57 protein-coding genes (2 of these 57 cut by a window edge) are annotated in these 56645 nt (G+C 68.5%); 26 read left to right on the top strand and 31 right to left on the bottom strand.

All coding sequences use genetic code 11. The features are described from left to right. From G6N51_RS26770 to G6N51_RS26735, 8 genes are all read left to right on the top strand, one after another. Positions 1–1285 carry the 3' portion of an NAD(P)/FAD-dependent oxidoreductase gene (locus tag G6N51_RS26770; RefSeq protein WP_083174209.1) on the top strand. The gene continues 251 nt to the left of window position 1, outside the view, so the window shows 1285 of its 1536 coding nt (coding positions 252–1536); its start codon lies beyond the left edge, outside the window; its stop codon occupies positions 1283–1285. Further along, positions 1282–2292: a DUF5914 domain-containing protein gene (locus G6N51_RS26765; RefSeq protein WP_083174212.1), complete on the top strand. Its 1011-nt coding sequence runs from the start codon at positions 1282–1284 to the stop codon at positions 2290–2292. Before G6N51_RS26770 ends, G6N51_RS26765 begins: the two co-directional genes overlap by 4 nt. A gap of 10 nt (positions 2293–2302) precedes the next feature. Then, positions 2303–2728: a DUF2784 domain-containing protein gene (locus G6N51_RS26760; protein WP_083174279.1), complete on the top strand. Its 426-nt coding sequence runs from the start codon at positions 2303–2305 to the stop codon at positions 2726–2728. 272 nt (positions 2729–3000) lie between these two features. After that, entirely contained in the window at positions 3001–3294 is a 294-nt protein-coding gene (locus tag G6N51_RS26755) for a LapA family protein (protein WP_083174214.1), read from the top strand. A 188-nt stretch (positions 3295–3482) separates the two neighbouring features. Beyond that, on the top strand, positions 3483–3911 hold the full coding sequence (locus tag G6N51_RS26750; RefSeq protein WP_083174217.1) for a hypothetical protein: 429 nt from the start codon (positions 3483–3485) through the stop codon (positions 3909–3911). Further along, a complete protein-coding gene (locus G6N51_RS26745) occupies positions 3911–5392 on the top strand; it encodes a DUF2867 domain-containing protein (protein WP_083174220.1) in 1482 nt (493 codons plus the stop codon). The genes G6N51_RS26750 and G6N51_RS26745 overlap by 1 nt, the downstream gene beginning before the upstream one ends. A 13-nt stretch (positions 5393–5405) precedes the next feature. Then, positions 5406–5621, top strand: a complete 216-nt coding sequence (locus G6N51_RS26740; protein ID WP_083174223.1) for a hypervirulence associated TUDOR domain-containing protein — start codon at positions 5406–5408, stop codon at positions 5619–5621. A gap of 192 nt (positions 5622–5813) precedes the next feature. Then, positions 5814–6398 (top strand): MarR family winged helix-turn-helix transcriptional regulator, encoded by a 585-nt coding sequence (locus G6N51_RS26735; RefSeq protein WP_083174226.1) that lies wholly within the window; start codon positions 5814–5816, stop codon positions 6396–6398. Here the strand turns inward: G6N51_RS26735 and G6N51_RS26730 are convergent. Beyond that, complete coding sequence (locus G6N51_RS26730; protein ID WP_083174229.1) at positions 6395–7645, bottom strand: glycosyltransferase; 1251 nt, start codon at positions 7643–7645, stop codon at positions 6395–6397. The two genes, G6N51_RS26735 and G6N51_RS26730, sit on opposite strands and share 4 nt — an antisense overlap. Positions 7646–7656: 11 nt before the next feature. Then, positions 7657–8682, bottom strand: a complete 1026-nt coding sequence (gene fni, locus G6N51_RS26725) for a type 2 isopentenyl-diphosphate Delta-isomerase (RefSeq protein ID WP_142275170.1) — start codon at positions 8680–8682, stop codon at positions 7657–7659. A gap of 165 nt (positions 8683–8847) precedes the next feature. Here fni and G6N51_RS26720 point away from each other — a divergent pair, with 165 nt between their 5' ends. The 4 genes from G6N51_RS26720 (at position 8848) to G6N51_RS26705 (ending at position 13438) form a co-directional block, all read left to right on the top strand. Beyond that, on the top strand, positions 8848–10947 hold the full coding sequence (locus G6N51_RS26720; RefSeq protein ID WP_083174232.1) for an MMPL family transporter: 2100 nt from the start codon (positions 8848–8850) through the stop codon (positions 10945–10947). Next, positions 10944–11423, top strand: coding sequence for a TspO/MBR family protein (locus G6N51_RS26715; protein ID WP_083174235.1), 480 nt, complete (start codon positions 10944–10946; stop codon positions 11421–11423). The genes G6N51_RS26720 and G6N51_RS26715 overlap by 4 nt, the downstream gene beginning before the upstream one ends. Positions 11424–11438: 15 nt before the next feature. Then, positions 11439–12767, top strand: a complete 1329-nt coding sequence (locus G6N51_RS26710; protein WP_083174238.1) for a cryptochrome/photolyase family protein — start codon at positions 11439–11441, stop codon at positions 12765–12767. A 125-nt stretch (positions 12768–12892) separates the two neighbouring features. Further along, entirely contained in the window at positions 12893–13438 is a 546-nt protein-coding gene (locus tag G6N51_RS26705; RefSeq protein WP_083174241.1) for an anti-apoptotic protein, read from the top strand. A gap of 170 nt (positions 13439–13608) precedes the next feature. On the opposite strand, the gene G6N51_RS26695 is transcribed toward G6N51_RS26705, so the two are convergent. Then, positions 13609–14346, bottom strand: a complete 738-nt coding sequence (locus G6N51_RS26695; protein ID WP_083174244.1) for an acyltransferase — start codon at positions 14344–14346, stop codon at positions 13609–13611. Positions 14347–14531: 185 nt separating this feature from the next. On the opposite strand from G6N51_RS26695, the gene G6N51_RS26690 reads away from it, so the two are divergent. Further along, positions 14532–15806, top strand: coding sequence for an outer membrane protein assembly factor BamB family protein (locus G6N51_RS26690; RefSeq protein ID WP_163750962.1), 1275 nt, complete (start codon positions 14532–14534; stop codon positions 15804–15806). An 18-nt stretch (positions 15807–15824) separates the two neighbouring features. Then, positions 15825–15977, top strand: coding sequence for a hypothetical protein (locus tag G6N51_RS26685; protein WP_158086253.1), 153 nt, complete (start codon positions 15825–15827; stop codon positions 15975–15977). Between the two features lie 75 nt (positions 15978–16052). On the opposite strand, the gene G6N51_RS26680 is transcribed toward G6N51_RS26685, so the two are convergent. The 8 genes from G6N51_RS26680 to ctaD all read right to left on the bottom strand — a co-directional run bounded on the left by G6N51_RS26680 (position 16053) and on the right by ctaD (position 24482). Next, entirely contained in the window at positions 16053–16736 is a 684-nt protein-coding gene (locus tag G6N51_RS26680) for an esterase (RefSeq protein WP_083174250.1), read from the bottom strand. 68 nt (positions 16737–16804) lie between these two features. Then, positions 16805–17938 (bottom strand): THUMP-like domain-containing protein, encoded by a 1134-nt coding sequence (locus G6N51_RS26675; RefSeq protein ID WP_158086254.1) that lies wholly within the window; start codon positions 17936–17938, stop codon positions 16805–16807. Positions 17939–18012: 74 nt separating this feature from the next. Beyond that, positions 18013–18987: a class I SAM-dependent methyltransferase gene (locus G6N51_RS26670; RefSeq protein ID WP_083174253.1), complete on the bottom strand. Its 975-nt coding sequence runs from the start codon at positions 18985–18987 to the stop codon at positions 18013–18015. Positions 18988–18997: 10 nt separating this feature from the next. Then, positions 18998–19762 (bottom strand): enoyl-CoA hydratase, encoded by a 765-nt coding sequence (locus G6N51_RS26665; protein WP_142275167.1) that lies wholly within the window; start codon positions 19760–19762, stop codon positions 18998–19000. Beyond that, on the bottom strand, positions 19759–20577 hold the full coding sequence (locus G6N51_RS26660; protein WP_083174259.1) for an NUDIX hydrolase: 819 nt from the start codon (positions 20575–20577) through the stop codon (positions 19759–19761). Before G6N51_RS26660 ends, G6N51_RS26665 begins: the two co-directional genes overlap by 4 nt. Next, positions 20574–21416, bottom strand: a complete 843-nt coding sequence (locus tag G6N51_RS26655) for an ABC transporter ATP-binding protein (RefSeq protein ID WP_083174262.1) — start codon at positions 21414–21416, stop codon at positions 20574–20576. Before G6N51_RS26655 ends, G6N51_RS26660 begins: the two co-directional genes overlap by 4 nt. A gap of 57 nt (positions 21417–21473) precedes the next feature. Next, positions 21474–22712 carry a phosphoserine phosphatase SerB gene (gene serB, locus G6N51_RS26650; protein ID WP_083174265.1) on the bottom strand — a complete coding sequence of 413 codons (1239 nt, stop codon included), beginning with the start codon at positions 22710–22712 and terminating at the stop codon, positions 21474–21476. A gap of 24 nt (positions 22713–22736) precedes the next feature. Next, positions 22737–24482 carry an aa3-type cytochrome oxidase subunit I gene (ctaD, locus tag G6N51_RS26645; RefSeq protein WP_163750844.1) on the bottom strand — a complete coding sequence of 582 codons (1746 nt, stop codon included), beginning with the start codon at positions 24480–24482 and terminating at the stop codon, positions 22737–22739. A 176-nt stretch (positions 24483–24658) separates the two neighbouring features. Here ctaD and G6N51_RS26640 point away from each other — a divergent pair, with 176 nt between their 5' ends. Both G6N51_RS26640 and G6N51_RS26635 read left to right on the top strand, forming a co-directional pair. Continuing rightward, positions 24659–25765, top strand: a complete 1107-nt coding sequence (locus G6N51_RS26640) for an iron-siderophore ABC transporter substrate-binding protein (RefSeq protein ID WP_163750843.1) — start codon at positions 24659–24661, stop codon at positions 25763–25765. Between the two features lie 115 nt (positions 25766–25880). Beyond that, a complete protein-coding gene (locus tag G6N51_RS26635) occupies positions 25881–26921 on the top strand; it encodes an NAD(P)-dependent alcohol dehydrogenase (protein WP_083175186.1) in 1041 nt (346 codons plus the stop codon). Here G6N51_RS26635 and G6N51_RS26630 read toward each other — a convergent pair. Beyond that, positions 26916–27350 carry a DUF3349 domain-containing protein gene (locus G6N51_RS26630; protein ID WP_232078490.1) on the bottom strand — a complete coding sequence of 145 codons (435 nt, stop codon included), beginning with the start codon at positions 27348–27350 and terminating at the stop codon, positions 26916–26918. The genes G6N51_RS26635 and G6N51_RS26630 overlap by 6 nt on opposite strands. A 131-nt stretch (positions 27351–27481) precedes the next feature. On the opposite strand from G6N51_RS26630, the gene G6N51_RS26625 reads away from it, so the two are divergent. Further along, entirely contained in the window at positions 27482–28075 is a 594-nt protein-coding gene (locus tag G6N51_RS26625) for a restriction endonuclease (protein ID WP_276055275.1), read from the top strand. A 70-nt stretch (positions 28076–28145) separates the two neighbouring features. Here the strand turns inward: G6N51_RS26625 and nrdF are convergent, their stop codons facing one another. Next, positions 28146–29120 (bottom strand): class 1b ribonucleoside-diphosphate reductase subunit beta, encoded by a 975-nt coding sequence (gene nrdF, locus G6N51_RS26620; protein ID WP_170826133.1) that lies wholly within the window; start codon positions 29118–29120, stop codon positions 28146–28148. Positions 29121–29312: 192 nt separating this feature from the next. Between nrdF and G6N51_RS26615 the strand changes: the two genes are divergently transcribed. Next, entirely contained in the window at positions 29313–29759 is a 447-nt protein-coding gene (locus G6N51_RS26615; protein ID WP_083175182.1) for an SRPBCC family protein, read from the top strand. Continuing rightward, a complete protein-coding gene (locus G6N51_RS26610; RefSeq protein ID WP_083175180.1) occupies positions 29743–30297 on the top strand; it encodes a TetR/AcrR family transcriptional regulator in 555 nt (184 codons plus the stop codon). Before G6N51_RS26615 ends, G6N51_RS26610 begins: the two co-directional genes overlap by 17 nt. A gap of 6 nt (positions 30298–30303) precedes the next feature. Here the strand turns inward: G6N51_RS26610 and G6N51_RS26605 are convergent, their stop codons facing one another. Further along, a complete protein-coding gene (locus tag G6N51_RS26605) occupies positions 30304–30879 on the bottom strand; it encodes a TetR/AcrR family transcriptional regulator (RefSeq protein ID WP_083175177.1) in 576 nt (191 codons plus the stop codon). Between the two features lie 94 nt (positions 30880–30973). Between G6N51_RS26605 and G6N51_RS26600 the strand changes: the two genes are divergently transcribed. Continuing rightward, on the top strand, positions 30974–31882 hold the full coding sequence (locus G6N51_RS26600) for an SDR family NAD(P)-dependent oxidoreductase (RefSeq protein WP_083175174.1): 909 nt from the start codon (positions 30974–30976) through the stop codon (positions 31880–31882). On the opposite strand, the gene G6N51_RS26595 is transcribed toward G6N51_RS26600, so the two are convergent. The 6 genes from G6N51_RS26595 to G6N51_RS26570 all read right to left on the bottom strand — a co-directional run bounded on the left by G6N51_RS26595 (position 31844) and on the right by G6N51_RS26570 (position 38320). Then, entirely contained in the window at positions 31844–33376 is a 1533-nt protein-coding gene (locus tag G6N51_RS26595; RefSeq protein WP_083175221.1) for a flavin-containing monooxygenase, read from the bottom strand. The genes G6N51_RS26600 and G6N51_RS26595 overlap by 39 nt on opposite strands. Positions 33377–33493: 117 nt before the next feature. Next, entirely contained in the window at positions 33494–34228 is a 735-nt protein-coding gene (locus G6N51_RS26590) for a TetR/AcrR family transcriptional regulator (RefSeq protein WP_142275212.1), read from the bottom strand. Positions 34229–34327: 99 nt separating this feature from the next. After that, positions 34328–36493, bottom strand: a complete 2166-nt coding sequence (nrdE, locus tag G6N51_RS26585; RefSeq protein WP_083175172.1) for a class 1b ribonucleoside-diphosphate reductase subunit alpha — start codon at positions 36491–36493, stop codon at positions 34328–34330. Continuing rightward, positions 36463–36954, bottom strand: a complete 492-nt coding sequence (gene nrdI / locus G6N51_RS26580; RefSeq protein ID WP_083175169.1) for a class Ib ribonucleoside-diphosphate reductase assembly flavoprotein NrdI — start codon at positions 36952–36954, stop codon at positions 36463–36465. The genes nrdE and nrdI overlap by 31 nt, the downstream gene beginning before the upstream one ends. Before the next feature lie 62 nt (positions 36955–37016). Beyond that, the gene (nrdH, locus tag G6N51_RS26575; RefSeq protein WP_083175166.1) at positions 37017–37256 is read right to left on the bottom strand and encodes a glutaredoxin-like protein NrdH; all 240 of its coding nucleotides are present in this window, start codon (positions 37254–37256) and stop codon (positions 37017–37019) included. A 506-nt stretch (positions 37257–37762) separates the two neighbouring features. Then, a complete protein-coding gene (locus G6N51_RS26570) occupies positions 37763–38320 on the bottom strand; it encodes an NAD(P)H-dependent oxidoreductase (protein ID WP_174814344.1) in 558 nt (185 codons plus the stop codon). Between the two features lie 89 nt (positions 38321–38409). On the opposite strand from G6N51_RS26570, the gene G6N51_RS26565 reads away from it, so the two are divergent. Beyond that, positions 38410–39018, top strand: a complete 609-nt coding sequence (locus tag G6N51_RS26565) for a TetR/AcrR family transcriptional regulator (RefSeq protein ID WP_083175163.1) — start codon at positions 38410–38412, stop codon at positions 39016–39018. 7 nt (positions 39019–39025) lie between these two features. Further along, positions 39026–40069, top strand: coding sequence for a DNA polymerase IV (locus G6N51_RS26560; protein ID WP_083175160.1), 1044 nt, complete (start codon positions 39026–39028; stop codon positions 40067–40069). Here the strand turns inward: G6N51_RS26560 and G6N51_RS26555 are convergent. Together G6N51_RS26555 and G6N51_RS26550 are read right to left on the bottom strand one after the other, a co-directional pair. Further along, on the bottom strand, positions 40004–40930 hold the full coding sequence (locus G6N51_RS26555; protein WP_083175157.1) for an SDR family oxidoreductase: 927 nt from the start codon (positions 40928–40930) through the stop codon (positions 40004–40006). The two genes, G6N51_RS26560 and G6N51_RS26555, sit on opposite strands and share 66 nt — an antisense overlap. Positions 40931–40961: 31 nt before the next feature. After that, positions 40962–41597: a TetR/AcrR family transcriptional regulator gene (locus G6N51_RS26550; RefSeq protein WP_083175154.1), complete on the bottom strand. Its 636-nt coding sequence runs from the start codon at positions 41595–41597 to the stop codon at positions 40962–40964. Between the two features lie 114 nt (positions 41598–41711). On the opposite strand from G6N51_RS26550, the gene G6N51_RS26545 reads away from it, so the two are divergent. After that, the gene (locus G6N51_RS26545) at positions 41712–43190 is read left to right on the top strand and encodes a cytochrome P450 (RefSeq protein ID WP_083175152.1); all 1479 of its coding nucleotides are present in this window, start codon (positions 41712–41714) and stop codon (positions 43188–43190) included. A gap of 9 nt (positions 43191–43199) precedes the next feature. Here G6N51_RS26545 and G6N51_RS26540 read toward each other — a convergent pair whose 3' ends face one another. The 4 genes from G6N51_RS26540 to G6N51_RS26525 form a co-directional block, all read right to left on the bottom strand. After that, positions 43200–43727, bottom strand: a complete 528-nt coding sequence (locus G6N51_RS26540; protein ID WP_083175150.1) for a 2-isopropylmalate synthase — start codon at positions 43725–43727, stop codon at positions 43200–43202. A 548-nt stretch (positions 43728–44275) separates the two neighbouring features. Continuing rightward, positions 44276–45268: an anti-sigma factor RsbA family regulatory protein gene (locus tag G6N51_RS26535; protein WP_083175212.1), complete on the bottom strand. Its 993-nt coding sequence runs from the start codon at positions 45266–45268 to the stop codon at positions 44276–44278. 108 nt (positions 45269–45376) lie between these two features. Continuing rightward, positions 45377–46807: a FadR/GntR family transcriptional regulator gene (locus tag G6N51_RS26530; protein ID WP_142275211.1), complete on the bottom strand. Its 1431-nt coding sequence runs from the start codon at positions 46805–46807 to the stop codon at positions 45377–45379. 33 nt (positions 46808–46840) lie between these two features. Then, on the bottom strand, positions 46841–48034 hold the full coding sequence (locus G6N51_RS26525; RefSeq protein ID WP_083175208.1) for a thiolase family protein: 1194 nt from the start codon (positions 48032–48034) through the stop codon (positions 46841–46843). A gap of 48 nt (positions 48035–48082) precedes the next feature. Here G6N51_RS26525 and G6N51_RS26520 point away from each other — a divergent pair, with 48 nt between their 5' ends. Further along, on the top strand, positions 48083–48418 hold the full coding sequence (locus G6N51_RS26520) for a Zn-ribbon domain-containing OB-fold protein (RefSeq protein WP_083175144.1): 336 nt from the start codon (positions 48083–48085) through the stop codon (positions 48416–48418). 9 nt (positions 48419–48427) lie between these two features. Here G6N51_RS26520 and G6N51_RS26515 read toward each other — a convergent pair whose 3' ends face one another. Together G6N51_RS26515 and G6N51_RS26510 are read right to left on the bottom strand one after the other, a co-directional pair. Further along, the gene (locus tag G6N51_RS26515) at positions 48428–50590 is read right to left on the bottom strand and encodes an acyl-CoA dehydrogenase (RefSeq protein WP_083175141.1); all 2163 of its coding nucleotides are present in this window, start codon (positions 50588–50590) and stop codon (positions 48428–48430) included. 107 nt (positions 50591–50697) lie between these two features. After that, the gene (locus G6N51_RS26510; protein ID WP_083175139.1) at positions 50698–51456 is read right to left on the bottom strand and encodes an SDR family NAD(P)-dependent oxidoreductase; all 759 of its coding nucleotides are present in this window, start codon (positions 51454–51456) and stop codon (positions 50698–50700) included. A gap of 122 nt (positions 51457–51578) precedes the next feature. Between G6N51_RS26510 and G6N51_RS26505 the strand changes: the two genes are divergently transcribed. Together G6N51_RS26505 and G6N51_RS26500 are read left to right on the top strand one after the other, a co-directional pair. After that, positions 51579–53108, top strand: coding sequence for an ATP-dependent DNA ligase (locus G6N51_RS26505; RefSeq protein ID WP_083175136.1), 1530 nt, complete (start codon positions 51579–51581; stop codon positions 53106–53108). A 40-nt stretch (positions 53109–53148) separates the two neighbouring features. Continuing rightward, the gene (locus G6N51_RS26500) at positions 53149–55401 is read left to right on the top strand and encodes a carbon starvation CstA family protein (RefSeq protein WP_083175133.1); all 2253 of its coding nucleotides are present in this window, start codon (positions 53149–53151) and stop codon (positions 55399–55401) included. Position 55402: 1 nt separating this feature from the next. Here G6N51_RS26500 and G6N51_RS26495 read toward each other — a convergent pair whose 3' ends face one another. The 3 genes in view from G6N51_RS26495 to G6N51_RS26485 are tightly spaced (at most 29 nt apart) and all read right to left on the bottom strand, a layout consistent with a single transcriptional unit that may run on beyond the window. Further along, complete coding sequence (locus G6N51_RS26495; RefSeq protein WP_083175203.1) at positions 55403–55885, bottom strand: hypothetical protein; 483 nt, start codon at positions 55883–55885, stop codon at positions 55403–55405. A 29-nt stretch (positions 55886–55914) separates the two neighbouring features. Continuing rightward, positions 55915–56481, bottom strand: coding sequence for a mammalian cell entry protein (locus G6N51_RS26490; protein ID WP_083175131.1), 567 nt, complete (start codon positions 56479–56481; stop codon positions 55915–55917). Next, a protein-coding gene (locus G6N51_RS26485; protein WP_083175128.1) for an MCE family protein crosses the window boundary here: on the bottom strand, positions 56451–56645 show its end. Its footprint extends 1245 nt past the window's final position; only the last 195 of its 1440 coding nucleotides appear in the window; its start codon lies beyond the right edge, outside the window; it ends in the stop codon at positions 56451–56453. Before G6N51_RS26485 ends, G6N51_RS26490 begins: the two co-directional genes overlap by 31 nt.

Here is a 56645-nt window from a genome sequence, read left to right as displayed (position 1 = left end):
CTTCCACGCGTTCTTCCGGCAGTACTACAACCTGCGGGCCCTGCTCGGACGCATCGATCCACAACTGCGGATGCTCACCGCCGTCGACGACTATCCGCTCATCGACGGGGCGGGCCGGCGCGACACCTTCCGGGGGCTGCCCCGCACCCCGCCGTGGAACGCGGTGGCCTTCGCCGCGCGCAGCCCGACGTTCCGCCTTCGCGACTTCCTCGAGATCGACGCTCGCGCGGCCGCCCCGCTGGCCGCGGTGTCGGTGCCCGGCATCTACGAGCGCCTCGACCACTTCGACGCCGCGACGTTCCTCAAGGACATCCGGTTCCCGGAGGCCGCAAGGCATCTCGCGTTCGAGGTGTTCTCGCGGAGTTTCTTCGCCGACCCCGCCAAGCTCTCCGCGGCCGAGCTGGCCGCCATGTTCCACATCTACTTCCTCGGGTCGTCCGAAGGCCTTATCTTCGACGTCCCCACATCGAACTACGACAGCGCCCTCTGGCAGCCGCTGCGCTCCCACCTCGAGGCGCGGAACGTGCACTTTCGGCTCGGCACCGGTGCCACGCGCGTCGACACGGGCGAGGCGAAGCCGTTCCGGGTCCAGACCGATTCGGGCGAACAGCTGGACGCCGACGCCGTGGTGCTGGCCACCGATGTGGCCGGTCTGCAGCGCGTCGTCGGGGCATCGACCGGCCTGGGCACGGAAGACTGGCGCGCACAGATCGCGCGGATGCGCACGGCGCCGCCGTTCGCCGTTCATCGGTTGTGGCTCGACCGGCGCGTCGACGCCGGGCGGGCGGCGTTCTTGGGCACGGCGGGCCACGAGCCGCTGGACAACATCAGCGTGCTGGAGCGCTACGAACGCGAGGCAGCCCAATGGTCCCAAGCGCACCACGGGTCGGTCGTCGAGTTGCACTCCTACGCCCTCGATGCCGCACCGTCGCGCGCGGCAGCGCTGCGTCAACTGCACAAGGTGTATCCGGAAACCGCGGCGGCGCAGATCGTCTACGAGCGACTGCTGCACCGCAGCGATTGCCCGCTGTTTTCCCCCGGGTCCTATGCGGACCGTCCCACGGTCGCCACGCCGCAGCCGGGGCTGCTGTTGGCCGGCGACGCCGTCCGCATCGACCTGCCCGTCGCACTCATGGAGCGCGCCGCCACCACGGGTTGGTGCGCCGCCAACCATTTGCTGGGAGGATGGGGACTGGCCGGGCACCCGTTGGTCACCGTACCCACCCGAGGCCGGTCACCCCTGTTGCGATGGCTCGCCAGCCGCGAAGGACGTGCCCCACGATGAAGATTCCCCAACAGCTGCAACACCGGTGGCCGGCCACCCGGCCCAAAGACTGGCCCCTGGAGGTGATCCCACGCGCGTCGTGGGCCGCCCAGCGACCGACCTACCGGGAGGCACAACCCGCCATCATCGACGCCGCGCTGGAGCGGGCCCGGCAGAAACCCACCGGAAACTGGTACGCCTTCGCCGGCAGCGCTGACGTGCGTCCCGGGCGACCGTTCGGCACGCGGGTGGCCGGGGTCGAGGTCGTCGCCTGGCGCGACGAACACCACCGACTCTGCGTGGGGCCTCGCAGTTGCCCACACCTGGGGGCCGATCTGGCCACCGGGGCCGTGCACGGCGGCACGCTGATCTGCCGATGGCACGGCCTGGCGCTGGACGGCCATACCCGCGAATTCGGGTGGAGCCCCTTGCCCGGCCACGACGATGGCACCCTGGTGTGGGTGCGGCTCGACCAGGTGGGTGGGGAACAGCCGTTGGACGAGCCGGTGATTCCGGCCCGGCCGGCCGGCGATACCGTGGGCGCCGTGGCCCGCATGGCGGGCGTGTGCGAGCCCGCCGACATCATCGCCAACCGGCTCGATCCCTGGCACGGCGCGTGGTTCCACCCCTACTCGTTCACCCGGCTCGAAGTGCTCACCACGCCAACCGAACACGCCGATCGCTTCTTGGTAGCGGTGACCTTCCGGATGGGCCGCCTGGGTGTCCCCGTCGTCGCGGAATTCAGCTGCCCCGAGGCACGGACCGTCGTCATGCGCATCGTGGACGGCGAGGGCACCGGTAGTACCGTCGAGACCCACGCCACCCCAATCGGTTTGGGCCCCGACGGGCTTCCGCGCACCGCGGTGCTGGAAGCCACCATCGCGCATTCGGACCGCCCCGGGTTCAGGCGAGCGTCCCGGGCGGCGCCACTGATCACCCCGCTGATGCGGTTCGCGGCCAACCGGCTATGGCGCGACGATCTCGCCTACGCCGAGCGCCGTTACCACGTGCGTGCCGGCCTCGCGTGACGGTCCGGCCGTGCGGAAAGGATATGTCGCCGCCGTCGTCCTCACGGTTGGCGTGCACCTCGCCTACCTGGCGTACGTACCGGTCGGCGGCTTCCTCGCGCTGCGCTGGCCACGTACCATCGCGCTGCACCGGGCCGCCGTCGCCTGGGGTGCGGCGGTCGTCACGCTCGAGCTGCCCTGCCCATTGACGGAACTGGAATCGTGGGCCCGCCGCCGCGCGGCGATGAATCCGTTACCCACCACGGGATTCGTCGACCGTTATGTCGCGGGGCTTCTCGTTCCGTCGGGCCGCGTAGGCGTCGCACAGTTCTTCGCGTTCGTGTCGGCCGCCATCTCCTGGGGCCTATTGGCTCGGCGTCAGCCGCTCACACCCGGCCGCCGCCCTGGCGCGCCGGCTACCGACGAATCCGTGCCGGGCGGCGTTGCTTCGGCGTGACGGCGACCAGAGTTGCGTTGCCACAAGGCCCAAGCGGCCACGGAAAGCACAACGGCCGACAGGATCAAGGTCGGCCAGAGGGCCAATTGCGCGAGCCACAGGTCCCGCTGCAGCCGCAGCGCTCTGCGCCGGCCGCGCCAGACACGCTGCGGCACCTCTTTCACAGTCATCGCGGGGCAAGTACCCCGGACCCGCTGATTTAAACCGCAGGGCACGAAAACATTTCGGGCTACGCAGGGTTTGGCTCGCCCCGCGAGGGGCTAGTCACCAGCATGAGCATTGAGTCGCACGTTCCCCCCGAGCAGTCGTCGCGATCATTCACCCGGCTGGCGGCCGCGTGGTGGGCGCTGGTCGTCGGCCTGGTGATCCTCATCGTCCTGCTCATCTTCGTCGCGCAGAACACCGAATCGGTCACCACGCACTTCTTGGGCTTCCACTGGAACCTGTCCGTGGGAGTGGGCTACCTGTTGGCCGCCGTGGCCGGCGCGACCACGACCGTGCTGGTCGGCGCAGCACGGATGATCCAGCTGCGTCGTTCCGCCAAGAAGGATCTCAGACCCCTTTGACCCTTCCCGGCACCGCTGGTGCGCAAACCCGTTGATTCGCAAGCGTTCACGGGTGAGGGGCATTGCCCATGCCTGGCATCCATGCAGTAACTTAAATATTAAGTTAATTAATTTATTCCCCGGTGGGCATCCGGGGATTCGGCCTGTGGTCCACCGGGAATGCCGCAGCGACCAGCCGGGGAGGAAACATGAGTCAAGACGGCACAAATGACGCCGTCGCGGAGGCGGTGGGCAAAGTCACCGAGGCCTTGGAGACCGTCGAGCGGGCCCGGGGACACCTGTACTCGTTTCACCAGCTGACCGGGCACGCCGACCTGCAACTCGATGCCGCCGTCGCCCAGCTGCGCGAACTGGGAAACGCCGACCTGGCCCAACACATCAGCGACGAACTGGTCGGGCGCAACGTGTTACCGGGACGGTGGACGTTCCAGGTCGTCGACGAATACGACGACGGGTACTACCGATGCTTCCAGGAAGTCGAGCGCCTGGTGCGGACCCGCCTCACCGGCGGCCGCCGTCACCTCTACGAGGCGCGGCTGAAGGAACGCCGGCGCACGCCCGCGCATCCGGCCCATACCGTCACCCCCGACGACCAGTCGGCGAAGGAAGTGAATTGATGCATTGTGTCGTGTTCGGCGCCACGGGATACCTGGGCACGCGGCTCATCCCCCAACTGCTCGACAACGGTCACACCGTACGTGTGCTGGCGCGCGATCCCGCAAAGCTCGACGACGTCGCCTGGCGCGGCCGGGTGGAGGTCGTGCGGGGTGACGTCATCGACGCGGGCGCGGTGCGACGGGCCCTGGACGGTCAGCAGGTCCTGTACTACCTGGTGCATTCGCTGATGCGATCGGACTTCGTCGACTTCGACGAACGCGCCGCCCGCAACGTCGCCGAGCGCGCGGCGCAAGCGGGCCTGACCCGCATCGTCTACGTCGGGGGCATCACGCCCGACGGACAGCGGCTCTCCGATCATCTGGCCTCGCGCGCGCAGGTGGGGCGACTGCTCCGGGCCTCGGGCGTCCCCGCCGTCGAGTTGCGCGCGGCCGCCATCATCGGGGCGGGTTCGGCAAGCTTCGAGATGCTGCGCTACCTCACCGAGCGGCTGCCGCTGATCGTCGCCCCGCGCTGGTTGCGCACCTGCGTCCAACCCATCGCGGTGCGCGACGTGCTCTACTACCTTCTCCACGCGGCGGAGCTGCCCGCCGAGGTCAACCGCCCATTCGACATCGGTGGGCCCGACCGCTTCACCTACACCGAGATGATCCGCAAATACGCCGTGATCGCGGGCCTGCCGAGGCGGCCGGCGGTGCCGGTGCCGTTGTTGACCCCGCGGCTCTCGGCGCCGTGGGTCGACCTGCTCACACCGATTCCCCGCCAACTCGCCGTCTCGCTGATGGAGTCGCTGGAGAACGACGTGGTGTGCGCCGGCCACGACATCGCCCGCTACATACCCGATCCCGACGGCGGGCTGACGCATTACGAGGAGGCCGTCGCACTCGCCTTGGCGCACGTGCGCGAAAAAGATCTGCGCACCCGGTGGTCGCGCGCCGACACGAACGGCGAGCCTTCCCAGCCCCTGCCCACCGACCCGCGGTGGGCGGGTGGATCGCTGTACGCCGACGTCAGGCAACGCCCTAGCCGCGCCGACCCCGAAACGCTTTGGCGGGCCATCCAATCCGCCGTCGCCGAGCGCAACTGGTCGGTCTTGCCGTTGGAATGGCCCCTGCGGGGCTGGATCAACGGCGCACTGGCAGCCATCCGGCCGCGGCGCCGGCCGCTCGACGGTCAGGAGTTGCACGAAGGCGAGGCACTTGACTGGTGGCGGGTGGAGCGCATCGACACCCCCCGCCTGCTCCGGTTGCGTGCCGATATCCCGCTTCCCGGGCGCCTATGGCTGGAGCTGTCAACAGCCCCCGACGGCGACGGCGGCTCCCGCTACCGCCAGCGAGCGCTCTTTCAGCCGTATGGGATTGCGGGCCAAGTCTTTTGGAACGCGGCCGCCCCCTATCGCGATGTGGTGTTCGGCGGCATCGCGCGCGATGTCACGGCCAAGGCGCGCGGCGTGACGCAGGCGACGGCCCGGTCGCACTGTTGACAGGACGACCGGCATGAGTGACAAGAAGTTTCACAAGGGCGACAAGGTTGAGTGGCAGAGCCACGGCCGCACCGTCCGCGGAACGGTCGAACGCGAGGTCACCTCCGACACCGAGGCCGCCGGCCGCACCGTGCGGGCGTCCAAGGACGAACCCCAGTACCACGTCCGCAGCGACAAGACGGACGCGGACGCGGTACACAAGCCGGGCGCGCTTCGTCCCGCCGACTGACGATTCGGACACGGACGAGCGAGCTAGAGAAGCGGCTTGCGATCGACGCGTCGCAAGAGCACGAGACAGACGCGGGGCGGCGCTTCGGCGAGGCAATCGCAGACAAATGCGCGACACTTGCCGGGGTTCGTGGCCGACGCACGGCGGTCGCCGATACGCTGGTCGGCGAATCATGCAGAAGGACTCAGGTAAGTGACCAAGCGCGGCGCCGCTGAGCGGCGACTGGACCGAGCCGAACTCGAGAAGCTGATGTCGGCCGACATGCGCGCGCTCACAGCGCAATCGGACCGCATCGGCCGGCACTTCGCGCGTCAAAACGAGGTCGGCGGCACGGACCTGCACGCCTTGCTGCACATCATGGTTGCCGAAACGGCCGGGACGCCGTTGACACCCGCTCAGTTGCGGCAACGCCTGGACGTGTCACCGGCCGCGATCACCTACCTGGTGGACCGGATGATCGACTCCGGCCACCTGCGCCGCGAGCCCGATCCCGGCGACCGGCGCAAGACGCTGCTCCGCTACGAAGAATCGGGCATGGCTTTGGCCCGTTCGTTCTTCACCCCCCTCGGTGCTGAATTGCGTGCGGCCCTTGCCGGCGTGTCCGACCGGGATCTGGCCGCCGCACACCGGGTTTTCCTGGCGATGATGGAGGCGATGTCGACCTTTGAATCGCGACTCGACGGAGCGGCCGCCAAGCCGCCGGCGACCAACGCGAAGCGCGCGCCTGCGAAGGGCAGGGCTCGCGCGGTGAGCAAGGCGGGCGATCAACCGGCCTAGCGCACCGGCCGCCTGGCCGCGGAGCCGAGCACCCGCTGCTCGATCAGGTCCGCCCCGCGCTGCACGCCTCCGGTCGCGGCGAAGCCGGCAGCCACCCGACGCGCGCCGTCCGCCATCGTCATCGCCGCGCGCACCTTCGCCCTCAGCCGTGCCGGGGTGAGGTTCTTGGCAGCCAGGCGGGTGCCGCAGCGAGCGACCTCCACCCGCCGGGCGACTTCGGCCTGGTCGCGCGCGAACGGCACGACGCAGACGGGTACACCTCGGTCGAGGGCCTTCAGCGTCGTTCCCATTCCGCCGTGCGTGATGGCGCAGCTGGCCCGCTCCAGCACGGCCGCGTGGGGGACGAAGCGGCATATGGTCGCGTTGGATGGTCGCGGCAGGCCCGGCGGTATGCCCGCCGGAAACGTCGCCACCACGTGCACGGGCTCGTCGGCCAGCGCCCGCAGCGCGGTCCGCCCCAGAGCCGCGTCGGGCTGCTTGATCGAGGACGTGCTCACCAGCACCACCGGCCGCTCGATCTCATCGATCCAGTCGGGCGCGGCCGCCTGTGCGGGTTCGAACGCGCACGCGCCGATGTGGTGAACCAAGCCCGCCCAGCCCGGGTGCGGGTACTCGAAGGGCTCCCCGCCGACGGCCAGCAGCAGCGGCGCGCGCCGCATGAAGTCGTCGACCGAACCGACCGGCGACACCCCCAGCTCCGCGCGAATGGCGTTGAGCCGCGGCAGCATTGGCCGGTCGAAGAGATGACGGACGATCGGTCGCACCTGGGCATCCCGGATGTCGCCGAGGATGCCCGGCAGCGGGCGTAACCCCGGGCCGAAGGGCGGCACCCCGCGGGACCGCAGGTACGGCGTGAACGGCGAGAACACCAGCCACGGAGTATGCCCCGCCTCCGCCGTCGACATCGCGCCCCAGCAGTTCGCGTCCACGATGACCGCGTCCGGCCGGACCGCATCCACCGCGCGGCGCAGATCCTGGACTTCGAGCACCGCCCGCCGGCAGAGCACGTCGATCGTCGACTTCAAGACTCCCAACGCGCTGCGCGCCCGCCAATCCTCGCCGACGATGCCCTCGATGGCGGAATCGACCGGCGCGGCGTGCACCCCGACCGCGCGCATCGTCGCGACCCCGCCCGCCATGGTGCGCGCATGAACCTCATGGCCGCGGCCGGCGAGCTCGGCCAGCAGCGCCCCGACCGGCAACAGGTGGCCCAGGACGGGCGACCCGTAGGCCAGTATCACCGCCATGTCACACGCAGCTACGAGACGGGCGTGAGGTCGACTGCGCGCAATGCCGAAAGGCTTGGGGCACCGCATCCGTGCAGGCAGACCCGGAGCTCGTCGATGAATGGCTGCAGCCAATCGACAACGGCCGCAGCGGATTCAATGGCGGCGGGCAGCAGGGGACGAGCAACCGCCACGACGTCGGCGCCCAAGGCGATCGCCTTGGCGGCGTCCATGCCGGTGCGAATGCCGCCGGAGGCGACCAACGGGATGTCCGGCAGCACCTCACGCACCTCCACGATCGCCTTCGCGGTCGGGATGCCCCAATCAGCCAGGTGCGGGTAGCGCAGCTCGCCGTAGCGGACGAACTGCTCGACCCGTGACCACGACGTGCCGCCGGCGCCCGCGACGTCTATTCCCGAGACCGGCAAATCGCCTTCGGTCCCAACCAGTTCCGCTGCGGCCGCGCCGCCGATCCCGTGGCCGACCTCCTTGAGCAACACCGGGCAATCTATCGCGTCGGCCACATCTCGTAGCCTGCCCAAGGAGCCGGAGAAGTCGGTGTCGCCGTTGCGCTGCATTGCCTCCTGCAACGGATTGGTGTGTACGGCAAGCGCATCGGCGCCCACTCGGTCGAGAGCCTTCGCCAGCTCGGGCACGGCGGCCGCGGTCAGCTGGGCCAGGCCGATATTGCCGAACAGCAGCACATCCGGGGCTACGTCCCGAACGGCGAAGCTGGCCGCCGCGCGCTCCCCCAGCGCGCTGTCGAGCATGATCCGCTGTGAGCCGAGCATCATGCCGATGCCCAGTTGTTGAGCGGCCGCGGCCAAATTCCGGTTGATCGTGCCCGACAACTCGGCACCTCCGGTCATCGCACCGATCAGAATCGGCGCCCGTAGGTTGGCGCCGAAGAACTTCGCGGACAGGTCGATGTCGCTGAGGCTGGTCTGGGTCAGGGCGTTGTAGGGCAATTGGTAGCGGTCCAGCCCGGTGCTGAGATGCTCATAGTTGACCTGTTCGCCGAGGCACACGTCGATGTGCCGCCGCTTGCGGGTGGTCATGGGCCCGCGGTCAGTCGTCACGGCGGGCACCCCGGCGCGCCGAACCCCCGGCCCCAAAGATCCATAATGTCCATAGTGCTCCTAGTTGCGTACCGTCGGCGCCCTATGCGTGACGATGCGTAATTTCAGTTGATTAATGTTTAACATACTGAAAGACTTCTATTCGTGGTGTGGGATCGCGTGGCCGCGGCCGTGACGGGACGCCGGTCGTGGCTGTTAGCGCTGTGCGGCCTCCTGTTGGGCGTCGGGTTGATGGCGGTGATCGGCGCCAACGCGGCGGCGGGGCAGGCGCCCCTGTCGGTGCCCGCCGGCTCGGATTCGGCGAGGGTGGACGCGCTGGCCCGCCAATTCCCCGGCGGGGACTCCGTTCCCCTGATCATGGTCGTCAGCCGCGCAGACGGCGCCCCGCTGGGCCCGGGCGGCGTCGCCGCCGCCCAGGCCGCACGCGACCGCATGCAGGCCGCCGCGCCGCCGGGCGGCCCCGCCGGAGCGGCGCCGGCGCGGGTATCGGCCGATGGCAAGGCCGCGATCGGGGTGGTGGCCGTCAGCGCCGACCTCTCCGGACTCACCCTCAGCGACGTGGTCGCCAATCTGCGCAAGGCCGCCTCGACCGGCCTGCCGGCGGACCTGCGGGCCCACGTCACCGGCGGCCCGGCGTTCGGCGCGGACATCGCAGGCGCGTTCACCAACGCCAACGTCACCCTGCTCGCGGTGACCGCGTCGGTGGTGGCACTGCTGCTGATCGCGACCTACCGCTCCCCGGTGCTGTGGCTGGTGCCGCTGCTGGTGGTCGGGTTCGCCGACCGGGTCGCGGCGGCGGTGGGCACCGCCGTGGCGTCGCTGACCGGGCTCAGCTTCGACGGTGCCACGTCGGGGATCACCAGTGTGCTGGTCTTCGGCGCGGGCACCAACTACGCGCTACTGCTGATCTCCCGCTATCGACAGGAGCTTCGCCGCCATAGCGGGCACCGAGACGCGTTGCGCCGCGCGGTGCGGATGGCCGGACCGGCGATCGTCGCCAGCAACGCCACCGTGGTGCTGGCGTTGCTCACCCTGCTGTTCGCGTCGACGCCGAGCACCCGCAGCCTGGGCGCGCTGGCGGCGTGCGGCCTGGTGGTCGCCGCGGTGTCGGCCCTGGTGTTATTGCCACCGCTGCTCGCTTTGTGCGGCCGGCGATTGTTCTGGCCCTTCATCCCGCACCCCGAAGACACCGCGACCACCGATTCCGGCGCCTGGCACCGCGTCGGGGTGTGGGTGAGCCGGCGCCCGGCGCTGGTCGCGACGGTCACGATCGCCGGCCTGGCGGCGCTGACCACCGGGCTGCTCGGCACGCGCATCGGTCTGTCGCAGACCGAGCAGTTCCGCGTCCACGCGGATTCGGTGTCCGGCTACGACATCGTGGCCGCGCATTTCCCGGCCGGCGTGGCCAACCCCACGGTGGTCGTCGCGCCCACCCGTTCGGGGGTGCCGCAGGCCATTAGGTCCACGCCGGGAGTGGTATCGGCGACCGATTCCGGCAGCTCGCCGTCGGGATTGACGAGGTGGTCGGTGGTGATCGATGCGCCACCGTCCTCCGACCGGGCATTCAATACCATTGCCGCACTGCGGGATAGGACGAAGTCCGCCAGCCCCGCAGCGCTGGTGGGTGGCGCCGATGCGCAGGCGCTCGACGTCCGCAACGCGGCCATCCACGACCGGCGCCTGCTGATCCCGGCGATCCTCGCGGTCATCCTGGTCGTCCTCTACGGCCTGCTGCGATCCGCGCTCGCGCCGCCCACGCTGCTGGCTGCCACCATCCTCGGGGCGCTGGCCGCGCTCGGCATGGGCGGCTGGGCCAGCAGCCACCTCTTCGGGTTTCCGGCGCTGGACAACAGCACGCCGTTGTTCGCCTTCCTATTCCTCGCCGCCCTGGGCGTGGACTACACCATCTTTCTGGTCACGCGCGCCCGCGAGGAGTCCGCGCAACGCGGTGCGCGCGGCGGGATGGTCGCCGCGGTGTCGGCCACCGGTGGCGTCATCACCAGTGCGGGCATCGTTTTGGCCGCCGTCTTCTGTGTGCTCGGCGTGTTGCCGTTGATCGTGCTGACCCAGCTGGGAATCATCGTCGGCCTCGGCATCCTGCTGGACACCTTCGTGGTGCGCACGCTGGTCATCCCCGCGCTGTTCGCCCTCATCGGCGACCGCATCTGGTGGCCCGCTGTGCCCAAACCCGCCAAAACCGTTGCAGCACAAGCCGAAAATCAACACGAACGGAGTAACAGGTGAACAGGTCAACCCTGGCCGCGACGAGCCTCGCCGTCGCCGTCGCCGCCGGATCCGGAAGCATCGCCAGCGCCAAAGGCGTTCCCACGTGGTATGCGCGGCTGCGCAAGCCGCCGTACCAGCCGCCCAACGCCGCCTTCCCGGTGGCATGGACCACCCTCTACGGCGACATCGCGGTCACGTCGGCGGTCGCCATCGACCGATTCCGGGCGGCGGGACAGCACGACAAGGCACGCCGCTACGCCGCCGCGCTCGGGGTGAACCTGGTTCTCAACGCCGCGTGGAGTTGGCTGTTCTTCCGGTTCCACAAACTCGGTGTCTCGGCGGCCGGTGCCGCCGCGCTGACGGTGAGCAGCGCGGACCTCACGCGTCGGGCCGCGCAAGCCGACCCGCGGGCCGGACTGGCCCTGTCGGCGTATCCGCTGTGGTGTTCCTTCGCCACCACCCTGGCCACCCACGTGTGGCGGCTCAACCGCTGAGGAGACCACCGGATCATGCCGACGCTCTTATGGTTTCGTCGCGACTTGCGGTTGCGCGACCATCCGGCGCTGAATGCGGCGGCCGACGACGGGGAGGTGCTCGCCTGCTTCGTGCTCGACCCCAAGCTCGAGGCCTCCTCCGGCCCGCGCCGACTCCAGTTCCTGGGTGACTCGCTGCGACGGCTGCGTGCCGACCTGGAGGGCCGGCTGCTGGTGACCCGCGGACAGCCCGGCAAGGTGATCCCGCGCATCGCCGCGGACATCGGCGCGTCGGCGGTGCACATCTCCGAAGACTTCGCGCCGTTCGGCAGGCGCCGTGACGAACGAGTCCGCGCCGCACTGGGTCCCGTCCCCCTGGTGGCTACCGGGTCGCCGTACCTGGTGTCGCCAGGGCGGGTCACCAAGAAAGACGGCTCTCCTTACCAGGTGTTCACACCGTTTCTGCGCCAGTGGCGCGAGTCCGGCTGGCGGGCACCGGCGAAATCGCGTGCCGGGTCCGCCGGCTGGCTCGATCCGGCACAGCTGCGGATCGAGCCGGCCGAGATCCCCGATCCCGGCGCCGCGCTCGACCTCCCGGCCGGCGAGGCGGCGGCCCGCAAGCAGTGGAAGTCATTCGTTGACAACGGTTTACACCGCTACGACGAGGAACGTAACCGACCCGATCTGCACGGTACCAGCCGGATGTCAGCGCACCTGAAGTTCGGCACCATCCATCCCCGCACCATGGTCGCCGACCTCGACCTGCGCCACCCCGGGGCGCAGGCATTTATGCGCGAGTTGGCTTTTCGCGACTTCTACGCCGACGTGCTGCATCACTGGCCGGCCAGCGCCTGGCGCAACTGGAACCGCCAGTTCGACGGTATCTCCACCGACACCGGCGCCGAGGCGAAACGCCGCTTCGAGTGCTGGAAAGCCGGCGAGACCGGTTACCCGATGGTGGACGCCGGCATGCGGCAACTACGCGAGACCGGCTTCATGCACAACCGGGTGCGGATGATCGTTGCCTCGTTCTTAGTCAAAGACCTGCACCTGCCCTGGCAGTGGGGCGCCGAGTGGTTCCTGGCTCAGCTGGTCGACGGCGACATGGCAAACAACCAGCACGGGTGGCAATGGTGCGCGGGCTGCGGTACCGATGCCGCGCCGTACTTTCGGGTGTTCAATCCGACCACCCAGGGCGAGAAGTTCGACCCGTCCGGCGAGTACATCCGGCGGTGGGTGCCCGAGCTGCGCTCGGTCGACGACGCCCATCTGCGTAAGGGGGAACGGCCGGCCGGCTACCCCGCCCCGATCGTCGACCACGGCGCCGAGCGCGCCGAAGCGCTGCGCCGCTACCAGAACATCTGACGCACGGCCGCGCCGCGCTCAGCGACGAATTGTCGCCCGCGTGAATGTTTGCTCAATCGCCCCTCTCAAAGCCGATTGCATGCAATCATCAGCCGACTCACAGTCGTCGCGCCCTGGAGGCACCAATGACACACTTCATCGTTCGGACGTTGCTGGCCTCGGGTGCCGCCGCCGGGTTGCTGGCCGCCGGCGCCGCCTGCTCCTGCTCCGTCGGTTCGTCGCACACGGTCAGCAAGAGCGACGTCGCCGGCCAGATCACCTCGAAGATGACCGACGCCGCCGGCAATAAGCCCGACTCGGTGAACTGTCCGAACGACCTGCCGGCCAAGGTGGGAGCACAGCTCAACTGCGAGATGAAGGTCAAGAACCAGACCTTCAATGTCAACGTGACCGTGACGAGCGTGAACGGCAGTGACGTCAAGTTCGACATGGTGGAGACGGTCGACAAAAACCAGGTCGCCAGCATCATCAGCAACAAGCTGGCCCGGCAGGTGGGCAGAAAACCGGATTCGGTGACCTGCCCCGACAACTTGAAGGGCGTCCAGGGCGCGACGCTACGGTGCCAACTCGTAGACGGCACCGACAAGTACGGCATCGAGGTGACCGTCACCAACGTCGACGCCGGCGACGTCAAGTTCGATTTCAAGGTCGACGACCACCCAGAGCCGTAATCGACCCAGCGGTGATCGCGAGCGCGGCGAAGCCGGGCGCTGCGGGTCACCGCCGTTGGCCCAGCGGTGATCGCGAGCGCGGCGAAGCCGGGCGCTGCGGGTCACCGCCGTTGGCCCAGCGGTGATCGCGAGCGCGGCGAAGCCGGGCGCTGCGGGTCACCGCCGTTGGCCTAACGCGCGGCCTTCTTGCGTTCGATGTCGGCCAGGGCGGCGGCGAGTTCTTCCCGCTGGGCGGCCGTGCTCTCCCAGGCGAGCTGGCGGTTCTTGACGACCTTGGCCGGCGCACCGACCGCGATCGAGTAGTCGGGGATCACGCCGCGGACCACCGCGTGCGAACCGAGCACGCAGCCGCGGCCGATGGCCGTGCCCCGCAACACCGTGACCTTCACCCCCACCCAGGTGTCGGGCCCGATTCGCACCGGCGACTTGACGATGCCCTGGTCTTTGATCGGCAGGTTGATGTTGTCCATGCGGTGGTCGAAGTCGCAGACGTAACACCAGTCGGCCATCAAGACCGAATCGCCCAGCTCGATGTCGAGGTAGGCGTTGATGACGTTGTCGCGGCCCAGGACGACCTTGTCGCCGAACCGCAGCGAGCCCTCGTGCGCGCGAATGGTGTTCTTGTCGCCGATGTGGACCCATCGGCCGATCTCCAGCTGCGCCAGTTCGGGCGTCGCGTGGATCTCGACGTCCTTGCCCAGGAACACCATCCCCCTGGTGATGATGTGCGGGTTGGCGAGCTTGAACTTCAGCAGCCGCCAATAGCGCACCAGGTACCAGGGTGTGTAGGCGCGGTTGCGCAGCACCCACTTCAGCGAGGCCAGCGTGAGGAACTTGGCTTGGCGAGGGTCCCGCAGGTTCGATCCACGCCAGCGGCGATGGACCGGGGCGCCCCACATGCTCGTCATGGCCGGAGAGCCTAGCGCGCGGGTTGGTGAACCGAGAACCGCGGGCAATCCCCCAGGGCCGAGTCGCGACGGGTTACCCTCACCTGTACTCACTGGCCGCTCATGCCGAACGCCCTGGGAAGGATCTGGGAATCGAGGTGCTTGACCGACATCTCCCGCGCGGGCTTCGGCGGTGGTCATCGGTGTTGCTGTCGGCCGGGATCGCAGCCTGGCTCAGCGGGTGCGCCAACACCGACTCGTGGGTGGAGGCATCACCGGCGGCCGGCTGGCCCGCGCAATACGCCGACGCCGCCAACAGCAGCTACACCGGAACCGGTGGCGTCACCAAGCTGACGTTGCGGTGGACGCGCTCGGTCAAAGGCACCCTTGCGGCCGGTCCGGCGCTGAGTGCGCGCGGTTATCTGGCCCTCAACGCGCAGACCCCGGCCGGATGTTCGCTCATGGAATGGGAGAACGACAACAACGGCCGGCAGCGCTGGTGTGTGCGACTGTTCCAGGGCGGCGGCTTCGCGGGCCCCCTGCTCGACGGGTTCGACAACCTCTACGTCGGCCAGCCCGGCGCCTTCCTGTCGTTCCCGGTGACGCAGTGGACGCGGTGGCGGCAGCCGGTCATCGGAATGCCCGGCACACCAAGGTTTCTCGGGCACGGGCAGCTCCTCGTGGTGACCCACCTGGGTCAGGTGCTGGTCTTCGAGGCTCACCGCGGCATGGTGGTCGGCAGCCCGATGGATCTGGTGGAGGGCGTCGACCCCACCGATGCGACGCGCGGTTTGGACGATTGCGTGCCGGCGCGGCGGGGCTGCCCGGTGGCCGCGGCGCCCGCCTTCTCGGCGGCCACCCAGATGGCGGTGCTGGGCGTCTGGCAGCCGGGTGCGCCGGCCGCGGAGCTGGTCGGGCTGAAGTATCACCCCGGGCAGACGCCGCTGCTGTCCCGGGAGTGGACCAGCGACGCCGTCGGCGCCGGCGTCATCGCCAGCCCGGTGCTGTCCGCCGACGGGTCGACCGTCTACGTCAACGGCCGCGACCAACGACTGTGGGCACTGCATGCCGCCGACGGCAAGGTGAAGTGGTCGGTGCCGCTGGGATTCCTGGCTCAGACGCCGCCCGCGGTCACCCCTGGAGGCCTCGTCGTATCGGGCGGCGGTCCCGACACCCGCCTGGTGGCCTTCAAGGACGCGGGCGATCACGCCGATCAGGCGTGGCGCCGCGACGACGTCATCCCGCTGTCGTCGTCGAGCCTGGCCGGTGCCGGTGTCGGTTACACGTCCATCAGCGCCCCGGCCGCCGACGGCGCGCCGGGCATGTCGCTGCTGGTGTTCGATCCAGGCAGTGGCCACACGCTGGCGAGCTACCCCCTTCCGGCGGCCACCGGCTACCCCGTGGGGGTCTCGGTCGGCACCGATCGCCGGGTGGTGGTCGCGACCAGCGACGGCCAGGTGTACGGTTTCGCGCCGGCATAACCGGGCCACACTGGGCCCATGGCGACCGATGACACGGAGATGCAGGCCGCGGCCGCCGCGTACAACAAGACCAGCCGACGCAACCGGGCGGTGGGCCGTACCGCGACCTTGGTGCTGCTCGGCGTGCAGGCGTTCCTGGTCGCGGTCACGGTAGGTGTGCTGAGCCTGTGAGTCATGGGAACCGACCCTTGCGGCTACCAGAAGTGCGGCGACCGCCCGGCACCGGACGGCCTTCTCGTCTAGACCTCAGATGGCCAGCGGCGGGATGGCGGTGCGGGGCACCTCGGCCTCGACCGGCCCGGCAAACGTCGGCAGCATCTCACCTGGCGCGAAGTAGAAGATCAGCTGATCGTCGGTGATCGCGAAGTTCTGGTAGTGCGTCGGGTCGTGCCCGGTCGAAGGCAGAATGGCTGCCCCGAATGGGGTTTGGCGCGCCAGGTCGCGCTGCACGATCGGGAAGATGCTGTCCAGCGGCGTGGTGCCCGGCGCAAACAGGTTGTCGAAGGTGATGGGCTGCTTGGTCCCGAGGTTGTAGTTGAACGCCTTGTACCAGATCGAGGGGTGGGACCCACCGAGGTCCTGGAAGAACTTGAGCACCACGCTGCGGGTGTTGTGCGGCGGCTGGCCGGAGCCGCGCTGCTCGGTGGTGGCCTCGAGCTGGTAGAGCTGGTCGCGTGACCCCGAACTCTGTGCGACGTTGACGAAACCGTCCCGATTCTGCGTGATGTAGTCGATCAGCGCTTGCTCGTCGGGGTAGTCGGCGGGAAACGCCATGTTGAGCGTGTACGTCGGGCCGGTGGCCCGCACGCGACACATCTGGCCGTCCTCGATGGTGCCGCCCAGGCTGGCACACGACGGTGGCGCGGCGGCCGCCGGCCAACCGCACAGGGCCGCCGATGCGAGCACCAGGGCCGCTATCAGATAACGCATTCTTCGAATGTCCTTGCAGGATAGGCGGGGCTGGCGCCTGAAAGAGCGATCACACCAGCCTACGGGAGCTATCGTGACGGCCGGCAAACGAAGGCCGTCACCCGTCCGGCGGCCCGCGACCCGATCCGGGTGATGACCACCGACAACGGCCGGCCACCGCGCAGCCGCATCCGGCGCCGCAGCGCGTCGGGGTCCACCCGCACCCCGCGCACCAGGACCTCCAGCGCCCCGCAGTCCAGCGAAGACAACGCCTGGCGGAGCCGTCGCTCGTCGAACGCCAGCTGGTCGAGCACCTCGAAGCCCCGGACCGCCGGCGGCAGCTCATCCCCCGAAAGGTAGGCGATGTCGGGGTCGAGTTGCCACAGTCCGTGCCGCGCGCCGTAATGGCGCACCAGCCCGGCGCGGACCACGGCGCCGTCGGGGTCGACGATCCATCGCCCGGGCGGCCGCACCGGGCACTCGCCGGGGTCGGCGTCGGTGATCTGCTCGCCGCGGTCGAGGACGCTGGCGCGCCGACGGACGCCGCGCCGCGCCAGCCCGGCCGGCCACAGGCACGCTTCGCGCACCGAGCCGCGATAGGACGTCACCTCGATCTCGCCATCAAACCCGAGCCGGTGCAACTCTGCGAAATTAATTCCGGGAGAACACTTTACGACGAGATCGCGGTCTCGGTAGGCGTCGATCAGCGCGCCCAGGGCCGGCCGGTAGTCCTCGAGGCGGAACAGGCGGCGCGCACCGAGGCGTCTCGCCGGATCCACGAACACCGCGGCGTCGCGGGTCACCGGGGCCAGCGCGTCGGCACGGCAGAGGTCGGCCCACTCACCCAGGTTGTGCCGCGCCATGGCCAGCCGCACCGCATCGAGGTCGCTGCCCACCGCGCGGACGCCGGCGCCGCGCAGCGCGGCCAACTCGGTGCCGATCGAACAGGTCGCGTCGTGGACGACGACTCCCGCCTCGGCCAGCCGCTCGGCCCGGTGCACAGCCACCGGGGCCGCGGTGGCCTGTTGCAGCGCCTCGTGGGTGAACAGCCAGTTCGACACCGGGATTCCGCCGCCCAGCCCGCTCAATTTTTCGGCGGCGCGCCGGCGCAGCAGCGTCGTCTCCACCAACACCGCCGCCCGGTCGCCGAACCGGGCCCGGGCCGCGGCGATGTCGGCGACCTTGCTGGCGTCGGTCAGCTCGAGTTCGGCGACCGCGGCCAGGGCCGCGGCACCCGTTGGCGACCGCAGATAGCGGACGTCCTCGACGCCGAACGTGAGGCCGGCAGAAGCACGGCTCAGGAGGGCTTGACCCCGGTGATCATCACGTTGTAGAACCAGCCCTTCGGCGCCACGTGGCGCAACACGTTGGCGTCGAGCCAGCTCAGCGTCTTCCAGCTGTTGAACGCGAACCTCGCCCAGCCCCAACCCAAGCGGCCGGGCGGCACGGCGCATTCGAACGTGCGCAGCGGCCAGCCCAGCATCGCGGCGGTGAATTCCACTGTGGCCGTTTGCACTTCGGTCGCGCCCGCGTTACCGGCCAACCGTTCCAGGTCGGCGGGCGTGAAGGTGTGCAGGTCGACGACGGCCTCCAACGCCGCGGCGCGGGAGGATTCGTCGAGTTCGGCCTGCGGCCGCCGCCAGCCGTCCAGGCCGGGCAACTTGGTGACGTTGGTCGCCAGGCGCCAGGTCCAGGTGGACAACGTGCGGGCGTACGTGTCGCCGACCGTGGTCGGCTCGCCGGCGAAAACGAACCGGCCGCCGGGGCGCAGCACCCGGACGACCTCCCGCAGCGCCAGCTCGACGTCGGGGATGTGGTGGAGCACCGCGTGCCCGACCACCAGGTCGAAGGTGTTGTCGTCGTACGGGATTCCCTCGGCGTCGGCGACCCGGCCATCGATGTCCAGCCCCAGCGATTGCCCGTTGCGGGTGGCGACCTTGACCATCCCGGGCGACAGGTCGGTGACCGACCCGCGTCGGGCCACCCCGGACTGGATCAGGTTGAGCAGGAAGAATCCCGTCCCGCAACCCAATTCGAGGGCCCGGTCGTAGGGCAGCTCGCGCAGCACCTCGTCGGGCACGATGGCGTCGAAGCAGTCCCTGGCGTAGTCCACGCAGCGCTGGTCGTAAGAGATCGACCACTTCTCGTCGTAGGACTCGGCTTCCCAGTCGTGGTAGAGCACCTGGGCCAGCTTGCTGTCATGCCGGGCCGCTTCCACCTGCTCGGCGGTGGCGTGCGGGTTGGGAACGGCGTCGGTCGAACTCGTCGTCATGCAGGGCAGCCTAACGGGCGCCGGATTGCGGGTCCTCGTCGCCGGTCTGACCAGCGGCGAAGACGTCGACGTAGCGGCGCCGCTCGGCCTCGGCGCGGTCGACCGGGCCCAGCTCGAACACGTCGTTGATGCCGGCCTTCGCGGCGGCCAGGGCGTGCCGCGGGCCGTCCAGGAAGCGGCGTGCCCACCCCGCGGCGGCGTCGTAAACGTCGTCGGGGGCCACCATCTCGTCGATCAGGCCCAGGGTCAGCGCCTCCTCGGCGTCGAAGAACCGGCCGCTGAACACCAGTTCCTTGGCCCGGCTCGCCCCGGCCGCACGGGTCAGGCGGGCCATGCCGTCGCCGCCCGGGACCAGACCCGCCAGAATCTCGGTCGCGCCGAACTTCACGTTGTCACCGCTGACGCGCCAATCGGCGGCCAGGGCCAGCGTCAGCCCGGCACCCAGCGCGTAGCCGGTGATCGCGGCCACGGTCGGCTTGGGGATGCCCGCCACGGCGTCGATGGCCTGTTGCCGCGCCCGGGCCGTCGTCTGGGCCTCCGGCGCGGTCAGCGTGCGCAGCTCGGGCATGTCGTCACCGGCCGAGAAGATCTCGTGGCCACCGAACAGGATGACCGCAGCCACGTCGTCGCGGCGCCCCAACTCCGCCGCCGCGGCCACGATTTCCCGGTACACCTGGCGGGTCATCGCGTTCGTCGGCGGCCGCGTCAGCAGCAGCATCGCCAGGCCCGCGTCGCGCGACCCGTCGCTGACCACCGTGCTGACGAACTCGCTCAATGCCGCCACCCCATCCCGCCGGCTTCGCGCGCCCGGTGGTAGCGGTCCGAGTCGAAGAACTCGAACACCCAGTTGTCGCCCTGGATCTCCAGGTGCGGCTGCACGGGCACGATCTGGCGCTCGACGGCCAGCACGTCCGCGACGGTCCGCCCGGCCAGCGAATCCAGCTGGGTCCACGTCGGCGGCAACAGGAAACAGCGACCGGCGGAGAAGTCGTCGATGGCGGCCTGGGGCGTCGTCCAGCCGGCACGGTCGGATTCGGTGTTCTCGCCGTCGGCCCGCTGCCCTTCCGGCAGCGCCGCCACAAAGAAGTAGGTGTCGTAGCGACGGGTGCGCTCGGCTTCGGGGGTGACCCAGTTGGCCCACGGCCGGAGCAGGTCGGAGCGCAACTCCAGGTTCTCGCGGCGCAGGAAATCGGCGAACGACAGCGTGCCGTCGGCAAGCGCGCGGCGGGCATCGGCGAACACCGAGGCGTCGCCGACGATACCGTCGGGGTCGCCGGCCGGCCCGGCGAACAGCACCCCCGATTCCTCGAACGTCTCCCGGGCCGCCGCGCACACCAGCGCCTCGGCCAGGTCGGGTTCGATGCCGAAGCGCTCCGCCCACCACTGCGGCGGCGGGCCGGCCCATGCGATGTCGGCGTTGCGGTCGCGGTCGTCGACGCCGCCACCGGGAAACACCATGGTGCCCGCTGCGAACTCCATCTTGGCGTGGCGGCGCATGAGGAACACGGCGATGCCGCGGGGATCGTCGCGGACCAGCATCACGGTCGCCGCCGGGCGCGGGACCAGGGGCGGTTCGGTGGCTGACGTCATAACTGCCTCCGGTGGGCTGCGCGGGTACGGACGCGGCGGGCGAAATAGCGCCCGTCGACGACGTCGAGGGCGATCGACTGCCCGAACGCGGTGGACAGGTTCTCGGCGGTCAGCACGTCGGTCAGTAACCCCGCGGCGACCACCTGCCCCTCCGACAGCAGCATGCAGTGGCTGAAGCCGGGCGGGATCTCCTCGACGTGGTGGGTGACCAGCACCAGCGCGGGGGCGTCCGGGTCGGCAGCGAGGTCGGCCAGTCGCGCCACCAGCTCCTCGCGCCCGCCCAGGTCCAGGCCTGCCGCGGGCTCGTCGAGCAGCAGCAACTCCGGATCGGTCATCAGCGCGCGGGCGATCAGCACGCGCTTGCGCTCGCCTTCCGACAGGGTTCCGTAGCGACGGTCCGCGAGGTGCTCGGCGCCGAGGCTCTCCAGCATGTCGATGGCGCGGCGGTAGTCCACCTCCTCGTAGCTCTCCCGCCACCGGCCCAGCACGGCGTAGCCGGCCGAGACGACCAGGTCGCGCACCACTTCGTCGGTGGGCACCCGCTGCGCCAGAGCCGACGAGCTGAGCCCGATCCGGGAGCGCAACTCCGACACGTCCACCCGGCCCAGCCGTTCGCCGAGCACGAAGGCCACACCCGCCGAAGGGTGCTCGGCCGCCGCGGCGATGCGCAGCAGTGACGTCTTGCCGGCCCCGTTCGGGCCGACGATGACCCACCGCTCATCGAGTTCGACCGCCCAGTCCAACGGACCGACCAGGACATGTCCGTCCCGCAGCAGCGAGACGTCGTGAAAGTCGATCAGCAGATCGGGGTCGGCTGCCTCCGTACCGATTTCGGGCACCCGACCATCGTGCCGTACCCGGAAGGCCGGATACCTGCCGGGTGTGGGCTCGGTTCGTCAGGCGTCGGGCGGGATTTCCACCCGGCGCACCTCGCCGTCGACCGCGTCGGCGGCCTCGATCTCGCCGCGAGTCACCCCCAGCAGGAACAGCACCGTGTCCAGGTACGGGTGGCTCAGCGAGGCGTCGGCCACCTCCCGCAACGCCGGTTTGGCGTTGAACGCCACCCCGAGCCCCGCCGCCGCCAGCATGTCGATGTCGTTGGCGCCGTCGCCGACGGCGACGGTCTGCGCCATCGGCACCCCCGCCCGCTCGGCGAAGTCCCGCAGCGCCGTGGCCTTGCCGGCGCGGTCGACGATCGGGCCGAGGACCCGCCCGGTGAGTTTGCCGTCGACGATCTCCAGGTCGTTGGCGGCGACGTAGTCCAGCAGCAGCTCCTCGGCCAACGGCTCGATGATCCCCCGGAACCCGCCGGACACCACACCGCAGTGAAAGCCCAAGCGCCGCAACGTCCGCAGCGTCGTCCGGGCGCCGGGCATGAGTTCCAGCTGTCCGGCGACCTCGTCGATCACGGTGGCTGGCAGACCCGCCAGGGTGGCCACCCGCTGCTCGAGCGACTGCGCGAAGTCCAGCTCGCCCCGCATGGCGGCCTCGGTGATGGCGGCGACCTTGCCCTCGGCGCCAGCGCGGGCGGCCAGCATCTCGATCACCTCGCCCTGCACCAGCGTGGAGTCCACGTCGAACACGATCAGCCGTTTGGCCCGCCGCTCGAGGGTGTAGTCCTCGACCGCCACGTCGACGCGCTCCTCGGCCGACACCTGGTTCAGGGCGGTCCGCAGCGCGGCGTCCGATCCCGGCGGCACCGAGACCCGCAGCTCCAGGCCGGTCACCGGGTAGTCGGAGACGCCGCGGATCAGGTCGATGTTGACGCCGAGGCCGGCCACCGCCCGCGCCACCGCCCCGAACGCGCCGGCGGTGATGGGCCGGCCCAGCACGAAGATGGTGTGGGTCGAGGGATCCCGAATGATCGGCACGTCGTCGCTGCGCTCGATGCTGACGTCGAGGCCCACCCTGCGGATGGCCGATTCGACGTCACGGCGCAACTCGGGACCGTCGGCGACGTCCGCGGGACAGCACACCAGCACACCGAGCGTCAGACGGTGCCGGATGACCACCTGTTCGACGTTGAGCAGCTCGACGCCGTGCCGGGAGAGCGCCTCGAAGAGGGCCGACGTGACGCCCGGCTGGTCCACTCCGGTGACGGTGATCAGCACCGACACCTTCGGTGGTGTGCTCACTGGCGATAGCCGCCTATCGGACGATCAGCTGCGCACGTTGACGTCGTCCAGCCTGGTGACGTCCTTGTCCGCCGGGCCGTGCGCCCGGCCCACGTGCGCCTCGGCGCGGAGCCGTTCGACCATGTGCGGGTAGTGCAGCTCGAAAGCCGGGCGTTCCGAACGGATCCGGGGCAGCTCGGTGAAGTTGTGCCGCGGCGGCGGGCAGCTGGTCGCCCACTCCAGCGAGTTGCCGTAGCCCCACGGGTCATCGACGGTCACGACCTCGCCGTAGCGCCAGCTCTTGAAGACGTTCCAGACGAACGGGAACATCGACACGCCCAGGATGAAGGCGCCGATCGTGGAGACGATGTTGAGCCCCTGGAAGCCGTCGCTGGCCAGGTAGTCGGCGTAGCGGCGCGGCATCCCCATATCACCCAGCCAGTGCTGCACCAGGAACGTGGTGTGGAAGCCGATGAAGGTCAACCAGAAGTGCAGCTTGCCCAGCCGCTCGTCGAGCAGCCGGCCGGTCATCTTCGGGAACCAGAAGTACACGCCCGCATAGGTGGCGAACACGATGGTGCCGAAGAGGACGTAGTGGAAGTGCGCGACCACGAAGTAGGTGTCGGTCACGTGGAAGTCCAGCGGCGGGCTGGCCAGCATCACCCCGGTCAGGCCGCCCAGCAGGAAGGTCACCAGGAAGCCCACCGAGAACAGCATCGGGGTCTCGAAGGTGATCTGTCCCTTCCACATCGTGCCGATCCAGTTGAAGAACTTGATCCCCGTCGGCACCGCGATCAAATACGTCATGAACGAGAAGAACGGCAGCAGAACGGCTCCCGTGGCGAACATGTGGTGCGCCCACACCGCGACCGACAACGCGGCGATCGACAGCGTCGCGTAAACCAAGGTGGTGTAACCGAAGACCGGCTTACGGGAGAACACCGGGATGATCTCGGTGACGATCCCGAAGAACGGCAACGCGATGATGTACACCTCGGGATGGCCGAAGAACCAGAACAGGTGCTGCCACAACAGAACCCCGCCGTTGGCGGCGTCATAAACGTGGGCCCCCAGATGCCGGTCGGCCGCCAGCCCGAACAGCGCGGCGGTCAGGATCGGGAACGCGATCAGGATCAGGATCGAGGTCACCAGGATGTTCCAGGTGAAGATCGGCATCCGGAACATCGTCATGCCGGGCGCGCGCATGCACACCACGGTGGTGATCATATTGACCGCACCCAGGATGGTGCCCAGACCCGCGACGATCAGGCCGGTGATCCACAGGTCGCCGCCGGCGCCGGGTGAGTGGACGGCGTCGGACAGCGGGGTGTAGGCCGTCCAGCCGAAGTCCGCGGCCCCGCCCGGGACGATGAAACCGGCCGCCGCGGTCAGACCGCCGAACAGAAAGAGCCAGAACGAGAAGGCGTTCAGCCGCGGGAACGCCACGTCGGGGGCGCCGATCTGCAGCGGCAGCACCAGGTTGGCGAACCCGAACACGACCGGCGTCGCATACAGCAGCAGCATGATCGTGCCGTGCATCGTGAACAGCTGGTTGTACTGCTCGTTCGACAGGAACTGCAGCCCCGGCGCGGCGAGCTCGGTGCGCATCAACAGCGCCATCAGTCCGCCGATGAAGAAGAAGCCGAAGCAGGTGACGGTGTACATGATGCCGATCATCTTGTGATCGGTGGTCGTGATCAATTTGTAGACGAGGTTCCCTTTGGGGCCGGTCCGGTCCGGGTACGGACGAACGGCCTCGAGTTCTCCCAAGGGGGGCGCTTCGGCTGTCAACAGCTTCTCCAAACATCCGGATAGGACAGGGGCCCAAAACAGAGCTGACACGAATCTTAGCCGTCGATCATGCCGACGTCAGGGCTGGTCCTACAAACTGTCGTAATCGGCTTGGCGCTGCGGCGTGTCGTTCCGGCGTGCCGGGCGCAGAGCCGGCGGGTGTTAGCGTCTGACGCGTGCTTTTCGGCCTGATCCGACCCGCGTCGCCGCCCGCGGCCGCCGCGCTGGCTGCGGTGATCGCCGTCACGTGCAGCGGCTGCGGATCCGGCAACCCCGGCTCCAAGGCGCCGACCCCCGCCCTCGTGACCCCCACCACGCAGATCGCGGGCGCCGGCGTGCTCGGAAACGACCGCCGCCCGGACGAGTCGTGCGCGCGGGACTCCGCGGCGGCCGATCCGGGGCCCAAGACGCGGCAGGCCCACAACGCGGCCGGTGTCACCCCCGACGTCGTGCAGGTGCCCGCCGAGCCGCAGCGCATCGTGGTGCTTTCCGGCGACCAGCTCGACGCCCTGTGCGCGCTCGGACTGCAATCGCGGGTGGTCGCCGCCGCGCTGCCCGACGGGTCGTCGAGCCAGCCCGCCTACCTGGGCAGCGCGGTGCACGGCGTGCCCGGCGTCGGGACCCGCAGCAACCCGGACCTGGCCGGGATCGCGGCCACCCACCCGGACCTCATCCTGGGATCGCAGGGCCTGACGCCCAAGTTGTATCCGCAGCTGGCGGCGATCGCCCCGACGGTGTTCACCGCGGCGCCCGGCGCGGCCTGGCAGGACAACCTCCGCGGCGTAGGGGCCGCGACGGCGCGCGGCGCCGCGGTGGACGCGCTGCTCAACGGCTTTTCCCAACGGGCCGGCGACATCGGCGCCCGCCATGACGCCTCCCACTTTCAGGCGTCCATCGTGCAGCTGACCACCAACACGATCCGGGTCTACGGCACCAACAACTTCCCGGCCAGCGTGCTCGGCGCCGTCGGCGTGGACCGGCCGGCGTCCCAACGGTTCACCGACAAGCCCTACATCGAGATCGGCGCCACCGACGACGACCTGGCCAAAAACCCCGACCTCTCCGCCGCCGACGCCGACGTCGTCTACGTGTCGTGCGCGTCACCGGCGGCCGCCCAGCGCGCCGCCACCGTGCTGGACAGCAACCCGTGGCGCAAGCTGTCCGCCAACCACGACAACCGGGTCTACGTCGTCAACGACGAGGTGTGGCAGACCGGCGAGGGCCTGATCGCGGCCCGCGGCATCGTCGACGACCTCCGCCTGGTCAACGCCCCGATCAATTAGCGGCAGGCGAGCGGGTACCCGTCGTCCTAGGGTGATAGCCGGCGGCCACCGTTTGGCCCGGGAACATTACCTTAGCTAAACTTTTGCTGACGCGACCATATCGAAGAGGAATATCATGAGCACTGTTTCGGCCTATGCCGCCACGTCGGCAACCGAACCGTTGACCAAGACCACCATCGAGCGCCGTGAACCCGGTCCGCACGACGTGGCGATCGACATCAAGTTCGCCGGCATCTGCCACTCCGACATCCACACGGCCAAGGGCGAATGGGGTGTGCCGAATTACCCCGTCGTCGTCGGCCATGAGATCGCCGGTGTGGTGCGCGAGGTGGGTTCCGAAGTCACCAAATACAAGCGAGGCGACCACGTCGGGGTGGGCTGCATGGTGAACTCCTGCGGCCAGTGCAGCTCCTGCACGGCCGGCCTCGAGAATTACTGCAAGAAGGGCGCGACCTTCACCTACAACTCCACCGACAAAGACGGCACGCCGACGCAGGGCGGCTACAGCCAGGCGATCGTCGTCGACGAGAACTTCGTCTTGCGCATCCCCGACTCCCTGCCGCTGGACAAGGCGGCGCCGCTGCTGTGCGCGGGGATCACACTATTTTCGCCGTTGCGGCACTGGAAGGCCGGCCCGAACACCCGCCTGGCGATCATCGGCCTGGGCGGCCTGGGGCACATGGGCGTCAAGCTGGGCGCCGCGATGGGCGCCGAGGTGACCGTGCTCTCGCAGTCGCTGAAGAAGATGGAGGACGGCCTGCGGCTGGGCGCCAGTAACTACTACGCGACGGCCGACCCCGCCACCTTCAAGAAGTTGCGCAACAGCTTCGACCTGATACTCAACACCGTGTCGGCGAACCTGAACCTCAACGACTACCTCAGCCTGCTCGACGTCGACGGCACCCTCGTCGAACTGGGCATCCCCGAGCACCCCATGGAGGTGGGGGCGTTCCCGCTGGCGCTGGCGCGGCGCAGCCTCTCCGGGTCGAACATCGGCGGCATCGCCGAAACCCAGGAGATGCTGGACTTCTGCGCCGAACACGACGTGACGCCCGAAATCGAGCTGATCGAGCCGGATTACATCAACGAGGCCTACGAGCGCGTGCTGGCAAGCGACGTCCGCTACCGCTTCGTCATCGACATCTCGAAGCTATGAGGCGACCTCTGACGGTGCTTCGGGCACGCGGTCACGGGCGATGACTTCGGCGGCCTCCGCGTGCTCGTCGTCGGGAACAACCTCGCTCACGTCGATGCCGGCCAACGGCCAGCCGGCCGCGGCCAGCGTGGCGGCCACCCGGATGATGTTCTCCTTGCCGGCGTCGAACTGCGTCATGTCGGAGATGAATTCGGCGATCTCGTCGCGATCGATGACATGGTCGGCGAGCGCCGGGGAGCCGTCCTTGGTAATTTCGCGCACCACCTCGCGGATCTGGTCTTCGGTCAGCGGGGTGCTGCGCAGCAAGGCCATCAGCGGCACGCGGTCGGGGCCGGGAACGCCACCCGGGTAGCCGACCTGCAGCCACTGAATCACTGAACGCAAGAAATGGTGGCGGTGATCCTTCTCGGAGGATGCGGTTGTCGTCACCAGAACAGTTTCGGGCAGTGGCATCAGCCACGCTAGCGAGCCGTCACGGGATCCCCACAATTCATATGCCGTTCATTGCCCGAACATGTGCGGGCCGGGCGCGGCGCTTGCGGTCAATGTCTCGTTTTGTCATGGCCGATCCCTACCATCGAGGCGTGCTCAAGGCGCTCGTCGTCATCCCGCTGGCCTGCGGGCTGTTGGTCGGCCTCGCCGAGCACAACCCCGGGCTGGGCTTCGTGGCGTTTTACCTGGCCCTGCTGCTCGCGGTGCTGGCCGGCTGGGCAACCCGTGCTCATTGGCCGCGCGCGGGACGCGCCATGTTGGGCGCTGTCGACGCCATGGACGGCGTCGAGTTCGAACGCTATGTCGCGGGGCGGCTGCGCCGGGCCGGTTGGCGCGTCACCTTCACCCCACCGGTCGGGGACTACGGCGTCGACCTGATCGCCGAAAAGGACGGCCACTCGGTGGCGGTCCAGTGCAAGCGCTACGGCAAATCCGTTGGCGTGGCCGCCGTTCAGCAGGTGGTATCCGGCGCCCGCCACCACGGGTGCACCAGGAGCATCGTCGTGAGCAATCGGGAATTCACCAGGGCCGCAAAGCAATTGGCACACACCCACGGCTGCCAACTGATCGGCCGCAAAGTCCTCCAGGGTTGGGTGCCCCCGCTCGCGGGAGGCGCCAAGAATCCCGTGGGAAGAAAATCGGCCCGGCCGGTGTCTGAATAGATGATCGGGCCGGCCCCAGTCCCTCCCCCCCGACGGTGCGGCCGGCCCGATTCTCAATCAACCAGCGAAATCAGAAGTCCCAGTCCTCATCCTCGGTGACGACGGCCTTGCCGATCACGTACGAGGACCCCGAACCGGAGAAGAAGTCGTGGTTCTCGTCGGCGTTGGGTGAGAGCGCCGAGAGGATCGCGGGGTTCACGTCGGTCTCGTCCCGCGGGAACAGCGCCTCGTAGCCGAGGTTCATCAGCGCCTTGTTGGCGTTGTAGCGCAGAAACTTCTTGACGTCCTCGGTGAGCCCGACCTCGTCGTAGAGGTCCTGGGTGTACTCCACCTCGTTGTCGTACAGCTCGAACAGCAGCTCGTAGGTGTAGTCCTTGAGCTCGGCGCGCTTGGCCTCGTCCACCAGCGCCAGCCCACGCTGGTACTTGTAGCCGATGTAGTACCCGTGCACGGCCTCGTCGCGGATGATCAGCCGGATCATGTCGGCGGTGTTGGTCAGCTTGGCCCGGCTCGACCAGTACATCGGCAGGTAGAAGCCGGAGTAGAACAGGAAGCTTTCCAGCAGCGTCGAGGCCACCTTGCGCTTGAGCGGCTCGTCGCCCTTGTAGTACTGCATGACGATCTCGGCCTTGCGCTGCAGGTTGGGGTTCTCCTCCGACCAGCGGAAGGCGTCGTCGATCTCGGCGGTCGAGCACAGCGTGGAGAAGATGTTGCTGTAGCTGCGCGCGTGGACCGACTCCATGAAGGCGATGTTGGTGTAGACGGCTTCCTCGTGCGGCGTCAGCGCGTCGGGGATCAGGCTGACGGCGCCGACCGTGCCCTGGATGGTGTCCAGCAGCGTCAGCCCGGTGAACACTCGCATGGTCAGCTGCTTTTCACCGGGCGTCAGCGTTGCCCAGGACGGGAGGTCGTTGGACACCGGCACCTTCTCGGGCAGCCAGAAGTTTCCGGTCAGCCGGTCCCAGACCTCGGCGTCCTTCTCGTCCTGCAGCCGGTTCCAGTTGATCGCCGAAACGCGGTCAATCAGCTTCATGTTCTCGGTCACCAGAACCCCACTTCACGCGCCGTTTTGCCTGCGGATGACTAGAGCTCAAACACTACCCCTGGGGTACGACAAGCCGCGGCAACACAACACGTTGTGTCTTCCGTGTCGTAACCCGACTCTTGGCCCAGTACAGCTTTCGCACGTTGTGGCCGACCCTGTTCAACGGCGCGCACAACACGTACCATTTGGTACATGATTACCGAAGACAGCGTCGAGATCGACGCGCCGCCGCAGCTCGTGTGGGATGTCTTCAGCGAGGTGGAGCGCTGGCCCGAGTGGACCGCCTCGGTGACCTCGCTGATCGGACGGGACGGGCCCACGCTGGCAGTGGGCAGACGGTTCGCGATCAAACAGCCCGGCATGGCGAAGCTGGTCTGGAAGGTCACCGAGATCGATCCGGGCACGTCGTGGACGTGGGTGCAACGCTCCCCCGGCGTGCGCGTGAGCGCCCGGCACGACGTCATCGCACAACCGGGCGGGCGCACCCTGGTGCGCCAGCGGCTGGATCAGGGCGGCGTGCTCGGCGCCCCGATCGGCCGGTTGATGCTCAACAAGACCAAGCGATTCCTCAAACTCGAGGCTCAAGGACTCAAGGCCCGGTCTGAGCAGCTCAGCCGGGCCGATGGCTCGCACTCCTGACTCCGAACGGCGCAGGCAGCTCCTCGACACGCTCGTCACCGAGTTCGCGGCCGGCGGGGTCGGCGATCGATCGTTGCGCGACGTGGCCGCCGCGGTGGGCACCAGCCACCGAATGCTGTTGCACCACTTCGGGTCTCGAGAGGAACTGCTGCTGGCGGTCGTCGAGGAGGTGGAGCGCCGCCAGATGGGCGTGCTGGCCGAGCTGCCCCGGACACCGGCCGAGGGCTTCGCCGCCATGTGGGCCGATGTCCGCCGCCCCGAGCTTCGCCAAGCCGAACGCCTCTTCTTCGAGTGCTACGCGCGCGCGGCTCAGGGCGAAAAGCCGTTCGCCCGTATGGTTCCCGGCGCGGTCGACGGCTGGCTCGCGGAGGTCGGGGCCGTGGCGGACCCCACCGACGGGCGGATCGATCGGGCCATGGCGCGGCTCGGGCTGGCCGTCATCCGCGGCCTGCTGCTGGACCTGGTGGCCACCGACGACGAGGCGGGCGTCGACGCGGCCGCGCAAGCCTTCACCGAACTCCTCAGGCGCGGCGCCTGATCCGCCTCACTCCCCCTTTGGCAACAGGGCGATGATCGTGTCCACGAGTTCCTCGGCGTCGGTGTGCCACTTATCCAGGTCGAGGTGGCCGCTCAGGTCCAGACCGGTGATGCCGTGGGCGGTCGTCAAAAGCAGTGCCCCATAACGCCTTGCCTGCCGGGGGCCGGTGATGCGGCCCACGATGTCGAGAAACAGGTTCTGCGTGCGTTCGGCGGCGCGCACCGCCGCCTCGGGCGGGTCGCCCGGGGGCGGGGTAAACATCAGGCGATACAGGTGCGGCCGGCTGCGGCCGAGAGCGATCAGCGAAAGAAGACCGGATCGCAATGACACCTCGGGCGGGTCGTCGCTGGCGGCCAACACCTCGAGAGAGTCGCCCAGTTCACCGAGCGCGTTCGCGGCGAGGACGGTGAGCAGCGACTGCTTGTCGGCGAAGTGGCGGTACGCCGCCGATCGCGACACGCCGCTGCGAGCGCCCACCTCTCGCAGCGTCACGGCCTCGACTCCGCCGAGGTCGAGCAGCACCTCCGCGGCCTCGAGCAGCGAACGGCGAGTCGCCGCGGCGCTCTCCGAGCGAGTCGTCACCGGCTGAGCATATGTCGGCGCTTCAGTTGACATTGTCAACTCAGCTGTTAGTTTGAGATGACAGCGTCAACTCAATCCGCCCCTGGAGACCGCCATGACTTCCCCGCATCCCCCCGAACGCAACCAGCTGATCGTGGTGACCGGTGCCTCTACCGGTATCGGCGCCGCCACCGCAAGACAATTGGCCCGCAACGGTTTTCACGTTCTTGCCGGCGTGCGCCGCGCGGTCGACGCCGATGCGTTGCGGGCCGAACGCATCGAACCGCACATCCTCGACATCACCGTCGAGTCGGACGTGGCCGCGATCGCCGCCCGCGTCGCGAATGATCCGCTGCGCCGACCGCTGCGCGCGTTGGTCAACAACGCCGGCATTGCGATCAACGCGCCGGTGGAGACGTTGCCGCTTGACCAGTGGCGCAAGCAGTTCGAGGTCAACCTGTTCGGGCACATCGCGATGACTCAGGCGCTGTTGCCGGCCCTACTGCTCAGCTCGGGCACCGTCGTGAACATAAGTTCCGTCGGCGGGAAGGTGGTCTTGCCGACCTACGGCGCATATGCCGGCTCGAAGTTCGCGCTCGAGGCGGTCAGCGATGCCCTGCGCCGAGAGGTCGGTGATTTCGGGATCAAGGTCGTCGTCGTCGAACCCGGTGCGGTCAAGACCGAGATGGCCGAGCGCGGAATCGCGACTGCGGAGGGACTGATGGCCAACATGACCGCCGACCAACTCGCGCGCTACGACGCGCTCGCGGCAGCCGTCACGGCCCAAGCCCGGTCGTTCGGCGAGGACGGCGTCTCGGCCGAACACGCCGCCACAGTGATTGTCAAGGCCGCGACCGCGTCCCGTCCGAGAACTCGCTACACCATCGGCCGCGACGCCGCGATATTGCTGCGGATCAGCCGCGTCGTGTCCGACCGGGTACTGGACCGCATCGTGCGCATGAACCTTCGCTCATTCGCGAAAAGCTCAGCCCCCGACGGCCGCCGCGCGACGGCCGGCACGTGAGTCGGCGCCGAAGAACTGATACTCCTCCGGCTTGACCGAGCGAGTCGCGCGCCAGTACTCCCAGGTATAGCCGCCCCACAGCACGGTGTTCTTGCCGTGCTCGTCGAGGTACCAGCTGGCGCAGCCACCGGTGTTCCACACCGAGTGCGACAGCCTGCGTTGCAGCTCGTCGTTGAATCGGTCCTGGGCCTCGCGCGTGGGCGCCAGCGCCTGCGCGCCCAGCTTGTCGCAGGTCTTGATGGCACTGGCGACGTAGTGGATCTGGGATTCGATCATGAAAACCACCGAGTTGTGCCCGAGCCCGGTGTTGGGTCCGAGCAGGAAGAAAAGGTTGGGCACGTCGGCGACGGTGATGCCGCGATGCGCGCCGATGCCCTCGCGGTTCCAGCGGTCGACCAGGTCCTCCCCATGCCGCCCCTTGATCTGGACGTAGGTGTAGGAATCGGTGACGTGGAAGCCGGTGGCGTAGACGATCACGTCCACCTTGTGCTCGCGGCCGTCGGCGGTGACGATCCCGTCCCGCGTGATTCGGCTGATGCCCTCTGTGATCAATTGGGTCTTGGGGTCCGCGACCGCGCGGTAATACGTGGAGGAGTTCAGGATTCGCTTGCACCCGATGCGGTAGTGCGGGGTCAGCTTGCGGCGCAGGTCGCGGTCCTTCACCGAGCGGCGAATGTTGTACTTGCAGTAGGCCTCGATGAACTTCAGTGCGTTCGGCCGCTTGGTCATGCCGACGGCCAACGCCTCTTGTCCCCAATAGAGCGCGAGACGCACCAGCGCCCGCAGGCCCGGTACGTTCGCCATGGCCCGGCGCAGCGCGTCGGGAATCTCGGGGTTGGAACGCGGCACCACCCACGGCGGGGTGCGTTGGTAGAGCTGAAGTTCGGCGACCTGCCCGACGATCTCCGGGACGATCTGGATCGCGCTGGCGCCGGTGCCGATGATCGCCACCCGCTTGCCGGTCAGATCGACGCTGTGGTCCCACTCCGCCGAATGGAAAGCGGGACCGGCGAATTCGTCGCGTCCCTCGATGTCGGGAAACGACGGGATGTGCAGCGCGCCCGCGCCGGAGATCAGAAACTGGGCGACGTACTCGCGGCCGTCGGCGGTGAACACGTGCCACCGATTCTCGTCGTCGTCCCAATGAGCGCGATCCACCAGCGAGTTGAACACCATGTAGCGGCGCAGCCCGTACTTGTCCGTGACCCCCTTGAGGTAGTCCCAGATCTCGGGCTGATAGGAGAACGGGTTCTTCCAGTCGGGCTTGGGCTCGAACGAGAACGAGTACAGGTGCGACGGGATGTCGCAGGCACAGCCGGGGTAGCTATTGTCTCGCCAGGTGCCCCCGACGTCTTCGGCCTTCTCCAGGATGACGAAGTCCACGCCCTGCTGTTGCAAGGCGATCGCCATTCCGAGACCGGAGAAGCCGGTCCCGATGATGAGGGCTCGGGTGTGCACGGGCTCGTGCGCCTGAGTCGGCTCGACGTCTGTCATGGCTTCGGTCACGGTAGATCGGTCTTCCTGTTAGCTCCCGCAAATACCCAGTACCCAGGGTATCGAATGGCACGAGTGTTGACGATCGCCGTAGCGATGTCAACGTGCCAAAAGTCCTCAGCTCGCCGCGGGGTTGCTGGGCACCACGCTGTGCACCGGCTGATCGGGGTCCAACGCGATGCCCAGCGCCTCAGCCGTGCCCAGGATCACCCCGATCATGATCGTCGTCAGGTGGGCGACGAATTGCTCGCGCGGCATCCGCCGCGGGCTGTCGGGGTCGGGGCCCAACCACCACTCGGTGGCCGACGCGGCCGAGCCGAACGCGGCGTGCCCGGCCAGTTCGATCGCCGCGTGGTCCAGCTCCATCTCGCGGAGCTCGTTGTCGAACATGTCGGCCACGGCCAGGGTGATCCCACGGCCCTCGTTGAGGATCTGGGGGCTCGCCGCCGAGCGGCCCTGGATGAAGACCCGCAGCACGTTGGGGTGCTGGTCGACGAGGTTGACGTACTCCTCGACGGCGCGACGGATCACCTCGCGGGCCGAGTCGGTCTTCAGGTCGATCGACGGGAAGATGGCCCCCCACAGCATGTCGCGCAGCCGTTCCCCGATGGCCCGGAACAGGTCGGCCTTGTCGTGGAAATGCCGATAGATCTTGGGCTTGGCGGTGCCGGCCTCCTCGGCGATCTCCCGCACGCTGAGCTCGGGACCCAGTCGGTCGATGGCGCGGAAGGCCGCGTCCACGATTTCGCCGCGCACCTTCTTGCGGTGTTCGCGCCAACGCTCGCTGCGCGCGTCGACCTTCGCCCCGGGCGGCTTCACGCCGGGGTGCGGTGGTCGCGGAATTCTCACCACATCAAGCACCATACCGCGTAGACCCGCTGACCTGGGCAGACCGGCGCCGCGGCGGCAGCCGGCCTTCACCAGCGCACGTTCGGCGAGATGTCGAGCCGCCTACAGCATGCAGGACACGCAGCCCTCGACCTCGGTGCCCTCGAGGGCCATCTGCCGCAGCCGGATGTAGTAGAGCGTCTTGATGCCCTTGCGCCAGGCATAGATCTGCGCCTTGTTCACGTCGCGGGTGGTGGCGGTGTCCTTGAAGAACAGCGTCAGGCTCAGCCCCTGGTCCACGTGCTGGGTGGCCGCGGCGTAGGTGTCGATGACCTTTTCGTACCCGATCTCGTAGGCGTCCTGGAAGTACTCCAGGTTTTCGTTGGTCATGTAGGGCGCCGGGTAGTAGACGCGGCCGATCTTGCCTTCCTTGCGGATCTCGACCTTGCTGGCGATCGGGTGGATCGAGCTGGTGGAGTGGTTGATGTAGGAGATCGACCCCGTCGGCGGGACGGCCTGCAGGTTCTGGTTGTAGATGCCGTACTCCTGCACCGACTCCTTCAGCCGCTTCCAGTCGTCCTGGGTCGGGATCCGAATGTCCGCGTCGGCGAAGAGCTGACGCACCTTGTCGGTCTGCGGCTCCCATACCTGGTCGATGTACTTGTCGAAGAACTCCCCCGAGGCGTACTTGGACCGCTCGAACCCGCCGAACGCCCTGCCGCGTTCGATGGCGATGCGGTTCGACGCCCGCAGCGCGTGATACAGCACGCAGTAGAAGTAGATGTTGGTGAAGTCGATGCCTTCCTCGGAGCCATAGAAGATGCGCTCGCGCGCCAGGTAGCCGTGCAGGTTCATCTGCCCGAGGCCGATCGCGTGAGATTCGTTGTTGCCCTGCTCGATCGAGGGCACCGACGTGATGTGGGTCTGGTCGCTCACCGCGGTCAGCGCGCGGATCGCCACCTCGATCGTCTGGGCGAAGTCCGGTGAGTCCATGGCCTTGGCGATGTTCAGCGAGCCGAGGTTGCACGAAATGTCCTTGCCCACCTTGGAATACGACAGGTCGTCGTTGAACTCCGACGGCGTGGACACCTGCAGGATCTCCGAGCACAGGTTCGAGTGTGTGATCTTGCCGTCGATCGGGTTGGCCCGGTTCACCGTGTCCTCGTACATGATGTAGGGGTAGCCGGACTCGAACTGCAGCTCGGCCAGCGTCTGGAAGAACTCCCGTGCCTTGATCTTCGTCTTGCGGATGCGCGCGTCGTCGACCATCTCGTAGTACTTCTCGGTCACCGAGATGTCGGCGAACGGCACCCCGTAGACCCGCTCGACGTCGTACGGCGAGAACAGGTACATGTCCTCGTTCTTCTTGGCCAGCTCGAAGGTGATGTCGGGAATCACCACGCCCAGGCTCAGCGTCTTGATCCGGATCTTCTCGTCGGCGTTCTCACGCTTGGTGTCCAGGAAGCGGTAGATGTCGGGGTGATGCGCGTGCAGGTACACCGCGCCGGCGCCCTGGCGCGCGCCCAACTGGTTGGCGTAGGAGAACGAATCCTCCAGCAGCTTCATGATCGGGATGACGCCCGAGGACTGGTTCTCGATGTTCTTGATCGGCGCGCCGTGCTCGCGAATGTTGGTCAGCAGCAACGCAACTCCCCCGCCGCGCTTGGACAGCTGCAGAGCGGAGTTGATCGATCGCCCGATCGACTCCATGTTGTCCTCGATGCGCAGCAAAAAGCAGCTCACCGGTTCGCCGCGCTGCTTCTTGCCCGAGTTCAGGAACGTCGGGGTGGCCGGCTGGAAGCGGCCGTCGATGATCTCGTCGACGAGCTTCTCGGCCAGTCCGGTGTCGCCGGCGGCGAGGGTCAGCGCCACCATGACCACGCGGTCCTCGAAGCGCTCCAGGTAGCGCTTACCGTCGAACGTCTTCAGCGTGTAGGAGGTGTAGTACTTGAACGCGCCGAGGAAGGTCGGGAACCGGAACTTCTTGGCGTAGGCGCGGTCCAGCAGCTCCTTGACGAAGTTGCGCGAGTACTGGTCGAGAACCTCACGCTCGTAGTAGTTCTCGCGGATCAGGTAGTCGAGCTTCTCGTCCTGGTTGTGGAAGAAGACCGTGTTCTGGTTGACGTGCTGCAGAAAGTATTGGCGCGCCGCCAGCACGTCCTTGTCGAACTGAATCCTGCCGTCAGCGTCGTACAGGTTCAGCATCGCGTTCAGCGCGTGGTAGTCCGTCTCACCGGGCAACGCGTGCGCGCCGGACGTTACAGGCTCTGCAGTGACGGTTGGTGGCACGTCTGTTCCTTCCAGAAATCTTCCAAGCCCGCTCGGACGGCTTCCACGTCGTCCGGGGTTCCCATCAGTTCGAAGCGATAAAGGTACGGAACGCCGCATTTGCGCGAGATCACGTTGCCCGCGTAGGCGAATTCGGCACCGAAGTTGTTGTTGCCCGCGGCGATGACGCCGCGGATCAGCGACCGGTTGTGCTCGTTGTTCAGGAATGCGATGACCTGCTTGGGGACGTAGCCACCGGCATTGAGGTCCGGGGTGGCCCGGCCGCCGCCGTAGGTGGGCACGATCAGCACGTACGGCTCGTCGACCTCGATACGGCCATGCAGCGGTATCCGCGTGGCGGGAACACCCAGCTTCTGCACGAAACGGTGGGTGTTCTCCGACACCGAGGAGAAATAGACGAGTGGCGCTGCCGTGGACGCGGCAGCGGTGTCCCGAGCCCGGCGAAACGGGTCGCCACTCATCCAGCTTGGGTTGCGCGACTGCACCGCAACCTCCTTCTTACCTAACGTCCGCCGCTAACCACTCAGGCGCTGATCGCCGATTCCGCGAGCGCCTTGATGCGGTCCGGCCGGAACCCCGACCAGTGCTCGTTCTCCGCCACCACCACGGGCGCCTGCAGGTACCCCAGCGCCATCACGTAGTCGCGCGCCTCGTTATCCAGCGTGATGTCGACCTTCTCGTAGCCGATGCCCTGCTTGTCCAGGGCTTTGAACGTGGCGCTGCACTGCACACATGCCGGCTTGGTGTACACGGTGATGCTCATAGAAGCCGCTCCTTTGCGGAAGGTGGGACTCGTTACGGACTGGCAACTACTCGGTACTACGTCTTCGCTGTGTTCCAGCGGCCCGTCAAGCCCCCACATTCCCGTCGTTCTGCCGTCGGGGTCGAATGACCCATCGAGCCGATTTCGGGTGGTGAACCAGGCCCCGGTCGGGCTGGTGAACCTGGGATCTGCCGGTGCTCGAAACACTACACCTAGTGGCCGACAAGATAACCAGATACAAGATGTTCGGAATAACATTTCTGAAATTCGCTGGTCGTAAGCCCTTCGGACGACACGCACACGGCGTGTCGCAGGTCACATTCCTCGACGAAGCCGCCCATGCCAATCGTTGTATCACCGGCCACCGACAAGTCCCCCCGCCGTCGGCCTCTTCCGGCGGCCGGGTCCGCCACCAGCAAAGCCGCCAGCGAGAGCTGGCGGCTTCTGCTATGCGGTCGTGGCAACCGTGCTGGTTGCCCGCCGAGGGGCTTGTCGACTTCCGCCAATCAGCCGATTTCGGCGACCAGCTTCCCGACGACGTCACGCACGTTCGCCGTCAGCTCGGGGTGCTCAGCCGGGGCCTTGCCCGCCAAAGTTGTGAACGGCACCGACAACTTGATGGAGTCGACCACCCGGGCGCCGGCGATTCCGAACGACTTGCGGGTCTCGTCGTGTGCCCACACCCCGCCGTAGCGACCAAAGCCTCCCCCGATCACCGCCAACGGCTTGCCCTTCAGGGCGCCGTCACCGAACGGGCGGGACACCCAGTCGATCGCGTTCTTGATGACGGCCGGGATGCTCCCGTTGTATTCCGGGGTGACCACCAGCGCGGCGTCGGCGTCCGCCGCCGCGGCGCGCAGGGCGGCCACCGGGGCCAGCCGCGGGGCGTCGGGGTTCATGGCTTCGTCAATCTCTTCGTTGTAGAAAGGCACGTCGTTCAGACCCTCGAAAATCGTTACGCTGACACCCTCGGGCGCGACAGCTGCCGCCAGTTCCGCGATCTGACGGTTGACCGACGCCGTGCGCAGACTGCCCACCAACGCCAAGATCTTGATCTCTGCCAATGTTCCGTTCCCTTCGGTATTGGACTACATCCTCCCACGGCGCAACCGGACTGTAGTCCGGTTTATTCCGGCGGCGTTAAAGTGCAGTCATGAGCGAACGGCCGGGCGGGTTGCCCGTGTGCGCTCCGCAGGTGGTTCACCAAGAGCGGGGCGACGCGGCACGCAACCGCGCGCTCTTGCTCCAGGCTGCCCGAAACCTGGTCGCCGAGCGCGGCGCCGACGCCATCACCATGGACGACATCGCCGCTGCCGCCGGGGTCGGCAAGGGCACGCTGTTCCGCCGCTTCGGCAGCAGGGCCGGGCTGATGCTGGTGTTGCTCGACGAAGACGAGCAGGCCAGCCAGCAAGCGTTTCTGTTCGGGCCGCCGCCCCTGGGCCCCGGCGCGCCGCCAACGGAGCGGCTGGTCGCGTTCGGCCGCGAGCGCATCCGGTTCGCCCACACACACCACGAACTGCTGTCGGCCGCCAACCGTGATCCGCAGAACCGTCACAATGCACCTGCGATGGTGCAACGCACCCACGTGCGGATCCTGCTGAAGGCGGCCCAATCCACCGGGGACCTCGATGTGCAGACCGATGCGTTGCTGGCTCTGCTGGACGTGGACTACATCGAGCACCAACTCGCCGAAGGCGGCCACACCCTGCAGACGCTGGGCGACGCATGGGAAAGCCTGGCGCGCAAGCTTTGCGGGCGGTGACGCCCGAATGGCCGCGCCGACACCGAGCTGGGTCCTGCACGTCGACCTCGATCAGTTTCTGGCGTCGGTGGAGTTGCGCCGTCGCCCGGAGTTGGCCGGGCGGCCGGTGATCGTCGGCGGTAACGGCGACCCGTCCGAACCGCGCAAGGTCGTCACCTGCGCTTCCTACGAGGCCCGCGAATTCGGGGTGCACGCCGGCATGCCGTTGCGGGCGGCCGCGCGCCGCTGCCCCGAGGCGACGTTTCTGCCGTCGGACGCGGCCGCCTACGACGCGGCCTCCGAAGAAGTGATGGCGTTGCTGCGCGACCTGGGACACCCGGTCGAGGTGTGGGGCTGGGACGAGGCGTATGTCGGGGTGACGGGCGCCGACCCGACCGAAGTGGCCGACGAGATCCGGGCGGTCATCTCGTCGGAAACCGGGCTGTCCTGTTCGGTCGGCATCAGCGACAACAAGCAGCGCGCGAAGGTCGCGACCGGTTTCGCCAAACCGGCCGGCGTCTTCGCGCTCACCGACGCGAACTGGCTGACCCTGATGGCGGACCGTCGCGTCGATGCGCTGTGGGGCGTCGGACCCAAGACCGCGAAAAAGCTTGCCGCCCTTGGGATCGCGACGGTGAGGGAGCTAGCGCACAGCGACGCGGAGCTGCTGACGTCGGCATTCGGCCCGCGCACCGGGCTGTGGCTGTTGCTGCTGGCCAAGGGCGGCGGAGACACCGGCGTCAGCGCCGAGCCGTGGATCCCGCGCTCGCGCAGCCACGTCGTCACCTTCCCGCGAGACCTCACCGATCGCGCCGAAATGGATTCGTCCATCACGCGATTGGCCGAGCAGGCGCTGGCCGACGTGCTCGCGTCGGACCGCGTCGTGACCCGGGTCGCGGTCACCGTGCGGACCGCGACGTTCTACACCCGCACCAAAATCCGCAAGCTGGCAGCGCCCACCACCGATCGCGACACCATCGTCGCCGCGGCGCTGCGCGTGCTGGACCTATTCGAGCTCGACCGCCCGGTCCGGCTGCTCGGGGTGCGCCTCGAACTGGCCATGGGAGACTAGCGGTGCCGGGGCGGGCCGCAGCGCCCGGGTGAACACCACGTTGACCTGACGCATCGCCACGCTGTAGGGCCACCAGGCCAGCCGCTTGAACGCATACAGCGCCCTGATATCCGCCGACGTGTAGATGAGGTAGCGGTTCTTGGCCACCCCGGCCAAGATCTTCTCGGCCGCCTTCTCCGGCGAGACGGCGTGGCCGCTGAACCGGTTCACCCACCGGGCCACCTTCGGGTCTTCGCGGTCCACCCCGGCGATCTCGACGGTTTGCACCAGCGGGGTGTTCACCGCGCCCGGCACCACGACCGACACCCCGATGCGGTGCCGGGCCAGGTCGAAGCGCAGCACCTCGGACAGGCCGCGCAGGCCGTACTTGCTGGCGCTGTAGGCGGCGTGCCACGGGAGCGCGACCAGCCCGGCCGCCGACGACACGTTGACCAGGTGCCCGCCGTTGCGGGCGGCCACCATCGCCGGGACGAACGTTTCGATGACGTGGATCGGCCCCATCAGGTTGATCGCGATCATCTTGCTCCACTGCTCGTGCGTCAGCCGGTCGACGGTCCCCCAGGCGGACACTCCGGCGACGTTGAGCACCACGTCCATGCTCGGATGGCTGCGATGGATGTCGGCGGCGAACGCCGCCACCTGCTCATAACTCGCGATGTCGAGGGCCCGATGCTCGGACACCCGCGCTCCCAGCGCGCGGGCGTCGGCCACGGTCCGCTCGAGGCCGTCCCGGTCACGGTCGGTGAGAAAGAGCTCGGCGCCCTGGGCGGCCAACCGCAACGCGGTGGCGCGGCCGATGCCGCTGGCCGCCCCGGTCACCAGACACCGTTTGCCTGCGTAGTACCCCTGCTGCTGCCCCATTGCCGTGACGATACCGGCGGTAACGCCTCGCCTAGGGACACCCGCTCCAGAGCGCGTGCAGCCACAGTCGCTCGAGCACGCGCACGCGGCGGTCGCGATCGCTGTCGCGGCCGGCCAGGATCGGGTCGCCGGTCAGCATCAGCGCGGTGGTGCCGGCGAGAGTGCGGATCAGCGTCGGCAGGTCGTCGCTGATCGGGCTGGCCGTCCCGGCCTTCATCTCGGCCTCGACGATGGAGACGATCTGGCCCAGCACCACCTCGAATTGTTGGTCCATGAGATTGCGGATCTCGACGTCGGTGTTGCGGGCCTCGTTGCACGCGCTCATCACGGGGTCGTTGTGCGCGTACACGGCGGCCGCGCTGCCGACCATGCGCTTGGCGAACTGCTCCGGCGACTCGCCGGGCTGCCGCGGCGCGAAATCCTGCGTGAGCTCCTCGAGCTCCTGGGCGGCCTCGGCCATCAGCTGGGCCAGTACGGCGTATTTGGAGTCGAAGTAGAAGTAGAAGCCGGACCGGGCCACCCCGGCCCGCAGGCTGATGGTGCTGACCGACAGCTCCGCGAACGGCTTCTCCTGCAGCAGTTCCCGCACCGCCTGCAGGATCGCCTGGCGCTGTTTGTCGCCGCGCCGTTGCCCGCCAGGCTCGGGCGTGGCGGGGTGGCTGCTCATTCCCTGACCTTGCACCACGCCGCTCGAAAAGCAAACTTGACAGCCGTCAAGTTTTTTCCGAAGGTTATAAGACAGTGACGGCTGTCACCTCGGAGGGAACGCAAAGGAGCGTCTATGACCGCCACGATCAGCACCCCGCAGTACCTGCTGGACCAGGCGCGGCGCCGGTTCACCCCGACGCTGAACACGATCCCGGGGATGGGTGCGGTCGAAAGGCGCCTGCTCGCCCACGACTGGGAAACCAAGGTCTTGGCCGAGCCGCCCGCCGGCAGCGGCCTCAAACCCGTGGTGGGCGATGCCGGGCTCCCGATCCTCGGCCACATCATCGAGATGTTCCGGGGCGGGCCGGACTACGCGCTGCATCTCTATCGCACCCGCGGCCCCCTGCACTTCCTCGACTCGCCGATCATGCCGGCGGTCACCGCGCTGGGACCGGACGCCACCCAGGCCGTGTTCTCGAACAAGAACAAGGACTTTTCGCAGAAGGGCTGGCACCCGGTGATCGGGCCGTTCTTCAACCGCGGCCTGATGATGCTGGACTTCGACGAGCACATGTACCACCGGCGCATCATGCAGGAGGCCTTCACCCGCACCCGGCTGACCGGTTACGTCGAGCACATCGACCGGGTCGCGAGCGACATCGTCGCCAACTGGCCGACGAACGACGCCCGGTTCCTGTTCCACCCGGCGATGAAGGAACTCACCCTGGACATCGCCTCCCTGGTGTTCATGGGACACGAGCCGGGCACCGATCACGACCTGGTCACCAAGGTCAACCAGGCGTTCACGATCACGACCCGCGCCGGCGGCGCGATCATCCGCCAGCCGCTTCCGCCGTTCAAGTGGTGGCGCGGGCTGCGGGCCCGCAAGCTGCTCGAGGACTACTTCGCCGACCGGGTCAAGGAGCGCCGCAACGCCACCGGCAACGACATGCTGACGGTGTTGTGCCACACCGAGGACGACGACGGCAACAGCTTCACCGACGAAGACATCGTCAACCACATGATCTTCTTGATGATGGCCGCCCACGACACGTCGACGTCGACGACCACCACGATGGTCTACAACATGGCGGCAAACCCGGAGTGGCAGGAGCGCGCGCGGGAGGAGTCGGCGCGGCTCGGCGACGGACCGCTGGACATCGAGGCGCTGGAGAAGCTGGAAACGCTCGAACTGATCATGAACGAGTCGCTGCGCATGGTGACGCCGCTGCCGTTCAACATGCGCCAGGCGGTCCGCGACACCGAGCTGCTCGGCCACTACATCCCGGCCGGGACCAACATCACCATCTGGCCCGGCATGAACCACCGGTTGCCCGAATTGTGGACGGACCCGGACAAATTCGATCCCGAACGCTTCGCCGAGCCGCGCTCCGAGCACAAGAAGCACCGATACGCCTTCGCGCCGTTCGGCGGCGGCGCGCACAAGTGCATCGGCATGGTGTTCGGGCAGCTCGAGGTCAAGACCGTCGTGCATCGGCTGCTGCGCCGCTACCGGCTGGAGCTGGCCCGGCCGGGCTATCAGCCGCACCTGGACTACGGCGGCATGCCGATACCGATGGACGGCATGCCGATCGTGCTGCGCCCGCTGTAGGCCAGCGCCTCAGGCGAGAAGCCGGTTGGCGCAGGCGATCACCGCGCGCAGCGCCGACTGCGTCGGATCGTCCGACCAGCCCATCGCCCACTCCTCGCGAGCCCCGTTGCCGCCGCGGACGAACGTGGCGGTCTCCCCGCCGGATCGCAGCTGATGAAACTTCAGGATCTCCAGTGGGATCCCGCGATCGTGCAGCATGGCGCTGAGCGCCGCGATCGGGCCGCCGGCGGCGGCGGTCGACGTGCTGATGCGCTCGCCGACGGCGATCATGGCGCGAAAGTTGCGGGCCTGCGGCCCCAGCCGTCGATCGTCATCGGTGCACTCCCAGTTACCTAAGCGGATCGGGCCGGCCGCGGGACCGTAGGTCGCGACGAAACGCGCCCGGGACATCGCGCCGGCCTGCTCTCGCAGACCGCGGGGCAGCGGGGCGCCGAACTTCTGCGCGAACCACACCGTGGCCGGGCACTCGCTGTCCGGGTTATCGGACGGGTCGAGCCGCTCGGGAAAGGTCTCGGGAAGAGTCTTGGGAAGAATCATCGTGCCGGTCTTCTTCGGTCGAAGTGGTGACCGACGGCAGTAGCTTTCCGACCCACAGCGGGGGGTCGGTCTGGGTCAGACCCCGCTGCGGGTGCTGGCTACTACTGCTCGATCGAGAAGACGCACGAGGCACGACGTTAGCCGATTAACCCGCTGACGTGCAAGTTTCGGCCGAGCGGGATAACGCGTCAACCCGTCTCGAAATTAGTCGATGATTTTGGTTTACTCGTGCCGAACAGTGGGTATGAGGCGGGAGCACCGCTCTTCAACGGCTGTGCAATTACCCCCTCGAAGGATGATGAAAGAAGGCTCATCATGAAGGAACGCACCATGAAAACCCTCAAAGCTGCCGCAGCGGCCGCGGGCCTCATCACGGTGTTAGTGGTACCGACAGGATGTGCTTCATCGGCGGCCGGGAGCGGCGGGCTCGTTGGCGGCGCTACCAGCGGGTGTACGGTCAGCGTCGGCGGCCTCTGCATCTAGCTGAAAGCGACGAGCGACCCCTCGGGACCGCGGCGTGGGGACGGTTCCCGGGGGTTGCTTGGCGTTCAGCCCGTGGGGCCGGCCGACGGCTCGAACCGCAGGTACGCCTGAATCGTCGTACCGCTGGCAGTGGTGTGGGTGCGGACCAGGTCCGAGATGGCGTTGACCAGGTATAGCCCCCGGCTGGCGGGACCGCACGGTCCGGGGTCCATTCGGCCCACCAGCGGATCCTCGAAACAGCCGGTGTCGCGCGCCTCGCATACCAGGTAGTCGTCGTCCCGCCAGAAGGCCAACTGGCAGGCGCCGTCGGTGTACATCAGGCTGTTGCTGGCCAGCTCGGTGGCCACCAGTTGCAGGTCCTCGATCCCGTCCTGGGACAAGCCAACCCAGCCCGCGTAGTTCACGGCGAAGGACCGAGCTGGGCTGAGGTCCGACGACTTCCTCACCGTGTAGGTGACGGCCCCCGGATTGCCGGGCAGCGGCCGGTTGCAACGCTGCAAGGCGGCATCCGGCGCGTAGTCGGCGCTGCGGCGGAGGGCGTCGCCGCTCCACAGCAAGGGGTGGGTGGCGCGGGCGTCCGCCAGCACGCCGTCGTCGAGCCGGCTCCCGTCGTAGAGGCACAACCCGGTCACCTGGTAGCCGTCCATGGCCCCGTTGACCAGTGCCTCGTGCTCCACGCAGGCGACCAGTTCCTCTTCGGTGCGCCCGGGCCAGGCGAGTTGACTGACGATCCGCACGCGCCGGTCGGGGTGTTCGTCGACGAAACATCCCTCCATCGCCAGCAGCCGGCTCGGGTTGCGGGCCACCTCCGTGATGTCCACCAAGCGCAGATCGTCCGGCGCCTCGCCGCCCACGCTCAGCGCGTCATGCAGCAACGCCACTTTGTCGGACGGCACCGCGACCAGCACCGCCTCATCCATCGCCTGCCCCTCGCTGACGAAGCGGGTCACGAAATCCAAATACTCTTGCTGGGATTGGTAGATGAGTGCGGAGTGGACGAAGCCCAACTTCCCGATCTCTGTGCCCGCGGTCACTCCAGCACTCTCGCTTTCGGTCACGAACGCCAACCCCCTGCTGGACCGGCCGTCTTGCTTCTCCCTCCCCAGTACCCGCGACGGGCCTTCGCTATACCGCGCTGCAGATCACATCTGCGACTGAAGTATTTGTCACAGCCACCAAGACGCGGCGGCGTCCAGATGACGCCGCACGCGATAGCGGGCCAGGCTGTCGTCGCCCGCCTCGATCGCGTCCGCGATTCGCAGGTGAGCGTGGTGGACGGCGAGGACGTCCGCCCAGGTCGGCGCCGCCTGCCCGGTGCTCGACCAGTGCCGCCGGAACAATTCGACGATGATGCGCAGGAACAAGTCGAGCAACGTGTTGCCGGCCAGCCGAGCCAGTCCGACGTGGAACCGGAACTCCTCCACCGCGGCGTCGCCCACATCACCGGACGTTTCGCAGACCTCGGACCGGTGGGCGGCCAGGAACGCGGCCACCTCCGATTCGCCGCGCCGCTTGACCGCCTTGGCGACGTTGTCGATCTCGATCGCCTCGCGGACGCGACGCAAGTCTTCGCGGTTCGGCTCGCGGTACTGCAAATACAAGGCGATGGTGTCGATGCTGGCCTGGGCCTGGGGCCGGGCGATGACGAGCCCGCCGCCGGGCCCGCGGCGCATGTGCGCGATCGAGTGGTATTCGAGCAGCCGTACCGCTTCGCGGAACACGGCGCGGCTCACCCGGTAGCGCTCCAGCAGGGCGGCCTCGGTGCCGAAGACAGCACCGACCTGCCAGCCGCCGGCCGCGATCTCGTCGCCGATCGTGGCGGCGAGCATCTCCGCCAGCTTGCCGCGGGGAACCTCGGTGGTGAGCCGCCGCGGCTTGCGGCGCCGGCTCGCGGTGCCGGGGTGATGGTGCTGCAGCCAGGCGGTCACGGCCTCGATGTGTCTTTCGCTGAGTGTCTTGGCCCGGGCGGCGTCGCCGGAAGTGACGGCCGCGACGATGTCGGAGTGGTCGATGTGCATCCGGTCGAGCGCCTCGATGGCCTCGGTGTCCGTGTCCGTCCGCGACTGCAGGGCGTATCGGGTGGTGAGCCGCATCAGGACGTCGATAAATAGTTGCAGGACAGGGTTTTTGGACTGTTCCGCCAGGGCTATGTGGAATTCGTCGCGCGGCGTCGGTAGCCCGGGTCTCCACTGTTGTTCGCCCCGCAGCACCGCCCGCAGCCGGGCGATGCCCGCTTCGTCGATCCGTTCGGCGGCCAGCGACGCCGCCAACGGCTCGAGCACCAGCCGCGCGTTGAGCAGGTCGCCCAGCGTCGTGCCGAGGTGTTCGAGATAAATGACGACGGCGCGGGTCGCCGGGCCGGCGTCGGGCTCGCAGATGATCAGCCCGCCGCCCGGACCGCGGCGCATCCGGGCGACCTGGTGGTGTTCGACCAGCCGGACGGCTTCGCGCAGCACCGAGCGGCTCACCCCGAAGCGCTCCTGCAGGGCGTGTTCGGAACCCAGCGATTCGCCGATGGCCCAGCCGCGGCGCACGATCTCCGCCTCGAGGTCCCTTGCGACCTTGGCAGCCAGCTTGGTCTCGCGGCCGGCGCTCACGTCAGCCCCAACGATGTTTTCGGCCAGGCGCTTTCAGCATGTGAGCAACATGCAGCCGGCCACGGGTCCACCGCCCACGGAGACGACGCCGACGTCCGGGCGCTGCGAGACCTGCCGCTCCCCCGCCTCGCCGCGCAACTGCAGACATCCCTCGTGCAGCGCCCAGTAGCCGTGCATGCGCCCGGCCGACAGTTGGCCGCCGTAGGTGTTCAGGGGAAGCGCGCCGTCGCGGGCGATCCGCGCGCCGCCCTCGACGAAAGGCCCGGCCTCGCCGTCGCCGCAGATCGCCAGGGCCTCCAGCCACGCGAGGGTGAGATAGGTGAACCCGTCGTAAAGCTCGGCGAGCTTGAGGTCGGACGGCTTCAGGTCCGTGCGCGACCACATCTGCGCCGCGGCGTCCGACATCGCCATCTTCGGATAGTCGGCACGGTGGAACCAGCCCCCGGCGCCGTCGGCGCCGCCGATCGCCTCCACCGCCACCGCGCGGTGCGGGCAATCACGCGCGTACTCCGCGTGCGAGACCACCACCGCGATCGAGCCGTCGATCGGGACATCGCAGTCCAGCAACCCGAACGGGGTGGACACCGGCCGCGCGCTCAGGTAGTCGGCCATCGTCATCGGGTCGCGGTACACGGCGCGCGGATTCAACGCGGCGTTGCGCCTGCCGTTGAGGGCCACCCAGCCCAGCTGCTGCTTGGTGGTCCCATACAGCTCCATGTGGCGCCGACAGTTGAGCGCCAGCCAGTTCGCGGCGGAGTAGGCGTTGGCCGCCACCAGGTCATTGACGTCGTCCATGGCGCCGACGGCGGGACGTTCGGCGCCCTCCCGCGTCTCGAACATCCGCGCGAGCGGCGGTGCGGGCGCGTCGTCCTGTGGCTTCACCGGGACCGTGCCCCCGAGCATCTGGATGGTCCGGTACACCACCACGTGGCGTGCGCGGCGCTCGGCGACCGCGCGGCACGCGGACATCACCGGGCTGAGCAAGCCGCCGGTGCCGAAGCCGGATCCGCAATCCGCCGCCTCGATCCGCAGTTGGGCGTTGACCTCCTCGGCGGGGGTGTCGCCCAGCGTCGCGATGCCGTCGATGTCGGAGGCGACCAACCCGGCGTCGTCGATGGCGGCCCGCACCGCTTCCATGGTCAGGTCCAGGCCCGCGATGCCCGTGCGACGGCCGATCCGCGAGATGCCGATGCCGGACAGGATCGCGTCCTTCTCGAAATGCGTCATGTACACCGCCCGTCATGCGTCGAATCAATTGAGTGTACTGTATTCGTCGTGTCGGACGAGCCGCTGCTCATCGAATATTGCGACGCCTGCGCGCGCTGGGTGCATCCGGCGACCGGCCAATGCCGCACCTGCGGCGGCCCGCTGGTCGCCCGGCCGGTCTCCGGGCGGGGCACCGTGTTCACTTACACGGTCAATCACCACCCGTATAACCCGGAGATCCCCGTCCCCTACGTGATCGCCATCGTCGAACTCGCCGAACAAGAAGGCCTGCGGGTGGCCGCCAACATCGTTGGCTGCGAACCCGATTCGGTCAAATGCGGCATGCCCGTCGAGCTGCAACCCGAGAACGGCAGCGCCGGGGCGCCGTTGTTCGCCCCCGCCTGACGCCCGCCATCAGTTGATCAGCGGGTCGCGCGGCATGCCGAGGATCCGCTCGGCGATCTGGTTGCGGGTGACCTCCGAGGTGCCGCCGGCGATCGCCATGCCGCGGGCCCCCATGGCCAGCCGGCCCACCACCGCGCCGGGGCCGTCCATCAGCGCGACCTCCGGGCCCGCCAGCGCCGCCCAGATCGCGGCGCCGTCCACCATGTGTTCGGCCAGCTTCAGCTTGGTGATGTTACCTTCGGGACCCGGGCCCGCTCCCTCGACGCTGCGTGCGGCGCGGCGCAGGTTCAGCAGCCGCAGCGCGTGGTCGTCGGCGAGGAAGGACCCGATCCGGATCGGCGCCCCGGCCAAGCGATCCGACTGCCGGGCGAGCTGCACCAGGGTGGACGCCAGGCCCTCGTAGAACGATCCGCTGCCGCCGATGCTGACGCGCTCGTTGCCCAGCGTGGCACGGGCGACCGTCCACCCCGAGTTGGGCGCCCCGACGACGTCCTCGTCGGGAACGAACACGTCGTTGAAGAACACCTCGTTGAATTCCGAGCCGCCGGTGATCTGCCGCAGCGGCCGCACCTCGACGCCCGGGCCCTTCATGTCGATGATCACGGTGGTGATGCCGGCGTGCTTGGGGGCTTCGGGGTCCGTGCGCACCGTGGCCAGGCCACGCGCGCAGTACTGGGCCCCGCTGGTCCAGACCTTCTGCCCGTTGATCTTCCAGCCGCCGTCCACCCGGGTGGCGCGGGTCTTGACCGACGCCGCGTCGGAGCCGGCCTCGGGTTCGGAGAACAACTGGCACCAGATCTCTTCTTGGCGAAGCGCCTTCTCCACGAATCTTTCGATCTGCCAATCGGTTCCGTGCTGGATCAGGGTGAGGATCACCCATCCGGTGATCGAGTAGTCGGGCCGTTTGATGCCGGCCGCGCGGAACTCCTCCTCGATCACCAACTGCTCCACCGCGTCGGCGGCGCGGCCCCAGGGCTTGGGCCAGTGCGGCATGACGTAGCCCGTCTCGATCAGCTTGTCGCGCTGCGCCTGTTTGTCCAGTTGCGCGATCGCGGCGGCGTCGGCGTGGATTTGGGTGCGCAGTTCTTCGGCCTCGGGCGGCAGGTCCAGGCTGTTCTCCCGCTTGGCGCCCGCGGCGGTGCGCTCGAAGATGTCCCGGGCCGGGGCGTCACCGCCGAATAGTGCCTGTATCACCAGCGCGCGGCGCAGGTGCAGATGCGCGTCGTGTTCCCAGGTGAAGCCGATGCCGCCGTGGACCTGAATGTTGAGTTCGGCGTTGCGAGCATAGGCCGGAAACGCCAGGGTCGCCGCCACCGCGGCGGCCAGCTGAAACTGGCCCTCGTCCTCCGACGCCGCGCGCGAGGCGTCCCACACCGCGGCGACCCCGGACTCCGCGGCCACCAGCATGTTCGCGCAATGATGCTTCACCGCTTGGAAAGTGGCGATCGTTCGCCCGAATTGCTGGCGCACCTTGGCATAGTCCACGGCGGCGTCCACGCAGTCGGCTGCGCCGCCCACCGCCTCGGCGGCGAGCACGGTCCGCGCGCGGGCCAGCACCGATGCTCGCGCGCCCGCCAGGACGTCGCCGGCACCGACGTTCACGTTTTCCAGGCGGACCCGTCCGGAGCGCCGGGTGGGGTCGAAGTTGTTCGGCACCTCGACCGATACGCCGGCGCGATCGCGTTCCAGCAGCAGCACGTCGTCGCCCGCCGCGACCAGCAGCAGCTCGGCCAGCCCGGCGCCCAGCACGATCCCGGCGTCGCCGTCGGCGATCCCGTCCTTGAGCCGAACCTGGCCGTCCAGTCCGATGCCCGCGGTGACGGTCCCGTCGATCAACCCGGGCAGCAGCCGCGACTTCTGTTCGGGGGTACCGGCTTTGGCGATCGCCGCTGATGCGATGACGGTCGGCACGAACGGCCCGGGCGCCACGGCGCGGCCGAGTTCCTCGACCACCACCACAAGTTCGGGCAGCCCGAAGCCGGAGCCGCCGTGCTCCTCGTCGACGTGCAGGCCGAGCCAGCCCAGCTCGACCAGGTTCTGCCAGAACGGGGGCCGGGACTCCTCGGCGGCGTCGAGCAGGGACCGCGCCGCCCAGCGGGCCTTCTGCGAGGTCAGGAACCCGCGGGCGACTCCGGCGAGTTCGCGATGGTCATCGGTCAGTGCGATACCCATGAGGGGCCCTCCTCGCTACCGGATGGGTAGCCGGCCCCGCTTCGAGGGGAAGCGGGGCGGCTGCCTAAAGAGTGTACTTAATGCGAGGAGGGCGGGCCGTGGGGGTGTTACTTGGGCGCGAACCGCTGCCCGGCGTCCAGGCGCAGGCACTGGCCGTTGAGCATCGGGTTGTCCACGATCGCCGCCACCAGCTTGGCGTATTCGATGGGGCGGCCCATCCGCTTCGGGAAGGCCGCGTCCTTGGTCAGGGCGGCCGCCATCTCGTCGGGCACCATCGAAGTGATCCCGGTCAGGAAGAGGCTCGGCGCGATGGCCAGCACCCGGATGCCCATCGAGCCCAGGTCGCGGGCCATGGTCAGGCACATGCCGGCGATCGCCGCCTTGGCCGCGGTGTAGGCGACCTGTCCGATCTGCCCTTCGAAGGCCGCGATCGACGCGGTGTTGATGATGACGCCGCGCTCCTCGTCCTCGGGCTCGTTCTTGGCCATGTGGGCGGCGGCGAGCCGGCTGATGTTGAAGGTGGCGATCAGGTTCAGGTCGATCACGGACTGGAACGATTCGAGGTCGTGGGGACCGGACTTGGTCAGCGTCCGCTTGGCGATGCCGCCGCCGGCGGTCGTGACCGTGACGTGCAGGCCGCCCAGCTTGTCGACGGCGGTCTGCAGCGTCTCCTCGGTGCCCTTGAAGTCCGTGACGTCGACCGGATAGAACGCGCCGCCGATCGCTTCGGCGACGGTCTTGCCGTCGGAACCCTCGCGGTCGAGGACCGCGACGTCCGCCCCGCGCTCGGCCAGCAGCTCCGCGGAGGCACGACCCATCCCCGACGCGCCGCCGATGACGACGACCTTCTTCCCGTTGATCTCCATCCGGACCTCTCCTTTGTGGCGTGTCAGAATCCCTGAAAACTGTAACGTTACGTAGGCACGCTAGCGTGTCCGTCCTTCAGGGTTGACCCCGCCTTGTACAAGAGCCATGCCAAGCTGATTTCGTGCTACTCCTCGACGTCGCGACGACCTCACGGGACGTGGGCGGCACCTCGTCGCGGCTGGGCAAGGTGGACCACATCGCCGGCCTGTTGCGTCGCGCGGCGGCCGAACCCGACGCCGTCGCGATCGTGGTGTCCTGGCTCTCGGGTGAGCTCCCCCAGCGCCAGATCGGGGTCGGCTGGGCGTCTTTGCGGTCGCGGCCGCCGCCGGCGTCGCATCCGACGCTGACGGTGGCCGGCGTGGACGCCCGCTTTTCGGAGATCGGGGCGGTGTCGGGCAAGGGGTCGCAGTCGCGGCGCGCCGAGTTGATCGCCGGCCTGTTCGCCGCCGCGACCGACGCCGAGCAGGCCTTCCTGCTGCGGTTGCTCGGCGGGGAGCTGCGGCAGGGCGCGCTGGCCGGGGTCATGGCCGACGCGGTGGCCCGGGCCGCCGACCTCCCGGTCGCGGCGGTGCAGCGCGCCGCGATGCTGGGCGGGGACCTGCCGGCCGTGGCGGCCGCCGCCCTGGGCGGCGGGGTCAGGGCGCTGGACGCGTTCGCCCTTCGGGTGGGCCGGCCGGTCGGCCCGATGCTGGCGCAGAGCGCGACCGGGGTGGCCGACGCGCTGGAACGCCACGGCGGCGCAACGATTTTCGAGGCCAAGCTGGACGGCGCCCGGGTGCAGATCCACCGGGCCGGGGACGAGGTCACCGTCTATACCCGGAGCCTTGACGACGTCACCGCCCGGCTGCCCGAGGTGGTGGAGGCGACGCTGGCCCTGCCGGTGCGCGACCTCATCGCCGACGGCGAGGCGATCGCCCTGCGTCCCGACAACCGCCCGCACCGCTTCCAGGTCACCGCGTCGCGGTTCGGCCGGTCGGTCGACGTCGCGGCGGCCCGTGCCGCACAACCGCTTTCGGTATTCTTCTTCGACATCTTGCACCGCGACGGCGCCGACCTGCTCGACGCACCGACCGCCGAGCGGCTGGCCGCCCTGGACGCGCTGGTGCCGGCCGCGCAGCGGGTCGATCGGTTGCTCACCTCGGACGCCGCCGAGGCGGCCGGCTTCCTCGACGCGACGCTGGCCGCCGGCCACGAAGGCGTGCTGGCCAAGGCGCCGGACGCGCCGTATCAGGCGGGCCGCCGCGGTGCGGGGTGGCTGAAGGTCAAGCCGGTGCACACGCTCGACCTGGTGGTGCTCGCGGTGGAGTGGGGATCGGGGCGCCGAAGCGGCAAGCTCTCCAACATCCACCTCGGGGCGCGCAACCCGGCGACCGGCGAATTCGTCATGGTGGGAAAGACTTTCAAGGGCATGACCGACGCCATGCTGGTCTGGCAGACCGCGCGGTTTCGCGAACTCGCCGTCGGCGGGACGGAGGGTTACGTCGTGCGGCTGCGGCCCGAGCAGGTGGTCGAGGTGGCGCTGGACGGTGTCCAGAAGTCCTCGCGCTACCCCGGCGGCGTGGCGCTGCGGTTCGCCCGCGTACTGCGCTACCGCGACGACAAAGGCCCGGCCGAAGCCGACACCATCGACACCGTGCGGGCGCTGTATTAGGACGGGCGGAGTTCGCTTCCCGCGCGTAGGGTTTTCGGCCGTGGCAGTCAAAGAACACGACAAAGACGTCAGCTACATCCACACCGACGACGAGCTGCCGCCCGTCGCGATCGTCGACCGTTCCCCCATCACCGCCCGGCACCGAATCGTATTCGCGGGCGTCGCGCTGGTCGGTGCCGTCGCGTGGGCGATCATCGCGTTCGCGCGCGGCGAGACGGTGAACGCGGTCTGGTTCGTGGTCGCGGCGATCTGCACATACGTCATCGGCTTCCGGTTCTATGCCCGGCTGATCGAGATGAAGATCGTGCGCCCACGTGACGACCACGCCACCCCGGCGGAGGTGTTCGAGGACGGCACCGACTATGTGCCCACCGACCGGAGGGTGCTGTTCGGCCATCACTTCGCCGCCATCGCCGGGGCCGGACCCCTCGTCGGCCCGGTGCTGGCGGCCCAGATGGGCTACCTGCCCTGCAGCATCTGGATCATCCTCGGCGCGGTGTTCGCCGGCGCGGTGCAGGATTACCTGGTCTTGTGGATCTCCACTCGGCGGCGGGGACGTTCCCTGGGCCAGATGGCCCGCGACGAACTCGGCGCCACCGGCGGCGCGGCCGCCCTCGTCGGGGCGTTCGTCATCATGGTGATCATCATCGCGGTGCTCGCGCTGGTCGTGGTGCGCGGCCTGGCCCAGAGCCCGTGGGGAGTGTTCTCCATCGGCATGACGATCCCCATCGCGCTTTTCATGGGTTGCTATCTGCGGTTTTTGCGTCCCGGACGGGTGGCGGAGGTGTCGCTCATCGGGTTCGTGCTGCTGATGCTGGCCGTGGCATCGGGCAATTGGGTCGGCGAAACATCCTGGGGCGCAACATGGTTGAGCGTCGCTCCGACGACGGTGGCGTGGCTGATCATCGGCTACGGTTTCGTGGCATCGGTGTTGCCGGTGTGGTTGCTACTGGCCCCGCGCGATTACCTCTCCACCTTCATGAAGGTGGGCGCCATCGCCCTGCTCGCGGTCGGCATCTGCCTGGCCCGGCCGCTCATGCAGGCTCCGGCGATCTCACGGTTCGCGGCCGGCGGCGACGGGCCGGTGTTCCCCGGCTCGCTGTTCCCGTTCCTGTTCATCACGATCGCGTGCGGCGCGCTGTCCGGGTTTCATGCGCTGATCTCCTCGGGGACGACGCCCAAGCTCCTGGAGAAGGAAAGCCAGATGCGGCTGATCGGCTACGGCGGCATGCTCACGGAATCCTTCGTCGCCGTCATGGCGCTGATCAGCGCATCGATCCTCGACCAGCATCTGTACTTCACCCTCAACGCCCCGGTGGCCCAGACCGGCGGCACCGCGGCCACCGCGGCGGACTACGTCAATCGGCTCGGCCTGTCCGGTACGCCGGCGACCGCCGACCAGCTCACCCAGGCCGCGCACGGGGTCGGCGAAAAGTCGATCGTGTCGCGCACCGGCGGGGCGCCCACGCTGGCATTCGGCATGGCCGAGGTGTTGCACCGGGTCTTCGGCGGGACGGGCCTCAAGGCGTTCTGGTATCACTTCGCGATCATGTTCGAGGCGCTCTTCATCCTGACCGCCGTCGACGCGGGTACACGCGTCGCACGTTTCATGCTGTCCGACGCACTGGGCAACCTCGGTGGTCCGCTGGCCAAGCTGCGCAACCCGAGCTGGCGGCCGGGCGTCTGGCTCTGCAGCCTGGCGGTGGCCGCCGCCTGGGGCAGCATCCTGCTGATGGGCGTGACCGATCCGCTGGGTGGGATCAACACGCTCTTTCCGCTGTTCGGCATCGCGAACCAGCTGCTGGCGGCGATCGCGCTGACCGTCGTCACCGTGATCGTCATCAAGAAGGGCCTAGTGAAGTGGGCGTGGATTCCCGGGATTCCGCTGCTGTGGGACCTGACGGTCACCCTGACCGCGTCCTGGCAGAAGATCTTCTCGGCCGATCCCAACGTCGGCTACTGGACGCAGCACTTCCACTACCTGGCGGCGAGAAGCGCCGGCAAGACGTCGTTCGGTTCGGCCAAGAACGCCCACCAGCTCGACGACGTCATCAGGAACACCTTCATCCAGGGCACCCTGTCGGTTCTGTTCGCGCTGGTCGTCGTCATCGTGTTGATCACTGGAGTCGCGGTGTCCTACAGGGTGATTCGCGGCGGTGGCCGGCCCCTGACGGAGGATGAGCCGATCCCGTCGAAGTTTTTCGCGCCGTCGGGTCTTGTCCCCACGGCCAGCGAACGCGCGGTGCAGAGGCAGTGGGATGCGGCCAGAACGGTTGCCGCCGAGAGAACTTGACCTAAACCGGATCGAACCCGGATACCAGCCAGCGACCGCCGACCTTGTCCAGTGTGACGCGGACGCTGGATGCCGTGTAGGCGGGCGCCTCAGCCCCGACGATCGTGGTCTGGTCGACGAAGAGCAGGACGACACCGTGGTCGGGCCCCGCCGACACCGACGCCGCAGACCGGACGGTCGCCACCGCGGAGATGTGCTTCTGTTTCGAGCCGGGGATCACCACTTCGCGGGTCAGCGACGTGTAGGCGTCTTTGAACCGCCCGGTCAGCCGGTCACGAGCGGCGCCGAGGTCGCGCTCGACCGTGTCGGGTCGGTAGGTCAGCAGGGCGGCCGTGGCATCCCGCGCCGCCTGCGTAGCCTCGATGCGACCGCGATCGGCATCGGTGACCGACGAGCCCTGCCACTTCAGGAAGCCGGCCGCAGACGCAAGCGACAACGCCAGCCCCGGTATCAGACCGTATGCCAGCACCCGCGACCAATCGATGCGGTCGGCGCTGCGGCGCAGCCTAATTCTCATCGCACGAACTCCACATTCGACACCTTCGCCACCCCGCCCACCTTCAGTACGGAAAGCCGCATTCGCCAGGCGTGCGGCTCCTGTTCGGCCACACCGGCGTTCGACGTGTGGACCGTGACAGCCACCAGGACTTCCGCCCGGTCGCCGGACTGGGATTCGATGCCCGCTTCCGTCACGGTTCCAACGGACTTGGACTTGGTCCGCAACACCACGTCGATGAACGGCTGCGAGCGTTTGGAGAAGTTGTCGTAGAGTTGGCCGGTCGCCCCGGCCAGAATGCGCTGCACGTCCGCGTCGGCTTCGCGGAAGTCAACCGTGGTGAGGTTGAGCGCACCTTGGCGACCGGCCTGCAGGAAAAGCGTGCGCTGCTCCTGCGCTTCGTGCCCTCGGTACGCGCGCAGGCCGACCCACCCGACCAGCCCGATCAGCGCGGCCACGATGACAAGTCCGATGGTCAGCGTCAGCCGAACCGGGGCGGCGCCGCGCGACGGCTCCTCCGTTTTCGACTCGTCGACTTCCGCAGGGAGCTCGGTCAATTCGGCGGTAGCAACATCGTCTGCCATGTGCGCTCCTTTCCCCCGGGGGTGGCCAAGTCGGATTGCGTGTAGACATGCCCGTCGGGGCCGACGTAGGTGCCGGTGGCCGGGTCGTACTCGGCGGCCGCAATCGGCATGGGGTCGGGGGGCGGCGCAGGTGGTACCGGTGGGCGCGGCTGCGGGACGGGCTG

It is taken from the genome of Mycobacterium paraseoulense (genome assembly GCF_010731655.1).
In the GTDB taxonomy this organism is placed as follows: domain Bacteria; phylum Actinomycetota; class Actinomycetes; order Mycobacteriales; family Mycobacteriaceae; genus Mycobacterium; species Mycobacterium paraseoulense.
This window is presented reverse-complemented; position numbering and strand designations above follow the sequence as displayed.

Coding starts and splice junctions, on each gene's coding strand:
- G6N51_RS26540 (WP_083175150.1), bottom strand. CDS start 43,727: ATGATTCTTCCCAAGACTCTTCCCGAGACCTTTCCCGAGCGGCTCGAC.
- G6N51_RS26615 (WP_083175182.1), top strand. CDS start 29,313: ATGATTACCGAAGACAGCGTCGAGATCGACGCGCCGCCGCAGCTCGTG.
- G6N51_RS26625 (WP_276055275.1), top strand. CDS start 27,482: ATGGCCGATCCCTACCATCGAGGCGTGCTCAAGGCGCTCGTCGTCATC.
- nrdH (WP_083175166.1), bottom strand. CDS start 37,256: ATGAGCATCACCGTGTACACCAAGCCGGCATGTGTGCAGTGCAGCGCC.
- G6N51_RS26660 (WP_083174259.1), bottom strand. CDS start 20,577: ATGACGTCAGCCACCGAACCGCCCCTGGTCCCGCGCCCGGCGGCGACC.
- G6N51_RS26595 (WP_083175221.1), bottom strand. CDS start 33,376: ATGACAGACGTCGAGCCGACTCAGGCGCACGAGCCCGTGCACACCCGA.
- fni (WP_142275170.1), bottom strand. CDS start 8,682: ATGACCACCCGCAAGCGGCGGCACATCGACGTGTGCCTCGGCGAACAG.
- G6N51_RS26555 (WP_083175157.1), bottom strand. CDS start 40,930: ATGGGGCAGCAGCAGGGGTACTACGCAGGCAAACGGTGTCTGGTGACC.
- G6N51_RS26695 (WP_083174244.1), bottom strand. CDS start 14,346: ATGACGAGCATGTGGGGCGCCCCGGTCCATCGCCGCTGGCGTGGATCG.
- G6N51_RS26740 (WP_083174223.1), top strand. CDS start 5,406: ATGAGTGACAAGAAGTTTCACAAGGGCGACAAGGTTGAGTGGCAGAGC.
- G6N51_RS26670 (WP_083174253.1), bottom strand. CDS start 18,987: ATGACGACGAGTTCGACCGACGCCGTTCCCAACCCGCACGCCACCGCC.
- G6N51_RS26685 (WP_158086253.1), top strand. CDS start 15,825: ATGGCGACCGATGACACGGAGATGCAGGCCGCGGCCGCCGCGTACAAC.
- G6N51_RS26765 (WP_083174212.1), top strand. CDS start 1,282: ATGAAGATTCCCCAACAGCTGCAACACCGGTGGCCGGCCACCCGGCCC.
- G6N51_RS26510 (WP_083175139.1), bottom strand. CDS start 51,456: ATGGAGATCAACGGGAAGAAGGTCGTCGTCATCGGCGGCGCGTCGGGG.
- G6N51_RS26600 (WP_083175174.1), top strand. CDS start 30,974: ATGACTTCCCCGCATCCCCCCGAACGCAACCAGCTGATCGTGGTGACC.
- G6N51_RS26745 (WP_083174220.1), top strand. CDS start 3,911: ATGCATTGTGTCGTGTTCGGCGCCACGGGATACCTGGGCACGCGGCTC.
- G6N51_RS26750 (WP_083174217.1), top strand. CDS start 3,483: ATGAGTCAAGACGGCACAAATGACGCCGTCGCGGAGGCGGTGGGCAAA.
- G6N51_RS26680 (WP_083174250.1), bottom strand. CDS start 16,736: ATGCGTTATCTGATAGCGGCCCTGGTGCTCGCATCGGCGGCCCTGTGC.
- G6N51_RS26550 (WP_083175154.1), bottom strand. CDS start 41,597: ATGAGCAGCCACCCCGCCACGCCCGAGCCTGGCGGGCAACGGCGCGGC.
- G6N51_RS26755 (WP_083174214.1), top strand. CDS start 3,001: ATGAGCATTGAGTCGCACGTTCCCCCCGAGCAGTCGTCGCGATCATTC.
- G6N51_RS26525 (WP_083175208.1), bottom strand. CDS start 48,034: ATGACGCATTTCGAGAAGGACGCGATCCTGTCCGGCATCGGCATCTCG.
- G6N51_RS26610 (WP_083175180.1), top strand. CDS start 29,743: ATGGCTCGCACTCCTGACTCCGAACGGCGCAGGCAGCTCCTCGACACG.
- G6N51_RS26560 (WP_083175160.1), top strand. CDS start 39,026: ATGGCCGCGCCGACACCGAGCTGGGTCCTGCACGTCGACCTCGATCAG.
- G6N51_RS26710 (WP_083174238.1), top strand. CDS start 11,439: ATGCCGACGCTCTTATGGTTTCGTCGCGACTTGCGGTTGCGCGACCAT.
- G6N51_RS26515 (WP_083175141.1), bottom strand. CDS start 50,590: ATGGGTATCGCACTGACCGATGACCATCGCGAACTCGCCGGAGTCGCC.
- G6N51_RS26705 (WP_083174241.1), top strand. CDS start 12,893: ATGACACACTTCATCGTTCGGACGTTGCTGGCCTCGGGTGCCGCCGCC.
- G6N51_RS26730 (WP_083174229.1), bottom strand. CDS start 7,645: ATGGCGGTGATACTGGCCTACGGGTCGCCCGTCCTGGGCCACCTGTTG.
- nrdI (WP_083175169.1), bottom strand. CDS start 36,954: ATGAGTGGCGACCCGTTTCGCCGGGCTCGGGACACCGCTGCCGCGTCC.
- G6N51_RS26635 (WP_083175186.1), top strand. CDS start 25,881: ATGAGCACTGTTTCGGCCTATGCCGCCACGTCGGCAACCGAACCGTTG.
- G6N51_RS26545 (WP_083175152.1), top strand. CDS start 41,712: ATGACCGCCACGATCAGCACCCCGCAGTACCTGCTGGACCAGGCGCGG.
- G6N51_RS26565 (WP_083175163.1), top strand. CDS start 38,410: ATGAGCGAACGGCCGGGCGGGTTGCCCGTGTGCGCTCCGCAGGTGGTT.
- G6N51_RS26490 (WP_083175131.1), bottom strand. CDS start 56,481: ATGGCAGACGATGTTGCTACCGCCGAATTGACCGAGCTCCCTGCGGAA.